Source organism: Streptomyces colwelliae (assembly GCF_048158785.1).
In the GTDB taxonomy this organism is placed as follows: domain Bacteria; phylum Actinomycetota; class Actinomycetes; order Streptomycetales; family Streptomycetaceae; genus Streptomyces.
This window is the reverse complement of record NZ_JBLTJC010000002.1, coordinates 57,672-100,175: the sequence shown is the minus strand read 5'-3', so window position 1 is coordinate 100,175 and position 42,504 is coordinate 57,672. Positions and strand designations below refer to the sequence as shown.

Genomic DNA, 42,504 nt, shown 5'->3' with positions numbered 1-42,504 from the left:
GGTAGACAACTTCAAGAAGATCTTTTCGTTCCACCAGCTTCGCGCATCGCACCCTGCGGCCCGGTTGCGCTTCGTCGTCATCACCGCCGAGTACGACGCACGGTCTTTGACGGAACTGCTGCGCTGCGCGGACGAGGTGGCCCGTGAGGTGGCCGAACCCGTGTAGATGTAGCCCGACCTGAGCTTCGCCGTGTCCGAGGCCGGCGTCGCGCTGGAACTGTCTGGCCGGTGCACGAAGTACGTCGTACCGGTCGGCAGACTGATCGTCTTCTGCGGGTAGCTCTTGCCGGAACTGCACGGCTCGAACCCCTTCAGCAGGGTGGTGGTGAGGGAGTACGACGTGCAGCTCCCGCAGCCCTTGAGGGTGAAGCTGCCGGTCACCGGCCCGGTGTACAGGACCGTGATGTCGTCCGGGCTGTCGTTCATGACGGTGACGGAGATGCTGCCGCCGGACGCGGTCGTCGGCAGCTTCTTGCCCGCGGCCGGGACCGTCTGCGCCACCTCGGCGGCGATCGCGATCTTCTTGGCCCGGGCCCGGTTCTTGTCGTGCGTGCTCTTCTTCACGAAGTCGTTCATCGTGGTGAGCGCCGAGTCGAAGTCGCCGTCCTTGTACTGCGACACACCGCACTGATAGGCGCCGGCGTCGGCCTGGCTGCCGGCCCGTTGGGCGTCCGCGCCGAGCGCGTCGGTCGCACCCGCCTGTCCGCCTTGCAGGCTCGATATCTGGGTGGAGAGACTCGCCAACCCCTCGACGGCCGTGCACGGTTGGCTGCCGGACACGCCCTTCACCGCCTGCGTGACGGCGGACTTGACGGCAGGCTCGACCTGACCCGCCTGCGACGACTGCGGGAACGTGGCCAGCAGATCGCCGAAGCTCGTCGACCAGTCCGCGCGTTGGGCGGCCAGCCCGGTGGAGCCGCACTCGTACAGCGAGGTGGCCAGCCGGTCGTCCGGCCAGGTGCTCAGCGTGCCCAGCTGCTTCTTCGAGATGGTGCCGGGGACGGTCCGCAGATACTTCAACTGGGGTATCGCGTCACAGTAGTTCTTCTGCGCGTAGGCACCGGCGACCGTCGTGTAGAACGTCTTCAGCCGGTCGGGCACCCGGTCGGCCGCCCGCGAACCGGAGTGCGCGGTGCTGAGGTCGTCGTACACACCCAGCGCCTGGCGGTAGTGCGCTTCGGCCGTCGAGAACGGCAACCGCCCCGAATCCACGACGAGTTGGTCGGCCGTCTCCAGCCGGTCGAGGAGCATCTGCTGGGTTGCCTCGTCGCGGGCGTTGTCATAGAGGACGACTCCCCCGGCCGGTACGGCGAGCAGCACCAGGCCCAGCACGACCGCGACCGGCGTGGGCGAGGGCCAGGCGAGGCGGGTGCGCAGGCCGGCCAACGCGCCGTGGACGGCGGCGAGTACGAGGAACACGACGTACAGGGTGACGGCGGTGCCCGAGACGCCGTCCGGGTCGGCGGGCAGGGCCACCAGCAGCAGCACGATGGTCGCGACCCAGCACGCGGCCATGAGCAGCCAGCGGCGCATCAGCGCGTAACCGAGCCCGAGACCACTGAGGTTGAGGAGGCCGACCGCCACGGATCTGAGTCCGTCCGGCGGGGCGGGTGGTGGAGACGCCGGCATCGGTGGCACGACGAACCCCTGGACAGACCCGTACTGATCCTCGGACATGATTATCCCCCCGTTCAACAACGCCCCCGTTACCGTGACTTGTCAGTGTACGGTCGGGTTCACCGCCAGGACAGTGGGGTTTTCATGGTCCCTCCGCCGCGCAGCACGCGGGACAGTCCGAGCGCTGCCGTCCTTACGGCCGGGGCGAGTTGGGCGGGGCGGAAGCGGGTGCGCGGTACGGCGACCGAGAGGGCGGCGACCGCGGTGTCACCGGCGAACACCGGGGCCGCGATGCAGCTCACCTCCAACGCGGCCTCCTGTTCCTCGTAGGAGAGGCCGGACACCTGGATCTTCTCCAGGGCCATGCGCAGCCGGGCCGGGTCGGTGATCGAGTGCGGGGTGAGGCTCGGCAGCGGGCGGGACAGCACCTCCTCCGTCAACTCGGCGCCGGAGAAGGCCAGTAGAGCCTTGCCGACAGCCGTGCAGGTCAGGGGCAGGCTGCCGCCGATGCGTGAGGGCAGCCGCAGTGCCTCGTGGCCGTGGATGCGTTCGAGGTAGACCACCTCCATGCCCTCGCGGACGCCGAGGTGGATGGTCTCGCGCGTGGCCTCGAACAGGTCCTGGAGGAACGGCAGCGCCGTCTCCCGCAGATCGCGCCGGTGCGGCACCAGCGAGCCGAGCTCGAACAGCTTCGCGCCGAGCAGATAGCGGGGCCCAGAGCGCTCCAGCCAGCCCAGCCGGACGAGGTCGGCGGCCAGCCGGTGGACGGTGGGCTTGGGCAGTCCGGTGTGCTCGGAAAGTTCCGACAGACGGTACGGACCGCCGTCCGGGATGAAGCAGTCGAGGATGAGAGCGGCTTTCTCCAGCATGCTGCCGCTCACGTTGTTCCGTGTCACGGAACAAACATTGTCCCTTTGCGGGGATGCTGTCTATACCGAGGGGGTACCCGCACCGCTCTCTCCCAGGAGGTAACCCGTGCCCACCGTGCCCGACGGCGCCCGCGCGGACGCCGTTCCACCGGTCGTGGTCAAGGCCGCCGACCTGCTCGCGGAGGCCACCCGTACCGGGATCGCCTGTCCGCCTGTGCGTGAGCTGCTCGACGGCGGCGATCTGGAGACCGCCTACGCCGTGCAGCAGCTGAACGTCCGGCGCGGTGTGGACGCCGGCCGCCGCGTCGTCGGCCGCAAGATCGGCCTGACCTCCCCCGCAGTGCAGCGTCAACTCGGCGTGGATCAGCCGGACTTCGGCGCGTTGTTCGCGGACATGGCGGTGCCGGACGGCGGCGAGGTGCCCGTGGGACGACTGCTCCAGCCGAAGGTGGAGGCCGAGGTCGCGCTGGTCCTCGGCCGGGATCTGCCGGAGCGCGAGTGCACGGTCGTCGACGTGCTGCGCGCGGTGGACTTCGCGCTGCCCGCGCTGGAGATCGTCGACAGCCGGGTGCGGAACTGGGATATCTCCCTCGTCGACACCGTCGCCGACAACGCCTCCTGCGGTCTGTACGTGCTGGGCGCCACTCCCGTACCGCTGACCGCCGTGGACCTGCGCACGGTCACGATGACCATGAGCCGCGGCGGCGAGACCGTCTCCGAGGGCACCGGCGCCGACTGTCTCGGCAGCCCCCTGACCGCCGCCGTCTGGCTGGCCTCGGCCCTCGCCGAGCGGGGCGACCCGCTGCGCGCGGGCGACCTCGTACTGACCGGCGCGCTGGGCCCGATGACTCCGGCCGCTCCCGGAGACGCCTTCGAGGCGCACATCTCGGGCTTGGGCTCGGTACGGGTCCGCTTCGCCAAGGAAGCCACCGAAGCTTCGGAAGGGGACGGAAAGTGACCACGAAGGTCGCCATCATCGGCTCCGGCAACATAGGCACCGACCTCCTGATCAAGGTCCTGCGCCTCTCGGAGACCTTGGAGATCGCCGCGCTGGCCGGCATCGACCCGGACTCCGACGGCCTGGCCCGCGCCCGCCGCCTGAAGGTCGCCACGACCCACGAGGGCGTCGAAGGACTGGTGGAACTGGGCGAGTTCGCCGACGTCGACATCGTCTTCGACGCGACCTCGGCCGGCGCCCACCGCCACCACGAGGAGGTCCTACGGCCCCTGGGCCGCACCCTCGTCGACCTCACCCCGGCCGCCCTCGGCCCGTATGTCGTCCCGCCGGTCAACGGCGACGCCCACCTCGACGCCCCGAACGTCAACATGGTCACGTGCGGCGGCCAGGCCACGATCCCGATCGTCGCCGCGGTGGGCGCGGTCTCCCCGGTCCACTACGGCGAGATCGTCGCGTCCATCGCCTCGCGCTCGGCCGGTCCTGGCACCCGCGCGAACATCGACGAGTTCACCGAGACCACCTCCCAGGCCGTCCAGGCGGTCGGCGGTGCGGCGCGCGGCAAGGCGATCATCGTCCTCAACCCGGCCGAACCCCCGCTGATCATGCGGGACACCGTGCACTGCCTGGTCTCCGACTGCGCGACCGAGGCGGTCACGGCGTCCGTCGAGGAGATGGTCGGCCGCGTCCAGGCCTACGTGCCCGGCTATCGGCTCAAGCAGAAGGTGCAGTACGACAGGGTGGCCGCCGACGACCCGCTGCGCAGCCTCGCGCCGGGCGCGGGCGAACTGCTGAAGGTGTCGGTGTTCCTGGAGGTCGAGGGCGCCGCCCACTACCTCCCCGCCTACGCCGGGAACCTCGACATCATGACCTCGGCCGCCCTGCGCACCGCGGAGCGCATGGCCGCCCGCACCCGCAAGGAGGCAGCCAGGTGACCCCGTCCCTCTACGTCCAGGACGTCACGCTGCGGGACGGCATGCACGCCGTACGGCACCGCTACACCGTCGACCAGGCCCGCGCGATCGCCGCCGCCCTGGACAGCGCGGGTGTGGCCGCCATCGAGATCGCCCACGGCGACGGGCTGGCCGGCTCCAGCATCAACTACGGCGTCGGCGCCCACACCGACTGGGAGTGGATCGGGGCCGTCACCGACGTCGTACAACAGGCGATCCCCACAACGCTGTTGCTGCCCGGCATCGGAACCGTCCACGACCTCAAGCAGGCCCACGCGCTGGGCATCCGCTCGGTACGGGTCGCCACGCACTGCACCGAGGCCGACATCTCCGCCCAGCACATCGCCGCCGCACGGGAGTTGGGCATGGACGTGGCCGGGTTCCTGATGATGTCCCACATGGCCGAACCCGCCGAACTCGCCCGCCAGGCGAAGCTCATGGAGTCCTACGGCGCCCACTGCGTCTATGTCACCGACTCCGGGGGCCGGTTGACGATGGACGGGGTCCGGGACCGTTTCCGCGCGTACCGCGAAATCCTGGCCCCGGAGACCGAGTTGGGCATCCACGCCCACCACAACCTCGCCCTCGGCGTCGCCAACACGGTCGTCGCGGTCGAGGGCGGCGCGATCCGCGTCGACGCCTCCCTCGCGGGCCAGGGCGCGGGCGCGGGCAACTGTCCGCTGGAGGCGTTCGTCGCGGTCGCCGACCTGATGGGCTGGAAGCACGGCTGCGACCTGTTCCCCCTCATGGACGCCGCCGACGATCTCGTACGACCGCTCCAGGACCGCGAGGTACGGGTGGACCGCGAGACCCTCAGCCTCGGCTACGCGGGCGTGTACTCCAGCTTCCTGCGACACGCCGAGACCGCGGCCGCCCGCTACGGCCTCGACACGCGGAGCATCCTGGTCGAGGCCGGGCGCCGGGCGATGGTCGGCGGCCAGGAGGACATGATCACCGACATCGCGCTGGACCTCGTCGCGCGTGCGGAGAACTGATCCCCGTCAGGGGGTCATGTCCATGCGCTGCGTGCCGATCACCGACAGCAGCCGCAGGGCACCCTCGGACGGTGAACCGGGGGCGGCCGTGTAGATCACGACCCGCTGGTCCCGGTCGGTGATGTCGAGGACGTCGCAGTTGACGGTGACCGGACCGACCTGCGGGTGCTGGAAGGTCTTGCAGAAGGTGGGCGCGGCGGCCACGTCGTGGGAGTCCCACAGCTCGGTGAACTCCTCGCTCCCGGCGAGGAGTTCGTCCACCAGCTCGGTCAGCTCCGGGTCGTCGGGGTAGCGGGCAGCGGTGGCGCGCAGGTCCTGGGCCGCGCGGCGCGCGAACTCGTCCGCGTCCGAGACCCCGTACAGCCGTCGTCCCTCCGGGTGCGGGCCGAGGAAGACGCGCCGCACCAGGTTGCGGTCGCGTCGCGGCACGGCCGAGAAGTCCTCCATGAGGGCGGCGGCCAGGTCGTTCCAGGCGATCACCTCGTGCGTCGCGGAGACCACGATCGCGGCGGCCTGCGGCAGCCGGTGCAGCAGGTCGAGGATGCTCTGCCGCACCTCGCGCGAGGGTCCGGGCGGTGGGCCCGGCGGTACGCCCGCGAGGTGGTGGAGGTGGTCGCGCTCGGCGTCCGTCAGGCGCAGGGCGCGGGCCAGCCCGGCCAGTACCTCGCGCGACGGGTGCGGGCCGCGGGCCTGCTCCAGCCGTGTGTAGTACTCGGTCGAGATGAACGCCAGCTGCGCCGCCTCCTCCCGGCGCAGCCCCGGGGTACGGCGGCGCGGTCCCGCGGGCAGCCCCACATCGGCGGGGGTGATCCGCTCACGCCTGCTGCGCAGGAAGTCGGCAAGTTCTCGTCGGTCCACTCCCCCAGTGTGGACGCGCGGCGGCGGGTCAAGCCAGGTACTGCCGGTGCCTGGATCGGCCCTGCGGACCGGCGCAGGCTCGCTGCCATGACCAACGCATCCGCTTCTCCCTCCCTCGGCCTGCTGTCCGGCAAGGTCGCCTTCGTCACCGGCGCCGGTCGCGGTATCGGCGCGGCGGCGGCACGGCTGTTCGCCCGCGAAGGCGCCCGGGTCCTGCTCGCGGCCCGCACGGAGGCCCAGCTGAAGACGGTCACCGAAGAGATCCGGGAGGCCGGCGGCACCGCGGACCACGTGGTGTGCGACCTGGCCGACGCGACAAGCGTCCGCGCGGCCGTCGACCGGACCGTGGACCTGTACGGCAGGCTCGACGTGGCCTTCAACAACGGCGCGACGCTCCAACGCCCCGGACCCATGGACGAGTTGCCGGAGAGCGACTTCGACCATGTCTACGACGTGAACCTCAAGGGCGTCTGGCTCGCCATGGTCGCCCAGGTCGCCGCCATCCGGGCCACGGCGGGAACGGGCGCCATCCTCAACAACTCCTCCGTCGGCAGCCTGATGGGCAACCCCGAGCTGCCCGTCTACGGCGCGATGAAGCGCGCGGTCAACAGCCTCACGGAGTCGGCCGCCGTCACCTACGGCCCGGAAGGCATCCGCGTCAACGCCATCGCCCCCGGCAACACCCTCACCGAGATGGTCCGCACCTGGGAGGACCACTCCCCCGGCCTCCAGGACCGCCTCACGGCGCTCACCCCGCTGCGCCGCGCGGCCGACCCCCACGAGATCGCCCAGGCGGCGGCCTGGCTGCTCAGCGACCGCGCGTCCTTCGTGACCGGCACGGTCCTGCGGGTCGACGGCGGCGCACGGGCCTGACGGTCGGGTGGCCCGGCGTTCCGCTAGAGGGCGGGCTCCCGGCGATTGTGGCGGCGGATGACCAGCCACGTTATCCAGCCGACGCCGATGATGAACCCGAAGCTGATGATCCGGTAGAGCACGACCGTGGCGATCGCGGTGCTGGTCGCGACGCCGCCCGTGACCAGTCCGAGGATCAGCGCGCTGTCGATGAGGCCGAGGCCGCCCGGGATGATCGTGAGCGTCCCGGCGGCCATGCCCGCGCAGAAGGCGAGCAGCAGTTGGGCGCTGCTGATCTCCGTGTCGCTGATGGCGTGGAAGCACAGCCACAGACAGCCCGCGTCCAGCAGCCAGTTGAGGACGGCGAAGACCGCGGCGGCGACGGCGTGCCGGGGTTCGAGCCGGGCGGTGCGGAGCTGCTCGACGAAGCCGCGGATGCGGTCGAGGCCCTGGGTCTCGGGAAGGTGCCGCAGCCGGTTGACCCGGGCCAGCGCGGCGCGGGTCGCCGGTTCGACCTTCTCCGGGTGGCGGGTGATGCGGCGGATGCCGACGGTGAGCAGGAGCACGGCCAGGCCGAGGGTGACGAGGCTGTGCCACTGCAAGCTGCCGTCGGAGGCGATCGCGGAGATCGCGGTGACGACGGCGAGGGCCGCCGCGGAGAGCAGGCCGGACAGCGCGATGCACCAGGAGGCGACGGCGGGCGTGGCCCCGAAGCGGCGCATCTGCTGGTAGTTGAAGTGGGTGGAGAAGGCCGGACCGCCGGGCAGGGTGACGCTCAGCGAGTGGGCCGCGTAGGCGAGGGCCACGTGTCGTTGGATCGGCACGATCACCCCGGCCGACCGCAGCAGTCGGCGTTGCATGCGCGCGTAGCAGCCCATGGCGGCCACCTCGGCGACGAGCGCGACGGCGAACCAGTTCAGCCTGGGTGCGCGCAGCTGTGACAGGGCGGCGGCCAACGAGGGCCAGCCCAGCACCAGTTCGGTGGTGAACAGCGCGAGCAGGACCGTGATCACCACCGGCCGCAGCCAGCGCCGGGTGCGATGCGGGGCCGCGTCGGCCGGTTCGGTGGCGGTGGTGTCCGGAGCGTGCACAGGCAGGACCGTCGATTTCGTGAAGTGAGCTTCAGCCGTCGGCGATCCCGGCACCGCTCAGGGCGGGGACGGTGTTCTCCGAGCGGACGAGGGAGCGGGCGCCGAGGCGGAACTGTTCCAGTTTATCCACGATGGTCCGACCGACCGGCGTGTGCCCCCAGATACTGATGCCCTGGTGGGTGCCGGGCTCCCAGGTCGCCTCGTCGACGACGACGGGGTTCCAGCCGACCTCCCACTCGAAGCCCGAGGGGCTGCGGGCGTAGTACGACAGTTCCTTGTCGTTGGTGTGCTGCCCGACGGACAGCGCCATGTCGAAGCCGAGTTCGCACACGCGCTGATAGCTCCGCGCGAGGTCGTCGAGCCCGGCCGCCTGGATGTTGAGGTGCTGGACGCGGGTGCGGACCGGGTCGACGGGCAGCCCGCGCACACCGGCAATCGCGACGGAGTGGTGGCGCTCGTCGACCCGCAGGACTTGAACGTTGTGCCCGCCGATCCCGTAGCGGGACACCAGGTCGCACACCGCGTCGTCGCTGGTCAGTCGTCGTTCGTCGTCGCCCGGGAGGATCGGGAACTCCCAGCGGTGATGGCCCAGCGGTGTCGGGCGGTCCACGGCGGGCCGGGCCGGGTCACAGCGGAAGCGCAGCCGGTCGTGGTCCGGCCAGGGTATGGCCGCCGGCCGTCATCTCATGACGGTCCATCAACTTCCGGTAGGCGGGCGGGAGAAGGTGCTGATGGACGTCGACGCGGTACGGGGCGGACATGTCCGCTCGCTTCCTGGTCTCCGAGCTGCTGGTCAACGGGCGGTCAGTGTCGAGGAGTTCACACGGAGTCGGCGTGCTCCTCGTCGCGGCTGGTCTCCGTCGCCTGCGGCTGCTCCGGCTCGGGCGTGCCCGTGGTGCGACGGCCCGGCAGGACCGCGAGGACGATCAGCGTGCCGGCGGCCATGATGATCCCGCCGACGAGGCTGGTCTGCGCGACACCGTGGGCGAAGGCCTCGTGCACGGCGTCGACCAGGGCCTGCGCCTGCTGCGGTCCGGCGGAGGGTGTCTTCGCGATCTGCTGGGCGACCGCCAGGCCGCCGCCGACCGAGTCCTTGGCGGTGTCCAGCGCGGCGGCGGGGAGGTGTCCGCCGGCCAGGTCGGTCAGCTTGTCCTGGTAGGTGGTGCCCAGCAGCGAGCCCAGGATGGCGATGCCGAGGGAGCCGCCCAGTTCCAGCGCGGTGTCGTTGGCGCCGCCGCCGACGCCGAGCTCGTTCTCCGGGAAGGAGCCCATGATCGTGTCCGTGGCCGGGGAGACGCTCAGCCCGATCGCGAAGCCCAGCAGCATCATCGTGGGCAGGAAGTCGCCGTAGGTGGAGGCCTTGTCGACCTGGGTGAGCAGGAGGACGCCGACGGTGCCGAGCACCATGCCGGTCACCACCATCGGCTTCATGCCCAGCTTGGGCGTCAGCCGCCCGGTGACCACGGCGCCGAGGAACACGGCACCGGCCAGCGGCAGCAGTCGTACGCCCGTCTCCAACGCGTCGTAGCCGAGGACGAATTGGAGGAACTGCGTGGCGTAGTAGATCGCGCCGAAGGTGCCGAAGAAGAAGAACAGCACCGCCGTCATCGAGCCGCTGAAGGGACGCTGAGCGAACTTGCGGACGTCGAGCATGGGGTGCGGGTGGCGCAACTCCCAGGCCACGAAGGCGGGTAGGCCGACGGCGGCGACGACGGCCGCGGTGACCGGACCCGCGCCCCAGCCGAAGTGCGGGCCCTCGATGATCGCGTAGACGAGGCTGCCGACCGAGACGATCGAGAGCAGACCGCCCACGCAGTCGATGCGGCCCATCGCGTCCGCCTTGGACGGCGGTACGAGGACGAGGGCGCCGACGATCGCGACGAGGGCGATGGGCACGTTGATCAGGAACGTGGAGCCCCAGGCGTGGTCCGCCAGCAGCCAGCCCGCGACCAGCGGGCCCACGGCGATGGCGAGACCCGAGGTCGCGCTCCAGGCCGTGATGGCCCGCGCCCGCTCGTGCCTCGGGAAGATCGCGACCAGCAGGGACAGCGTGGCCGGCATGACCACCGCGGCGCCCACACCCATGGTCGCGCGGGCCGCGATGACCAGTCCGGTCTCGTGGACCAGGCTGCCCGTCACCGATCCGCCGGCGAAGATCACCAGGCCGGTGACGAGCGCGCCGCGACGGCTGTACTTGTCGCCGATCGCGCCCAGCACGAGCATCAGCGCGGCATACGGGACGGTGTAGCCGTCGACGACCCACTGCAGATCACTGCTGCTCAGGCCCAGGTCGGTGGTCATGTCGGGGGCGGCCACGATCAGCGAGGTGTTCGCCATGACCACGATCAGCAGGCTCAGACAGAGCACGATCAGGGCGGACCAGCGCCGTGCGTACGGCCCGGTCGTCTTGTCGACGGGTGTGGTGACGAAGAGCGGCATCGGAGACTCCTGGACGGCATTAATTGCTCACTGATGTGCAGACTATTTCGTTGCCCATCGATGTGCAACTATGCCGGGACGGATCAGCCCCATCAGGAGGAGTCGACGTGACCGGCCGCAGCAGCGCCAAGGCGCGCGCCACCCGCGCCCGCATCCTGGAAGCGGCCCGGCGGGAACTGGGCCGTGACCCCGACTGCAGCCTCGGTGACATCGCGGACGCCGGGGAGGCGGTACGGCGGGCGAGCGCCACCGCCCGCGCCCCGACGCCGGACGCCGTGACCGCCCTCGCCCACCTCCCCCTCACGCTCTGCCCGGTCGGCGACCGCTACCGCACGCTCATCGGGCTCGCCCACCACGACCTGGGCCCCGGCGGGGTCGACGCGCTCCTCGGCCCGGCCCGTGACGCGGTCGCCGGGATCCTCGCCCACGGCCGGCGGCAGGGCGTCTTCCACATCGCCGTCCCGCCGGGCCCGCTCAGAAGAGCCCTGGAGGCACACCTGCTGGCGCTGCTGGAGAGCGTCAACTCCGGCCTCTGGACCGACGACGGCACTGCCGCCGCCACCGCGGCTCTCATCGCCGCGGGCGTCGGACCCTACCTCGCGGCCACCACGGTCCACCGCCTGCGACCGAACCGTTGAATCCCGTCGAATCCCGTCGAATCCCGCTGCATCCCGTCGAAGGAGACCCATGCACCCGTACGACCACGCCGACACCACGTTCCCCGCGTACGAGCCCGGTGACCCGCGCCCGCCCCGGAGGAACCGGCGTCCGGTCGTCATCGCCGTCGGCGCGCTGCTCGCACTGCTCCTCGTCCCCGTCGGCGTCGACCGCTACGCGACGGCGCGGGTGGAGTCCCGTACGGCCGAGGCGTTCCAGGAGGGCATGCACACTCCCTCCGCACCGGAGGTCCACGTGCGGGGCTTCCCTGTCCTGACGCAGTTGGCCGCCGGCACCCTGCGGCACGTGGACATCACCGCGCACGACATACCGGCGAGCGACACCACCGGCCCGCTGCCGGTGAGCGAACTCTCCCTCCAGCTGAAGGAGTTGAAGAGGTCCGACGACGACAGGGAAGCGCTGGCCCGCTCGGCGGAGGCGACCGCCCTGCTGTCCTACCCGGACCTGTCCGACGCCCTCGGGCTGGAGATCTCCCGGGGCTCCCGTCCCGACCGGGTCCGCGCGAGCGTCCTCCTGCCCACCGGCGACGACATCACGGTGGCGGCGACCGTCTCGGTGCTCTCCGGCAACCGCATCGCCTTCAAGGACTTCCAGGTCACGGGCGGTTTGCTGCCCGAAGTGGGCCGAGTGGCGCTCAGCAGGGTCTTCGAGCGGCCGATCCAGCTGCGGAACATCCCTCAGGGCCTGCGTCTGCGCTCGGTCACCACGACGGAGGGCGGGCTGATCGCCCGGCTGTCGGGCGAGTCGGTCACCTTCCGGTCAGACGACGGCTCGCGGGACGATCCTGTGCGGGATTCAGTGCGGGACTCGTTGCGGGGAGACTCGTCGTACGGGAACGCGTGAGGCTCAGTCGTGCGCGGCAGTCTCGTCCGCCGACGCGACCTCGTCCACCACGACACGTGCCTGCTTCTCCGGCACACCGGCCGCGATGAGCGCGGCGACCGCGGCGCGGTTCCCGTCGTCCTCCAGTTCCCCGGAGTTGACCTCTTCGAGCAGGGCGATCGTCAGGGCTTCCAGCCCGGCGCTCAGCACGGCGGGCGGCAGTTGGGTGTGGAACACGCCGTCGCGCTGTCCGCGGTCCAGGATGGTGGCGGCCGCGCGGCGGGCCGGTGCCAGGATCTCGGTGACGCGCTCCTGGCCCAGGTCACGGCGGGCCAGCGCCAGGAGGAGCCGGTAGCGGTCCCCCACGGTCCACATCGACAGGACGAAGCGCGCGAACGACCGCTCGGCCGGCTCCGCCACCGCGTCGGACGGTGCCGGGTCGGCGGGCAGCGCGTCCCGCAGGGCCTCCGACGCCTCCTCGGCCAACGCCTCCAGCAGCGCCTCCCGGCCGGGGAAGTGCCCGAACAGCGTGCGCCGTACGACACCGGACGCGCGGGCGAGTTCTTCCAGGGTGATGTCCGGGTTCAGGCCGAGTTCCCGGCGGGCCGTGGCCAGGATGCGTTCCCGGTTGGAGCGCGCGTTGCTGCGCTGGGGGACACGGGCCGGGGGCTTGGTCACGGACAACCTCGGTGAAGTGCGGGGACTACGGAGCGGGGGCGAGCGGTACGTCCAGTCTGGCACGCGCCCCCCCGGCTCGACGGCGTCCCGGCGCCACGGGCGGCCCTCTGCCTCCCCGCCGCCCCCGGCCCGGGACACGTACCGAGGACGCGGCCGCCGCCCGCCGTCCGTCAGTGGTAGGCGCGCAGGTAGCGGTCGAGCCGGGACCGGGCCCTGTCCACGCTCAGCCCGAGCGCCTTGCCGAGCGCCTCGCCCGGCACATCGTCGGCCTGCGCCCCGTACGCCGCTTCCTTGCCGACCCGGGCGGCCATGCGTTCCAGGATGGCCACCGCCTTCAGCGCGGCCACCGGCGCCGTGTCCGAGAGCGCGTCGAGCCGTTCCTCCAACTGCTCCATCAGCTCGGAGAGTTCCTCCGGCAACGGGACCGTCCGGCGCTCGACCGCGTGGATGTGTTCCCACCAGTCGTCGTACGCGTCGGAGGTGTCCAGGTCGTCGAGGTCGTGGTCCTCCACCTGGTCCCAGTCGATGGGATGGTTGTCCCCGCGCCAGCCGCACGCGCAGGAGGCCCGCCAGCCGGCTGCCTTCGGCCGGCCCATCCAGCCGTTGTAGGCCCACCACTCACGGGTCTCGAACCCACAACTGCCGCTGCCCACATCCAGATACACGGACTTCGGCTCACTGCCGTCGGCGAGGACCGCCCCCACGATGCCCTCGTGGGACTCCCCGAACTCCTCACTCCGCCACGCCACAACTCCCCCTTCCGGCAACCCCGCGACGGCCGGGCGGGCACCTGAGGTGCCGACCCGGCCACAGTACGAGAGTGCCGCAGAACGGACATCCGGGGAGGGTGAAATCACCCAACAGGCCGGATTGTTGGGCCGGAACGGCCCGTCAGGCGACCGCGGGATCGAGCAGCCCCGCGCGGAGACGGCGGAGCATACGGCTGATGAGCCGGGACACGTGCATCTGGGAGACGCCGAGTTCCTCGCCGATCTCGGCCTGGGTGCGCTCCTCGACGTAGCGCATGTGGATGATCTTCCGCTCGCGCTCGTCGAGTTGGGCGATGAGGGGGGCCAAGGAGCTGAGGTCGTCGACCAGTTCGAGCCCCGGGTCGTCCGAGCCGATGACGTCGGCCAGCACGGTCTCGCCCTCGGCGCCCGCGTCGGTGCTGAGCGCGGCGTCCAGCGAGGAGGAGGTGTAGCCGTTGGACGCCTTGCGGGCCTCGATGACCTCTTCCTCGGTCAGGCACATCAGCTCGGACAGCTCACGCGTGGTCGGCGTACGACCGAGGCGGGACCGCAGTTCCTCGGTCGCCTTGGCCAGCTCGACGCGGGCCTCCTGGAGTCGGCGCGGCACGTGGACGGCCCAACTGGTGTCGCGGAAGAAGCGCTTGATCTCGCCGACGATGTAGGGGACGGCGAACGACGTGAACTCCACCTGTCGCGAGAGCTCGAACCGGTCGATCGCCTTGATGAGTCCGATCGTGCCGACCTGGACGATGTCCTCCATCTCGTTGTTGCTGCGGCTGCGGAAGCGCGCGGCCGCGTAGCGCACGAGGGAGAGGTTCATCTCGATCAGGGTGTTGCGCACGTACTGGTACTCGTGGGTGCCCTCTTCCAGCGAGGTCAGCCGGTCGAAGAACTGGCGCGACAGCTCACGCGCGTCCTTCGGGCTCACCTTCGACGGCTCGGCGATCATCGGGAGCGTCTCCCCGACCGTGGTCCGCCGTCCTGCCGTGGCCGGTGCCTCCGCTGCCGTCACGGCTGCCATAACGCCCACCCCATTCGTCCGAAGGAACTGCCGACAAGAGCCCCCTGCCCCGCTTCTCGCGACTCACTCCCCCTCATCCGGCCAAATCCGGGGCGCGCACCTCGTTTTCCTCGACGAAGTACCCGCCCAAGTACTCTCCGAAGTACCCGCGGTCTACGCGTTCTTGGAGCCGACGCCCGCGTATACCCAGTACTCGGACGGGTTTTCGGGGATCTCGTCCGCCGGGTCCGGGCGCCACAGGGGGACGTAGGTCAGGCCCGGCGCGACGAGGTCGAAGCCGTCGAAGAGGCCGAGGATCTCGTCGTGGGAACGCGCGGTGACGGGTGAAGTGGCCCTGGCGCTGTACAACTTGCCCACGGCCGCCGCCGTGTCCGGGCGGTCCTCGTTGGTGGCGTGGCTCATGGCCAGCCAGCTGCCGTCGGGCAACGCGTCGCGGAACCTGGCGACGATGCCGGCCGGGTCCTCCGCGGGCGTGACGAAGTGCAGGATCGTGATCATCAGGACGGCGACGGGCTGCTCGAAGTCGATCAACTTCCGTACCTGCGGGGAGGAGAGGACGTCGGCCGGCCTGCGGATGTCGCCGTCGACGATGTCCGCGTCCGGGTTGTCGGCGAGCAGGGAGGTGCTGTGGGCGACGGCCACCGGGTCGTTGTCCACGTAGACCACGCGGGCTCCGGGGCTGGCGGCCTGCGCGACCTCGTGGACGTTGCCCTGGGTGGGGATGCCCGAGCCGAGGTCGATGAACTGCCGTACACCGGAGTCGATCAGGAAGCGCACGGCCCGGCCGAGGAAGTCGCGGTTGGCGCGGGCCAGGGTGCGGACCTGGGGGTCGATCGCCGTGAACGCCGCCAACGCCTCGCGGTCTATGGCGAAATTGTGTTCACCGCCCAGCATCGCGTCGTACATTCGGGCGACACTCGCCTTGTGAGGATCAATCCCCTGCGGCAGACCTCCACCGTCCGTCACCACAACTCCCTTTCGCCCCAGGTTGCTTGACGCGTCATCATATAGTTGCCGAGGAAAACACGGCAGACCGCTTGCCCCACGCCACGCGGCCGGTCCCCACCCCGGAAAGGCACGACTCTGCGGAACGAACCGCGCAGTCACCACGGTGACGCACCCCCTGCCGGGCCCCCACGCCGCAGGCAGGTCTTCGCCCCCGCCGCGGACGTGATCGGCTCGGAGCTCGACCTGCGGCTGACCGGCAGCCACGTCGTGCACGCGCTGACGCCCGGGTTCTGCGACGCGGCGTCGGTGTATCTGCTGGAGCGGTGGGTGCTCGAGGAGAACGCGTATCCGGCCCTGGACCCGCCGCAGATCGAGGCGCGTCGGCTGGCGGTGCGGGTGGGCACGGAGGCACCCGAGAGCTGGGACGGTGTGCTGCCGGTCGGCGAGGTGGTTGTCTTCCCCCGGGAGACCCCGTACGCACGCGCTCTCGCCAGCGGGCACTCGCAGGTCCTCGACGGAGTGGACAAGCACACCTCCGAGCGGCTGCTGGCCTCCGCCGGCGGCGACGCGCAGCGCATAGACGACCTGCTGAGGACGGCGTCGTTCCTCGTCGTGCCGCTCCAACTGCGGGGCGCCACCGTCGGGTTCGTCGCCTGCACGCGCGGCCCGGACCGGGACCCGTTCCTGCCCGGCGAGGCCGTGGCCGTGGAGTCGCTGGCGGCCCGGGCGAGCGTGGCCCTGGACAACGCGCGCCGCTACGAACGCGAGCGCCGCACCGCGCTGGCCATCCGCAACAGCCTGCTCCCGGACCCGGCCCAGGCGTTCCACGGCTGCCGCATCGCGCACGGCTATCTCCCGGCCGGCCAGGGCAACATCATCGGCGGCGACTGGTTCGACGTCCTGCCACGCCCCGGCGGCCGGGTCGGCCTGGTCGTCGGTGACGCGATGGGCCACGGCCCCGAATCCGCCGTAGCCATGATCCAGCTGCGTACGGCCGTGCGCACCCTGGCCCGGCTCGACATGGAACCGGCCGAACTCATGCGCCGGATCGACGAGTTGGCCTACGACACCCCGGGCGCGTCGTTCGCGACCTGCATCTACGCCGAGTGGGACGCCCGGGCGCACTCCTGCACCCTGGTCGGCGCCGGTCATCCGCCCCCACTGCTGCGCGGCCCGCACGGACCGGCCCTGCCGGTCACGCTCGCCAGCGCGGGACTGCCGCTGGGGCTCGGCACGGGCAACTACGAGGCCACGGTGCTGACCATCGACGAACCGGCGCTGCTCCTGCTCTACAGCGACGGACTGGTCGAGTCGCGGCACGCCGACATCGACCAGGAGATCGCCTCGCTGGCCCGGGCCCTCGACACGGCCGCCGCGGAGCCCACGCCGGCCGGCGGACCGGAGGGGTTCCCCTCGCTGTGCGAGCGGCTGCTGCGTGCCCCGTCCGCGACTCCCGGGGCGGACGACCGCACGCTGCTGCTGGCCGAGTTGACGCCCGCGACCACCTGAACAGGCCGCGGGCGTCCTCGCCCCCTCCAAGTGTCCGGCGTCAGTAGCCGGTGGACAGTGTGGCCCACACGGCTTTCCCGCCGGTGAGCGCGGATCTGTCGACCCCCCAAGTGTCCGCGATGGCCTGCACGATGAACAGTCCGCGCCCGCTCTCGTCGTCGGCGCACGGTTCGCAGCGGGAGAGACTGCCGCCGGTGTAGTCGTGGTCGTGGACCTCGATGCGCAGACTACGGTCGGTGACGAGGCCGACACCGCACAGGAGTCTCGCGCTGGGGGTGTGGCACACCCCGTTGGTGGCCAACTCGGAGATGAGCAGCACCGCGTCGTCGCGCACGCCTTCGGGCAGCTGCCACTTGGCGAGTTGCGCGCCCATGGCATGCCGGGCGGTCCGGACGCCGGAGCGGTGCGCCGGAAGTTCCAGCCAGTGCGACAGATCCGGACTGGTGACGTCTAAAAGCTGCGGGGAGGGAGTCGTGTGGGGGGACACGGTGGTTCGCCTTCCATCGGGGGCGGGCGCAGGCGGGAGACGCACAGCATCAGCAACCGGCCAACCGGACTTGGGGAGTTCCGGCGCGAGGCCTAGATCGCTCACACAAGTAACTATGCCCATAGCTCAGTTCAACCTGCAACCGACTCCCTGATAATTTCAGAACGTCGGTTTCTGTCTGGCGACAACAGCAAGTCGCTGTCAGACTAATGCCGGTGACAGTCCCTCAGGAGGTTGGGCGTGAGCGAAGCTCGGTCGAGCACCGGCGCGGGTGCACCCACGGTTCTGCGCATGATCCTCGGCCGAAGGCTTCAGGATCGGCGACAGGGTGCGGGCGTGTCCCTGGAGAACGCCGCCAAGGCCCTGCGGGTGACGTCCCTGACCATCCGCCGGCTGGAGAAGGCCGAGGTCGGCCTCAAGCCGCTCTACGTCGAGAAGCTGCTGGAGACCTACGGCGCCGACCGCCAGGAGATCGAGGAGTTCGTCGCCCTCGCCGACCGCGCCAACGAGCCCGGCTGGTGGCACGCCTACCGCGATGTGCTGCCAGGCTGGTTCACCGCCTATGTGAGCCTGGAGACCGGCGCCAAGACCCTCCGTACCTATGAGCCGCACTACGTCACGGGACTCCTTCAGACGTACGACTACGCGCGAGGCGTGCTGAGCGGTGGCTTCCCGAACGACAACGACGAAGACCTTGAACGGCGGGTGCAGTTACGTCTGCGCCGCCAGAGTCTGCTGGAGAAGCCGGACGCGCCCACGCTGTGGGCGGTGCTGGAAGAAGCCGTGCTCCACCGGGTGGTGGGCACTCCCGCGGTCATGCGGGACCAGATAGACCGGCTCCTCGAGGTCTCGGAACTGGACCACGTCAGTGTTGACATCGTCCCGTTCTCGGCGGGTGCCCATGTCGGGGCGTGCGCACCCTTCACCTATTTCCGGTTCGAGGAACCGGAGCTGCCCGACGTCGTCTACAGCGAGATCCTCTCCGCCTCCATGTACTTGGACCAACGGTCCGATGTCGTGGCCCATTTGGAGGCGCACAACAGGATGTCGCTGCTGACCTCGTCCGCGGACAGCAAGGCGCTCTTGAACCGCATGCGCAAGGAGTACTCATGACCACCACGGACGGCAAGGTCTACAACGGGATGCCCGCGTCGAACCTCGGCGAGCAGGGCTGGGAGTGCCCCTGGAGCGGTCCCAACGGAGGTCAGTGCGTGGAGACCAAGCAACTGGCCGACGGACGCATCGCGTTGCGCCAGTCGACCGATCCCGCCGGACCCGCTTTGATCTACACACCCCAGGAGATGGCCGCGTTCGTCGCGGGAGTCAAGCGGGGCCTGGCCGACCATCTGATGGCCGGCTGAACCAGACCACGGGCGTGGGGAATTGGAGCCGGCCCGGCTGCGACCTGCCCGAGACGCCGATGCACACCACTTGAGAGGGAGAGCATGACCAACGCCCACGCCGCGCGGGACATCGACACCAGCAGGCCGCACTCCGCCCGCATGTACGACTACTACCTGGGCGGCAAGGACCACTTCGAGATCGACAAGCAGGCGGCGGAGACGGTCGCGGCGGCCTACCCCGCCATCTTCGTCTGCGCCCGCGAGAACCGCGCGTTCATGCACCGGGCCACCCGCGTCCTAGCCCGGGAGCACGGCATCCGCCAGTGGCTCGACATCGGCACCGGCATCCCCACCGAGCCGAACCTGCACCAGGTCGCCCAGTCCGTGGTGCCCGAGGCCCGGGTGGTCTACGCCGACAACGACCCCCTGGTCCTCAAGTACGCCGAGCGTCTGATGCGCAGCACCCAGCAGGGCCGCACCACGTACGTCCAGGCGGACGTCAACGACCCCGAGACGCTGCTCAACGCGCCCCAACTGGCCGAGATCCTCGATCTCGGCAAGCCGGTAGCACTGTCCCTCAACGCGCTCCTGCACTTCGTCACCGACGCCCAGGACCCGTACGGGCTCGTGGCCCGCCTGCTGTCGGTTCTCCCTTCGGGCAGCGCCCTGGCCGTGAGTCACTGCACGCCCGACTTCGACCCCACCACCTGGGAGAAGGTGACCTCGATCTACAACAATGCCGGGACACCGGTGCAGTTCCGCTCCCAGAAGGACGTCTCCCGCTTCTTCACCGGGCTCGAACTGCTCGACCCCGGCATCGCCGTCGGCCACCGCTGGCGCCCCGATGCCGCCGACGAGGACGCCGTCGCGACGGAGCCGCCCACCGACGCCGAGGTCAGCCTCTGGACCGGGGTGGGCATCAAGCCGTAGAGCCGCCGCATGACGCAGGCGACGTTACGTGCGGGAAACCTTGACGACGGCGGTGCCGGATGCCACGATTCCGGCGCCGCCATGTTTGCGTAAACATCTCCAGGTCCGGCCCGGCCGACAGATCCGGTCGGCGTTCCGGCCGCAGGATGTTTACGTAAACATCCGCGTCGCGGCCGGTGGAGGAGGGAGGACAGGAGGCTCCCGGCGAGCAGGGCCCACCGTGCCCGTACTCCCCCACCACCACCGAGCCCACCGGGACTCGGGACGACGAGCCGACGTCATCCGTCCCGCCCGGTATCTGTTCCGACGGCTGCTCAGCCGCGCGCAGGCCTCGCCATGCGCGGAGTCGCCATTCCTGAAAGGGCAAGTCGATGCGCACCATCCCCGCCAGAACCCGCCTGCGGGCCACCTTCGTGGCCGTCGCGATCGCCGCGGCCATGGGCACCACGCTGGCCGGCAGCCCCGCCTCCGCCGCGCCGAGCACGAACACGTCCCAGTTCAAGGGCGTCAACTGGGCCGATCCGCGCGACAATTACGCCGATGACCCGGTCGTCCTGTCCGGCCTGTCGCTCTCCGACAGCTACGCCCAGACCTACGCGAAGGCGACCCGGGTGATCGCGGCGTTCCGCGCCAACCTCGGTGCCAACACGGTGCGGCTGCCCATCAACCCGTACACGGTGAACGGCAGTTACTGGAAGTCCTACCGCGGGGTCATCGACGCGGCGACGGCGCAGGGGTTCAAGGTCATCGTCTCGTACTGGGAGGGGACGGGCGCCAACAAGGACGGCTTCATCGACGACCCCGCCACGTACTGGCCCATGTGGAACACCGTGGTCAAGGCGTACCAGCACAACCAGCGCGTCTACTTCGAGCCGATGAACGAGCCGCACGGCTACACCGACGCCGAGTGGGCCGACCTCGCCGCCAAGTGGCTGGACACCTACTCCAAGGTGCCGCGCAACCGCGTCTTCGTCAGCGGCGCCGGCTACAACGACCACGTCACCACGGTCTGCGCCGACCCGCGCCTGAAGGGCACGTACCTCTCGCTGCACCACTACGGCTTCTGGAAGGACTACGCCACCTACGACCAGTGGGTGAGCGACCTCAAGGTGCGCCTCGGCGACTGCGCGAACCGCACCGTGGCCGACGAGTTCGGCGCCCCGATGACCACGGGCCTGAACTACAACGTGCCGACTCCCGCGGACAACTCGGTCAACTTCATCCAGGCTGACACCGACGTCTTCCGCGAACTCGGCATGGGCTCCGTCTACTGGCCCGGCCTGCGCACCGACGACACGTACTCGATCCAGAAGCTCATCGGCGACGCGGCCCGCCCCTGGCTGGTCACCACCAACCAGTCCGGCGCCGACCGCCTGGCCTGGGCCTGGGGCCGCGGCAAGCCCGTGAAGTCCTGAACCCGCGCCCTGATCCGCTGCCCTGATCCGTGTCCCCCGTGCGACGGGGGCACGGATCAGCGTGCGTTGGGCACTGGCCACGGCGACGGTCAGGCGTCTCCAGCCCTGACGCCGGGCACCTGACGCATTTCCGAGATCCTGCCGTCGGTGACGGAGAAGATCGCCATCACACGGAATTCCTGCCGCCCGGTGTCTCCGTCGTCCGCGGCACCTTCATGACGTCGCCCGCGGATCAGGATGTCGTATTCGATGACGACGTCGTCTCCCGACTCCAGATAGGTGTGGAACGGCTCCCGGATCTCCACCTCTTCGTATTGCTGGGGATAGATCCCGAAGTGCTTCCGCAGCTCCTCGATGCCGGCCGCCTTGACCTGACCGCAGGTGATGATGCGGCCGTCGGCCGCCCAGAATCGGTGAATCTCGTCGAGGGTGCCGTGATTTCCGGCGTCGCTCAGACCGGATATCCACGTGAACATGCCGTGGAAGAAATCCCGATGGCGCACAGTCGCGTTCATTGCTCGGAATGATCCTTTCGCACCCAAAACACCTTGGTCGCCGACCAAGACCGTAGCGCACCGCTTGGTCACCGCACAAGGGAACCGCCCGGAGTTGACATCTTGGTCGCTGACCAAGTTCACTTGTCGTGTTGGTCACTGAACAAGAGCATGCGTCCCAGGAGGAAGATCATGGCGAAGACGTGGTTCATCACCGGCGCCTCGAAGGGATTCGGCCGGGAGTGGGCGGAAGCCGCGCTCAAACGCGGCGACCGGGTCGCGGCGACCAGCCGTTCCGCGGCCGCCTTCGACGACCTGGTCGAGAAGTACGGCGACGCGGTCCTGCCGCTGCGCGTCGACGTCGCCGACCGCGCGGCCGCGTTCGAGGCGGTGCAGCGGGCGATCGACACGTTCGGCGAGCTCGACGTCGTCATCAACAACGCGGGCTACGGCCTGTTCGGCATGGTCGAGGAAGTCACCGAGCAGCAGGCCCGCGACCAGATCGAGATCAACGTGTTCGGCGCGCTCTGGGTGACCCAGGCGGTGCTCCCCCACCTCCGCGCCCGCGGCTCCGGCCACATCATCCAGGTGTCCTCCATCGGCGGCGTCACCTCACTGCCCGGACTCGGCATCTACCACGCGTCCAAGTTCGCCCTGGAAGGCTTCACCGCGAGCCTCGCCGCCGAGGTGAAGGGCTTCGGCGTCAAGGTCACCCTGGTCGAGCCGGCCGGGTACGCCACGGAATGGGCGGGGCCCTCCGCGGTGCAGACCGAGCGCCTTCCGGCCTACGACGATTTCCGCGCGGCGATGAGCGGTATTTCCTCCCGGCGCGGCGACCCGACCGCGACGCGAGCGGCGATTCTCACCGTGGTGGACGCGGAACAGCCGCCCCTGCGGATCTTCTTCGGTCAGGGCCCGCTGGAAAGGATCACCAAGGAGTACGAGGCGCGGCTCGACGAGTGGCGGACCTGGGACGAGGTCTCCAAAAGCGCGTTCTGACCCTAAGACGTGACGCCACATCCTCGATCAGAGTGCGGCGAGCGCTACGGCACCCCGACGCATCGTCAACTCTCGGCGCGTGGCCGGGGTTTGGCCGTCGGGGCCGATTGGAGGATCTGCTCGATTCCGAAGTCGAAGCGCTCGCTGTAGTCGATCGAGACGTAGTCCTCCAGCACCGAGTGGAGGCCCGGGAAATGCTGTTCGTCCACCGTTTCCCGCAGGCGGTCGTGGAACTCTGCCGGTGTCGCCTGTTCTTCCTGGACGAGCCCGAGCGTGAAATAGAAAAGGCTCCACGACGTCCACGCGGCCGACTTACGGGTGGGGCAGCCTTCGAAGAGGACCGTCACCACCCGTTCGGAAAAGGCCAGCGTGCTCGGTTCGACGGGAAAGGTGCCGGCGACGAGCAGGGCGCCGTCCCGGTGTCCGAGCATCGCCTGCCGCAAGCGCCGGAGCAGTTCGGCCACTTGCTGGCGCCAGTCTCCGTGCAGGTCGTCCAGGTCGACCTCGCCCATGATGGATTCCGCCATCAGACCGAGCAGCCGGTCCTTGGTCCGGATGTGCCACATGACCGTGTTCATCCGGACATCCAACTCGGCTGCGATCGCGCGAGCGGACAGCTTGGCGATCCCGTCCCGTTGCAGGACATCGAACGCGGCCTCGACAACACGGTCGAGCGTGATTCCGACCTTGGTCGGAGCAGCACCTGGCGTCTTGGTCACCGATCGATGCTACCCGGGCCGAAGCGACCGCTCACAAGGTCGCGACGACCTCGATCTCGACCAGATAGCCCTCGGCGAAGAGAGTCTCCACGCCGACACATGTACTCGCGGGCGGCGTCTGCCCTGCTCCCCGACAACCGGCGATGAGCCCGATCAACTGCTCCGCGTTGCCGGTGTCGTACCCGACGAGATAGATCGTCTCCTTGATGATTCTGCTACGGCTCGAACCGCCGGCGGCCAGCACCGTGTCGATGTTCTCGTAGGCCTTGGTGAATTGGGCCGCCAGGTCGTCCCGGCCGACGAGTTCCCCCTTCGCGTCCCAGGCGACCTGCCCGGACGTGTAGACGAGGCCGAGGGCGGGAACGGCCAGGCCGTGGGAGATCACGCCGGTGAGGGGCGGGAGTTCAGCAGGATTCAGCGCGATGGGTGACGACATCGTGGGTATTCCCTCTTCTTCCTGGAATCACCGATGCGCACCCTGCGCGTTCACGCGGTCCTCAGCGCGAGTCCGCCGCATTGCGACGTGACGATGCCGGGATGGGGTGCCGCATCGGAACGGTTGCCGCTGTCGACGCGATCAGTACGGTCGCGGCGGCGTCGTCCTTGTTGGTGAGACGGTGTTCCTTCGACGAATCGAAGTGCACCGAATCCCCGGTGTCGAGCTGAAGCGACACTCCCGAGATATCGAGAGTGATCGCCCCTGACAGCACATGCAGCCATTCTTCGCCGACGTGCCGGGCGGTCTTGGTGTTCTTCCCGGCCGCCAATTCGACCCGGATGACGGACATGGTTTCCCGAGGCCCGCTCAGTACGGTGTAGCGGCCGTCCTGCCCGTCACGCGTCATCGCCGCGTCGGCACGCACCAGATGGAAGTCGTCCTGATCGGGCTCCTGCACCAACTCGCTGATGGATACGCCGTAGACGCGGGCGATCTGGAGGAGGCTGCCGATGGACGGCTTGCGCACGCCCTTCTCCAGGCGCGAGAGATGCGCGGAGGAAATGCCGGTCTGTTCGGCCAGTGTCGTCAGGGTGATACCCCGCTCGCCCCGCATGTCCTTGAGGCGTTGGGCAACCCAGAGATCAGTGTCCTCGATCGGCATTCCCGCACAATAACATGCCTCTGGGGCAATAGAGCTGGCCTGCCAGGTACATCGGACGGTCTCCGTCTATACGAGTTTCAGCAGCTCCCGTTCGAGGATGTGCGGGCTCGTCAGCAGGCCGACATGGGTGACGTCGTGCAGCGCGACGACCCGGAATCCCCGTTTCTCCGCCGAGGCGGCGATATCGGTGAAGAGGGCCTGATCCGCGCAGTAGATGTAGGTGACCGCCATGCTCGCCAGGGCTTCTTCGCTGCCGGGGCCGAGGGGCTCCTCGTGGGTGAGGCGCGGCATCGGTGTCATCCGGCCCGAAAGCCACGCCGCCCCCTCGTCGTCCGCCCCGAGCAGCCCGGGGTCGAGAGCCGCCACCTCCCACTCGGCGGGCCCCGGAGACTCGGAGAACGCCTTCTCCAGCCACGGCAGCATCGTGAACGCCGACTCGCCGGTCACGGGGGCGAACGCGTCCGCGTACACCACCTGCCCGACCCGGTCCGGGGCGAGCGCGGCGGCTCCCGTGATCACCATCCCGCCGTAGCTGTGCCCGACCAGGATCGCGTCCACCACCCCTTCGGATTCCAGGAGTTCGGCGATCTCTCGCGCGTGGACGCCCAGTCCGACGTCCGGCGCGGAGAGCTCGCTCCGCTCGGCGAGGCCGGTCAGGGTGGGCGCGAGAACCGTGTGGCCGGCGCTCTCCAACAGGGGGCGCAACCGGTCCCAGCACCAGCCGCCACCCCACGAACCGTGTACGAGTACGAACGTAGCCATAGCCCGCTCCTCCTGAGATTCCAGAGCCCTCGGTGTTCCCACAGAGTCGCGGTCCGGCCCCACCCACGTCAACCTCATAGGCAATATAAGTTGCCTCATGGGCCAGCATGCCGACGGGCGCGGCAGCCGTCACAGCATGGCGAGTCCCGGTTCGTGCAGGATCTGCGCGGTATTGGCCAGCAGCTCGGAGCCCTGTCGCCCGTCCATGAGCCGATGGTCGAAGGAGAGCGCGAGCTGGGTGACCCAGCGGGGCTCGACGCGTTCGTCGCCGTCGTCGTCCTGGACGACCCAGGGCATACGGCGGACGGCGCCGACCGCGAGGATGGCGGCCTCTCCCGGGTTGAGGATGGGGGTACCGGTGTCCACGCCGAACACCCCCACGTTGGTCAGCGTGACGGTGCCGCCCGTCATGTCCTGAGGGGACGTACGGCCGGCTCGGGCGGTCGCGGTGAGGTCCGCCAGCGCCTGGGCCAGCTCGTGCAGCGACATCCGCTCCGCGCCCTTGATGTTCGGCACGACCAGGCCGCGGTCCGTCGCCGCCGCCACGCCGAGGTTGACGTAGTGCTTCAGGACGATCTCCTGCGCCGCCTCGTCCCAACTGCTGTTCGCCTCAGGGGTCTTGGCCAGAGCGATCAGGAAGGCCCGGGCGAAGAACAGCAGTGGAGTCACGCGTAGGTCGCGGAACTCCCGCCGCCCGGCGACGAGTTCACGAAGCCGCATGGTGGCGGTGACGTCGACGGTGATGAACTCGGTGACGTGCGGTGCGGTGAAGGCGGAGGCGACCATGGCGGCGGCCGTGTGCTTGCGGACTCCGCGGATCGGTACGCGTGTTTCGGAGCCCCGAGAGGTGTCGGGGGCCGGGGTGACGGCGGTCTCCGGGACCGCGCGTCGGACGTCCTCGCGGGTGATGGTGTTCCCGGGTCCGGTGGGGGTGACGGTCGCCAGGTCGACCCCGAGGTCCTTGGCGAGTTTGCGGACCGGCGGTTTGGCCGCCGGCCGGGCCGCGGCTCGGTCCGGTCCACTGTCCTCGACAGCGGCCGCCGTGCGTTGGGGCTGTGCCTGGGCGGGACGCCTTCTGCGACGGCCGGCGCCGGTGCCCTGCGGACCGTAGCCGACCAGCAGTGCGGCCTGTTCCGTATCCGGCTGCCGCACCGCCGGGCCGTCCGGTTCTCCGCCCGGCGCCTCTCCCGGTGCGTCGGTGTCGATCGTGATGAGCGGCCTGCCGACCGGAAGCAGGTCCCCCACGTCCGCGTGGAGGGCGCTGACCACCCCGGCGTAGGGCGAGGGAAGTTCGACGGCGGCCTTGGCCGTCTCCACCTCGACGATGATCTGGTTGACCTCGACGACGTCACCGGGCCGGACCGACCAGGCGAGGATCTCCGCCTCCGTCAGACCCTCGCCGACGTCGGGGAGCAAGAACTGCTGCGGGCTCGTCATGACGGCGCCCCTCCTAGTAACTCAGGCTGCGGTCAACGGCGTTGAGGATCCGGTCGACACCGGGCAGCCAGTCGGACTCCAGACGGCTGGGCGGGTACGGGGTGTCGTATCCCGTCACCCGTACGACGGGTGCTTCGAGGAAGTGGAACTCCTCGTCCTGGAGCCGTGCGGCGACCTCCGCGCCGAACCCGTGGGAGAAGGCGGCCTCGTGGACGACGACGGCCCGCCCGGTGCGGTGCACGGACGCGCGGACGATCGTGACGTCCCACGGAGACAGGCTCCGCAGTTCTACGACCTCCACGCTGCGGCCCTCCTCCGCCGCGACGCCGGCCGCCTCCAGACAGACCGGCACCGTCGGGCCGTAGGCGATCAGCGTCACGTCCGTCCCCTCGCGGCGGACGACGGCCTGCTCCAGCGGGAGGGCCGCGTCCGGGGTGACCTCTCCCTTGGTCCAGTAGTGCCGCTTGGGTTCGAGGAACACCACGGGGTCGTCCTCGGCCACGGCCTGTTGGATCATGTGGAACGCGTCGTGCGGGGTGGAGCAGGTGACCACCTTCAGCCCGGCCGTGTGCGCGAAGTACGTCTCCGGCGACTCCGAGTGGTGCTCGATCGAGCCGATGCCACCGCCGTAGGGGATACGGATCACGACGGGCAGGGAGATGCGGCCCCCTGAACGGTGCCGGAGCTTGGCGAGTTGGGTGATGATCTGGTTGGCGGCCGGGTAGACGAAGCCGTCGAACTGGATCTCGCAGACGGGCCGGTAGCCGCGCATCGCGAGTCCGATCGCCGCTCCGACGATGCCCGCCTCGCCCAGCGGGGTGTCGACGACTCTCAGGTCGCCGAACTCCTTGCGCAGTCCGTCCGTCACGCGGAACACACCGCCGAGCCGGCCGATGTCCTCGCCCATGAGCAGGACTTGGGGATCGTCGGAAAGGGCTCGGCGCAGGCCGTCGTTGAGGGCCTTGACCATGGAGACGGTCATTTCCGCTCTCCGTCCTGCGGGCCGGAGGAGACGAACTCCACGTGTTCGCGCAGCTGTTGGCGCAGATCGGCGGGCATCCGCGCGTAGGTGTGCTCGAACGGGGAGGACACGTCGGGGTCGGCCAACCCGCGGCAGCCGGTGCGCAGTTGTTCGGCCAGCTCCCGCTCGCGCTGTTCGAGGTCGGTGAAGTACTCGTCGGTCACGGCGCCGACGGACTCGAGATGCGCGCGCAGCCGCTCCAGCGGGTCCCGGGCGGTCCAGTCCTCGGTCTCCTCGGCGGCCCGGTAACGCGTCGCGTCGTCGGCCGTCGTGTGGGCGTTGACGCGGTAGGTGACCGCCTCGATCAGTGTCGGGCCACCGCCGGTTCGTGCCTGGTGGAGCGCCTGGCGTGTCGCGGCGAGGCAGGCCAGTACGTCGTTGCCGTCGACGCGGATGCCCGGAAAGCCGTATCCGGCGGCGCGTTGGGCCGCGGGGATGCGGCTCTGCACGCTGTAGGGGGCGGAGATGGCCCACTGGTTGTTCTGGCAGAAGAAGACCACCGGCAGGTTCTGGGCGGCGGCCCAGATGAACGCCTCGTTCGTCTCGCCCTCGCTCAGCGCGCCGTCGCCGAGGAACGCCAGCACGGCCGTGTCGCGCTCGGGATCGCCCGAACCGGTGCTGCCGTCGCGGTACAGACCCATGGCGTAGCCGACCGCGTGCAGGGTCTGCGCGCCGATGACCAGCGTGTACAGGTTGAAGTGATGTGCGTAGGGGTCCCAACCGCCCAGCGTGGTACCCCGGAAGAGTCCGAGGAGCGACACCGGGTCGAGGCCGCGGCACCAGGCCACGCCGTGCTCGCGGTAGGTGGGGAAGACCATGTCCCGGTCGTGCAGCGCGTAGGCCGCTCCGACCTGCGCCGCCTCCTGCCCGCGCAGCGAGGGCCACAGGCCCAACTCGCCTTGCCGTTGAAGGGCGATGGCCTCCGTGTCCAGGCGGCGGACGAGCGCCATGTCGCGGTAGAGGGCGGGAAGGTCGACGGTCGCCGGGTCGAGGGGCAGCCGAGGATCCGTACTCAAATTCCCCGCTGGATCGAGTAGTTGGACGGGTGGATCGGCCAATGACGTTTCGGACAGCGGGTCTTGTACGGCGTGTGCCATGCGTGTTCTCTTTCCGGGCGATGCTCTCGACGTGGAGAGCGGGTCAACGGGCCTTGTCGGTGCGGGGGTTCAGCGCGGGGCCATGCGCAGGGCGCCGTCGAGGCGGATGACCTCGCCGTTGAGCATCGGGTTGTCGAGGATGTGGGAGACCAGGCCGGCGTATTCGTCCGGTGAGCCGAGCCGGGACGGATGCGGTACGGCGGCGCCCAGTTGGGTCCGCGCCTTCTCCGGCAGGCCCGACAGCAGCGGGGTGTCGAACAGTCCTGGGGCGATCGTGACGACTCGGATGGCCGAGTCGGCGAGGTCCCGGGCCGCGGACAGGGTCAGCGAGACGACCCCGCCCTTGCTCGCCGCGTAGGCGGCCTGGCCGATCTGGCCGTCGTAGGCGGCGATGGACGCGGTGCAGACAATGACGCCCCGGTCCCCGTTGTCCGGGGCGTTGTCGGCCATGACGGCGGCAGCGGCGGCGAGCACGTGGAAGGTGCCGAGCAGATTGATCTCGATCACGCGCCGGAAGTCCTCGGCCGGCAGCACTCCCCGCTTGCCCAGGATGCGGCCCGGTGTCGCGACTCCGGCGCAGTTGACCGCCGCGCGCACAGGACCGTGGCCTGCCGCGTACGCGAAGGCCTGCCGGACCTGGACCGGATCGGTCACGTCCGCCGCGACGAAGTGGGCGCGCTCCCCCAACGCGGCGGCAGCGGCCTCCCCTTGGCTGTCGGGGAGGTCCAACAGCACGACGGTACGGCCCTGTCGGTGCAGCCGGTGTGCGGTCGCCCGCCCCAGCCCCGAGCCGCCTCCCGCTATGACGGCAACAGCATCGCGAGGTGTCACGGTGCCCGCCTTCCTTCAAGTCGTCGGAACGTGCAAGTCGTAGGGAACGTGCAAGTCGTGGGAAACATGGGCGAGTTCAGGAGTCGGCGAGATGGCGGCCGATGACCATGCGCTGGATCTGGTTGGTGCCCTCGAAGATCTGCGTGATCTTCGCCTCGCGCATATAGCGCTCCACGGGGTGCTCACGGACGTATCCGGCACCGCCGAGGACCTGTACGGCATCGGTGGTCACGGCCATGGCCGTGTCCGTCGCGATGAGTTTGGCCATGCTGGCCTGGCGGCTGAACTCCTGGCCGGCGTCCTTGCGGCGGGCGGCGACCAGGTAGGTGGCACGGGCCGCTTCGGTGCGCGCGGCCATGTCGGCGAGCAGGAAACCGACGCCCTGGTGCTCGATGATGCGGCGGCCGAAGGTCCGGCGCTCGCGGGCGTAGTCGACCGCGTGGTTGAGTGCCGCCTGCGCGATCCCGACGGCGACCGCGGCGATGCCGAGCCGGCCGGCGTCGAGTGCGGACAGCGCGATCCTCAGGCCCTGGCCGGGCTCGCCGATCAGCCGGTCGCCAGGGACCCGCACATCGTCGAAGTGCATCAGCGCGGTGGTCGAACTGCGCAGCCCCATCTTCCGCTCCGGGGCACCCGCGCTCAGGCCGGGCGACCGGGCGTCGACGTGGAAGCAGGAGATGCCGTCGCGCGGGTCCGCGGACGTACGCAGAAACGCGGTGTAGAAGTCGGCTTCGCCGCCATGCGTGACCCAGGCCTTGGTGCCCCGGGCCACCCACGCCTCGCCGTCACGTGTCGCGCCGGCCCGGATGGCGCTGGGGTCGGAGCCCGCGTGCTCCTCCGACAGGCAGTAGGCGCCGAGGGCCGCGCCGCTCAACTGCCACGGCAGCAGCGCCTGTCGCTGTGCCGCGGAGCCGAAGGCCGAGACCGGGTGGCAGGACAGGGTGTGGACACTGACACCGACGGCGACAGCAGCCCAGCGGGTGGCCAGTTCTTCGAGTACTTGCAGGTAGACGGCGTAGGGCTGGCCCCCTCCGCCGACGTCCTCACCGAACGGAAGGGTCAGCAGCCCCGCTTCGCCCAGGAGGCCGAACACCTCACGGGGGAAGCGGCCCTCCTCCTCGAACTCGGCCGCACGCGGGGCGAGTTCCTTGTCCGCGATGTCGACGGTCAGCTCCAGTAGCTCCCGGGCCTCGCCTGAGGGTAGTTCGCGCTCAACCTTCACCGCTGGGTCCCTTCCTCACGCCCTCGAACGGCGGTCGCCGACCAGTTGCAGGCGTTGTCAGTGGACCGGCGGGACACAGACCCTGGCAATTAAGTTGCGGGTATCTTGCACGTGATGCAAAAAAGCCGAGCGGCAACAGTCTCGCTCGCAAAAAACGTGCACCAGGAGGACCAGATGACCGACACGGCACTCATCGACAGCGTCGACCGGGCGATTCTCGAACTGCTGGTCGAGGACGGCCGCCGGACGATGACGGAGATCGCGGAGCGGGTCAGCCTCTCCCCGTCGGCGGTCAAACGCCGGGTGGACCGGCTGGAGCGGGTCGGAGTCATCGCGGGCTACACGGTCACCCTCGACCACGGCAAGCTGGGCTCCGGTTTCGAGGCGTTCGTCGAGCTGCGGTTCGCCGGCGACGTCAAGGTCGAGGCGATCACGATGGCCGCCACCAGCGTCCCGGAGGCCCTGGAGGTCTTCACCGTCGCGGGCGATCCCGACGCCCTGGTCCGCGTCCGGGTGACCAATGTGCAGCACCTCAGAGACGTCATCGACCGGCTCCGGCGCACGGGCGCGGTGATCGGCACGAAGACGCTGATGGTGCTCGGCGCGTGGCGCAGGGGTGACTGAGCGGACGGAAGCCTTGTGCCCCATGGGCAACTTTCTTTGCCTCTGAGGTTGACAGCAGACGGAAGATGGTTGCAGCCTGAAAGAAATTCACCATGCATCGGAAAGGACGTACCGATGTCCATCACCACCGGCGGCAACGACATCGACTTCGAGAACACCGAGGAACTGGACATTCCTCGCCTGGCGGAGAGCCGCGAGAGCGTCGAGGCCGAACGCGCCCACCGCAAGCGGCAGTTGGCGGCGGCGTTCCGGATCTTCGCCCGCTACGGCTTCGACGAGGGCATCGCCGGACACATCACCGCGCGGGACCCCGAGTTCCCCGACAGGTTCTGGGTCAACCCGTACGCGGTGCACTTCTCCAAGATCCGCGTCAGCGACCTGCTGCTCATCGATGAGGAAGGCCGGGTCATCGAGGGCGGACGCAGGACCAACAAGGCGGCCTTCTGGATCCACTCCTCCATCCACCAGGCCCGCCCGGACGTCGTGGCCGTGGCGCACGCCCACACCATCCACGGCAGGGCCTTCGCGTCACTGGACAAGCTCCTGGACCCGATCGTGCAGGAGTCCTGCGCCTTCTACGACGACCACGTCCTGTTCGACGAGTACAAGGGCCTGGTGCTGGAGCGGACCGAAGGCGAGCGGATCGCCGTCCGTCTCGGCGACCGGCGGGCCGCCATCCTCCGCCACCACGGCCTGCTGACGGTCGGACGGTCCGTCGAAGAGGCCGCATGGTGGTTCATCACCATGGACCGCGCGTGCCAGATGCAGCTCCTCGCCGACGCCGCCGGCAAGCCCCGCGTCATGACCGAGGAGGAAGTCACCCTGGCCCACCGGCAGTTCAGCAACGCCAACATGGCGCGCCACAACTTCAACCTCCTCGCCGACCTCGTGGTGGAGGAAGAGCCCGACGTCCTGGGCTGAGGCGCCTCGATCACAACCGCACGTCGACGGCTACACATCGGGCGCATAGTGCTTGCCGTCACCCCGCCGCTCCACCGGAGGCAGGTTCCGTCGCGGCGTCTCGACCGGTCCTACGGCGAGACCGCGCGCCCGCCGCCAACCGGCCCGGGCCCGCGGGTGGTAGCGCCGCTCGAACGGCACGAGGTGCCAGCCGAGTGCGACGGCACGGCCCACCAGCCACAGCCCGACCGCGCTCCGGCGCGACCACCGGTAGCCCAACTTGGCGCGCACCGTGGGCGGATACATCCCGACGGTGAGCCAGACGAAGGGCCGTGTCAGCGGACCCCGGACCACTCGCCACACCACCTCCGGCAGCCACTTCAGAAAAGGTGGCCTCCCGATACGGCCGATGTCGAGCACGGCGCGTGCCGCCCAGTTGTCCTCAAGGACATCGGCGCACATCCGCTCGAAGTACACGCTGAATCCCGCCCAGTCGGCCGGAGCGGGCCGGTCGCTGACCCCGTAGAGCCGGTACCACTGAAGGCTCTCGGCGTAGAACTGCTCCTTCTGTTCCTCCGTCAGCGGCCGGCCGAAGTACCGGCACACCAGGACCGGGACCATGACGAAGGTCGCGTGCGCCCAGAAGAAGGTGTCCGGATCCAGGGCGTGATAGCGCCGCCCCTGGCTGTCAACACCCTTGATATTGACGTGATAGTCGCGCACCTCGCGGGCGGTACGGGCCGCGTCCGGGCCGTCGTAGATCACTCCGGCGATCGGATAGAGCGAGCGAAGCAGCCGTTCCCAGCGCTCGTCGAAGAACTCCGAGTGCTCCTGGACTCCGGCGCCGAGAGCGGGATGCATGTTCTGCATCGACCCGGCCCAGAGGCCGATCAGCATGCCCCGCCAGTCGCTGAAGTACCGCCAGGCCAGAGACGACGGCCCGAGCGGCTCGGGCGTCGACGGGTCGCCGGACATGCTCACGGGCCGCTCCTGAGTGCCGAGTTGTGGTTCCTGCCGGGCCGGACAACCCATGGAGCAGTTCCCACGTCTTGGTGGGCGTGAATCTCAGTTCCGCATCCGGGCCGCCCTGTTCGTCGAGTACACCGCCGGCAACCTCGCCACTCGCGGCCCAGGAGTACTCGCACATCACCATGCCGTAAAGCGTGCCCTATGCAGCCGTCCGACGGCGACTGTCGTACGGTGACCGCTCACGCTGGGGGAACGAAAGGGTGGGAATAGGAATGTACGGGGGCGAGTCGGTGCGTACACTGCCGGACATCTTGCGGGAGCACGCGACCCGGATCGGTGGGAAGGCCGCGTACCAGGACGACCGACGTGCCGTCACCTACCGGGAGTTGGAGCAGCGCACCGCCCGGCTGGCCGGGCATCTGGTACGGCTCGGGGTAGGGCGTGGGGACCGGGTCGCGGTCCACCTGGGCAACCGGGTCGAGCTGGTGGAGACCTGGCTCGGTGTGCTCCGGGCAGGAGCGATCGGCGTGCTCCTCAACCCCACCGCCTCGCAGGAGGAGTTGGCGTATTTCCTCGACGACTGCGGCGCCGTGGCGGTGGTGCGCGAGGGACCGCTCGCCCAACTCGCGTCCGTACAACGGGTGATCATCGTCGGACAGGGCGACCCGGCCGAGGGAGCGATCGCCTTCGAGAGTCTTGCCGGTACGGATTCGGGTACGGCACCCCGTGACGACCTCGATCTCGACGAGCCGGCCTGGATCCACTACACCTCGGGCACGACCGGGCAGAGCAAGGGCGTTGTCTCCACGCAGCGTTCGGCACTGTGGTCGGTGACGGCGGCCTACGTGCCGGCGTACGGACTGGAGCAACAGGACCGGCTGCTCTGGCCGTTGCCGATGTTCCACGCCCTCGGCCACTCCGTGTGCCTGTTGGGCGTCCTCGCGACCGGTGCGACCGCGCGCGTTCTCGCACCGGGCGCGAACGTCGCCGAGGCGCTCACCGACGGACCGTTCACCGTCCTGGGCGGGGTGCCCGCCACCTATCGCCTCCTCCTGGAGTCACTGCGGGAGACGGCGCGACCCGTGCCCGCGTCGCTGCGGGTGTGTGTCAGCGGAGGGGCGCCCTGTTCCCCCGAGTTGCGGGCCGAGGTCGAACTGGCCCTGGCCGCACCCCTCTTGGACGGGTACGGCTCCACCGAGACCTGCGGGAAGATCGCGATCGAGCGTCTCGACGACCCCCGACAGGACCCCTCGCGTGGTTTTCCGCTGCTGGTACTGGACGTCCGGATCACCGATCCGTCCACCGGTGCGGAGGCCGGCGACGGGGACGAGGGCGAGATCTGGGTGCGTGGTCCCGGGTTGATGGCCGGCTACCACAACCGTCCGGACGCGACCGCCGAGGCGTTCACCGACGGCTGGTACCGGACCGGCGACCTCGGCCGCCGCGACGCGCACGGTCATCTCCATGTCACCGGCCGCGTCAAGGAGTTGATCATCCGGGGCGGCGTGAACATCAACCCCGCCGAAGTGGAGCGGGTGCTCCTGGCCCGCCCCGATATCACCGACGCGGCTGTGGTCGGCCGGCGGCACGACGTGCTGGGTGAGGTGCCGGTGGCGTTCGTCGTGCCCGGCCCGGACGGGGTCGACACGGAGAAGGCACTCGCCACCTGCCGGGAACGGCTGTCCGGGTTCAAGGTGCCGGACGAGATCTATCCGACCGCCTCCCTCCCCCGTACCGCCTCCGGCAAGACCGCCCGGTCCGTGCTCGCCGAGCAGCTGACGGAGCGCCTCGCCGCGGAACGTACGACCGCGTCGGCCGCGCTGCGCGTGCGACTCTCGGCCGCGTCCGACGCCGTGCTCGACCTGGTTCTCGAAGTGACGGCACGGACCCTCGACGTACCCGTGCGGGAGCTGGACTCCGAAGTGCCGTTCAACGAACAGGGATTGACCTCGCTCGGCGCTGTCCTGCTGCGCGACCGGCTCGGCACGGCGACCGGCCTCGCGCTGCCCGCCACCCTAGTCTTCGACCACCCCACGCCCACCGCCGTGGCGACCCTGGTGCGCGACGCGCTGCACGGCGACAACCGCACCGGCCCCGCGCGCACGCCCAGCGACGGCCACCGCACCGGACCCGGCGAACCGATCGCCGTCGTGGCCATGGCCTGCCGGTACCCGGGCGGAGTGGAATCCCCTGAGGAACTGTGGCAGTTGGTCGCCGACGGCACCGACGCGACCTCCGACTTCCCCGCCGACCGCGGCTGGAACGTGGCCGACCTGTACGACCCGGACCCCGACCGCCTCGGCAGGTCCGTCACGCGCCGGGGCGGATTCCTGGACCGGGCGGCCGACTTCGACGCGGCCTTCTTCAACATGTCGCCCCGCGAGGCGCTCGCCACCGACCCCCAGCAACGACTGCTCCTGGAGACCAGCTGGGAACTGCTGGAGCGGGCGGGCATGGACCCGGCCGGTCTGCGCGACAGCGACACCGGCGTCTTCGTCGGCGTCATGCACGCCACCTACGCCAGCCGTCTACCGCACCGCGGCGGCCACGAGTTGGAGGCGCATCTCGCCCTCGGATCGGCGGGCAGCGTGGCCTCCGGCCGTATCGCCTACACGCTGGGGCTGCGCGGGCCCGCCGTGACGGTGGACACCGCGTGCTCGTCGTCGCTGGTCGCGATGCATTCGGCGGTACGGTCCCTGCGCGACGGGGAGTGCTCGCTCGCCGTCGCCGGCGGAGTCACGGTGATGGCGTCACCCGGCCCGTTCGTCGCGTTCAGCAGACTGCGCGGGCTGGCTCCGGACGGCCGCTGCAAACCCTTCTCCGCGGCGGCCGACGGTACCGCCTGGGGCGAGGGTGTCGGCCTGGTCCTGCTGGAACGGCTCTCCGACGCACGACGCAACGGCCATCCCGTACTCGCCGTGCTGCGCGGCTCGGCCGTCAACTCCGACGGCGCGTCCAACGGGCTCACGGCCCCCAACGGCCCTGCCCAGCAACGGGTGATCCGCTCGGCGCTGGCCGACGCGGGACTGACCCCGGCCGACATCGACACCGTGGAGGCGCACGGCACGGGCACCGCACTCGGCGACCCGATCGAGGCCCAGGCGCTGCTTGCCACCTACGGTCAGGAGCACACCGCCCAACGCCCCTTGTGGCTCGGCTCGTTGAAGTCCAACCTCGGGCACACCCAGGCCGCGGCCGGTGTCGGCGGCGTCATCAGAACCGTGCTGGCGATGCGCCACGGCCGACTCCCCCGCACGCTCCACGCCGACGAACCGTCGCCCCACGTGGACTGGTCTTCCGGCACCGTACGACTCCTGTCCCAGGACGAGGAATGGCGCCCCGAACCCGGCCGCCCGCGACGAGCGGCGGTGTCGGCGTTCGGCATCGGCGGGACCAACGCGCATGTGATCCTGGAGGAGCCCGAGGCGGCCGTGTTCGACGAACCACCCGTTCGCAGCCCCGTGACACCCCCACTGCTGCTCTCGGCCGCGAGCCCGGCAGCCTTGTGCGAACAGGCCGCACGCACCGTCGACTTCCTGCGCGCCCACCCTGAACTCCCCTTGTCGGACGTGGCGTTCACGCTCGCCACCGCCCGAGCCGCACTCCCCCACCGAACCACCGTCCCCACCGACGACCGTACGACGACGCTGACCGCCCTCGACAACCTGACGGCATCCGCTCCACCGCACACCACCGCCTCCGCCGCCCGCCTGGCTCTGCTCTTCACCGGCCAGGGAGCCCAACGAACGGGCATGGGAAGGGAGTTGTACGACACCTTCCCAGGGTTCGCGACCGCCTTCGACGCCTTGTGCGCGCGCTTCGACTCCCTCCTGGAACATCCGCTGCGCTCCATCCTCTGGGACGCGGACGCGAGCGCGCTGCTGAACCGCACGGACTTCGCCCAAGCCGCCCTGTTCACCTTCGAGGTGTCCCTCTTCCGACTGCTCGAATCCTGGGGCGTACGGCCGGAGTTCCTGGCCGGACATTCGGTGGGCGAGCTGGCGGCGGCCCACTGCGCGGGCGTGCTGTCCGAGGCGGACGCCGTCGAACTGGTCGCCGCGCGCGGGAGGTTGATGCGGGACCTGCCGGAGGGCGGTGCCATGGTGGCGCTCGACGCCACCGAGGCGGAGATGAAGGCCGAGCTGACCGACGGGGTCGCGATCGCGGCCGTGAACGGACCCCGTGCGGTCGTCGTCTCCGGAGCGGAGGAGCCGGTCCTCGCACTCGCGGAGCGTTTCGCCGTACGCGGCCGTCGTACCGTCCGGCTACGGGTCAGCCACGCCTTCCACTCCCCTCTCATGGAGCCGATGCTCGCCGAATTCGGGCGCGTGGCGGGTGATTTGACGTATCACTCCCCCGCCATCCCGGTGGTCTCGGGCCTGACCGGGCTTCCGGCTGCCGGGGACGAGCTGCGGTCGGCCGCGTACTGGGTCCGGCATGCCCGTGAAGCCGTGCGGTTCGGGGACAGCGTGCACTGGCTGGCGCACGACGGACGGGTGACCGCGTTCGCCGAGATCGGCCCGGACGCCCAGCTCACGGCCCAGGCCGCGGCGAGCCTGGCCGGGACCGGCACGGAACTCCTCTTCACCCCGGCGGCCCGCCGGGACGGCGCCGAGCCACGGACGGTGTTCGACGCGCTCGGCCAACTCCACGTCCACGGTGTGCGGTTGGACTGGCGCCGGGTGTACGCGGACAGCGGCGCCCGACGCGTCGACGGCCTGCCGACCTATCCCTTCCAACGGCAGCGCTACTGGCTGCCCGACAGCGGCACCGACGCGACCACCGGCCACGGGCACCCGCTCCTCACGCAGACAGTCACCGTGCCGGGCACCGAACGCCTGCTGTGCACGGGCAGGTTGTCCGGCGCGGCCCAACCATGGCTGCGCGACCACGTCGTGGGCGGTCACGACCTCGTCCCCGGTGCCGCGTTCGTCGACCTCGTACTGCACGCGGGCGACCTGTGCGGCCTCGCCGCACTGGAGGAACTCGCCCTGCTGAACCCGCTGTTCCTCCCTGAGGACGACGAAGCGGGCATCCAGCTCCAGGTGGTCCTGGGTGAGCCGGACGGTTCCGGACGCCGAAGCGCGGATGTGTACGCGCGACCCGAGGAGTCCGGTGCGCTCGGCGCCTGGACGCAGCACGCGACCGGGCGGCTCGGTTCGGCCGTTCCCGGCGCCCTGGACGGCGCGGTCTCCCTCACGGCATGGCCGCCGGCGGGTGCTGTGCGGGTGGATCTCTCCGGTGCCTACGACCGGGTGGCCGCGGCCGGGTTGGCGTACGGTCCGGCGTTCCAAGGCCTCAGGACGTTGTGGCGACGGGGTGAGGAACTCTTCGCCGAGGTCGGGCCGTTGCCGGTCGCGGACGCCCGGCGCCACATGCTCCACCCGGCCCTGCTGGACGCCGTCCTGCACCCGGGGCTGCTCGCCGAACCGCCGACCGGTGCGCCCCGACTGCCGTTCGCCTGGCGGGGGTTGACCCTGCACGCCACGGGCGCGACGGCCCTGCGGGTCCGTATGACTACGACCGGCCCGGATTCGATCACCCTCGACCTCGCGACCTCGACGGGCGCGCCCGTGGGCCGACTGGAGTCGATGACGACCCGACCCGCACCGGAGATGGGTCCCACTCCGGCCGGCGAGCTGTACCGGCTGCGCTGGACGGGCATTCCCGCCGCCGGTGAGGTACCCGCCGTAGCGATGTCGGAGACGGACGACCTGGACCTGGCCGCGCTCCTCGCCTCCGCCGACGACGAGTCGTCCTGGTCCGGGAAGGAGCCGGAGTTCGTCGTGGCGTCCTTGTCCGCTCCCGGCGACCCGAACACGGACCCGGTTTCCGCGGCGCACGAACTGACCGTGCGGGCGCTGCAGTTGCTGCAAACACATCTCGCCGGTTCCGGGCGGCTGGCCGTGGTCACGCGCGGTGCCGCCGAAGCCTCCCCCGACCTGCCCGCCGCCACGGTCTGGGGCCTGCTGCGGACCGCGCAGTCCGAGTACCCAGGACGCCTCACCCTCGTGGACGTCGACGGCCGCCCCGAGTCGCTACGACAACTGCCCGCGGCCCTCGCCACCGGCGAGCCTCAAATCGCCGTCCGTGACGGCAGGTTGAGCGTCCCCCGACTGGCAGGCGCAGCTGGTTCCGCGACCGACGGCTCCCTCGGTGGAGGCACCGTCCTCATCACCGGCGGCACGGGGTCGCTGGGGACGATGCTCGCCCGCCACCTGGTCGGCCGACACGGAGTCCGGCGTCTCGTACTCCTCAGCCGTCGCGGCGAACAGGCGCCGGGGGCGCGGGAGTTGCGGGACGATCTCCAGCAGGCGGGCGCACAGGTGGACCTGGTGGCCTGCGACATCGCCGAGCGGGACCAACTCGCCGCCGTGCTCAAGACGTTCGGTCCGGACCTGACCGCCGTAGTGCACGCGGCCGGGGTTCTGGACGACGGAGTGCTGGCCTCGATGACTCCTGAGCGGCTGGCGATGGTGCTGCGGCCGAAGGCCCACGCGGCTTGGCAGTTGCACGAGTTGACGAAGGATCTGCCGCTGGTCCGGTTCGTGCTGTTCTCGTCGGCGGCCGGGCTGCTGGGCAATCCCGGCCAGGCCAACTACGCGGCGGCGAACTCCTTCCTGGACGCGCTCGCCCGCCATCGCGCTGCACTGGGCCTGCCCGCACTGTCGTTGGTCTGGGGCGCGTGGGCGGACGAGGAGGGCATGGCGGCCCGCAGCGGCCGGGTGCACGGCGGCCCGGTGCGCGCGGTCTCTCCCGAGCAGGCGTTCGCGCTCTTCGACGCCGCGCTCGGCAGCGATGAACCGGTCCTGGCGCCACTGCCGTTGGACCGCTCGCCCAAGGCGATCCCGACCGGGACGGTCGTCCCGCCGCCACTGCGCGGGCTGTTGCGCGCGGACCGGCAGTCGGCCTCTTCCGCCATCCCGGCGGATGGTGCCGCCGAGTCCTGGCGGGACCGGCTCGCGGCACTGCCCGTGCCCGAGCGACTGCCCGCGCTGCGGGCGCTGATCCGGACCGAGGTCGCCGGTGTCCTCGGGCACACGGACGCCGACGCGGTCGACCGGGACTTCTCGGAACTGGGCCTCGACTCCTTGATGCGGGTCATGCTCTGCAACCGGTTGAGCCTGCTGACCGGAACCCCGCTCGCCGTCACCGTGGCCTACGACTGGCCGGACACGGAACAGCTCGCCGAGCATCTGTACGGCGAACTGCGCGGCGGCCTGTCCGACGAGGTCTCCGCCGCGACCGTCCCGTCGCCGGTGGGGCCAGGTCAGCGTAGGCGCGGCATCGGGCAGTCGCTGCCCAGCCTGTATCGGAAGGTCTGCGAGACCGGAGACGTCGTATCGGCCATGCATCTCCTGGTGACCGCTTCCATCGGCGCGCCCGTCTTCGGCCCCGAGGAAGCATCCCGCCACGCGCTGCCGCCACTGCGGCTGGCCGCCGGCACCCGGGGTCCCGCCCTCGTCTGTGTTCCCGGCTTCGCCAGCAACCTGGGCCGCCCCTGGTACGCGGGGCTCGCCCCCTCTTTCGAGGGCGAGCGGGACGTCTTCGAGGTGCGGCACTCCGGCATCGACGACGGAACCGCGGTGGCACGGGACCTGGAGTCGCTGACCGCGTCGCACGCCACGGCCATACGGCACCAACTCGGCGACCGGCGTTACGTGTTGGTCGGGCACTCCATGGGCGGTACGGCCGCCCACGCGCTCGCCACCCGGCTGGCGTCCCTCGGTACTCCCCCGGCCGGACTCGTACTGATCGACTCGTACCACCTCACCCCCGACCGGGAGGCCGAGCCGTGGCTGCTGTCACTGCCCGCCCGGATTCCGCTGCTGGCCGGCGAGAGCTTCGACACGATGGTCGACGATCTGACGCTGTTGTCGCTGGGTGCGTACACCCGGATGTTCCGGGGTTGGCAGCCGGAGCACACCGAGGTGCCCACCCTGCTGGTGCGCGCTTCCGAGCCGCTCGCGGACATGCCTCAGAAGTGGCGTCCGTCCTGGCCGGGCGTGCGGGACACGGCGGACACGGCCGGGACGCATCTCAGCGTCCTGGAGGAGGACGCCCCGACGACCGCCAAGGTCATCCGCGACTGGATCGAGGCGCTCGCGTAGCGCGGCACGAAACCCAATATCTACGTCGGCGACATGAGAAATGAAATTAACGTCCGCACACGGCCGATCGCGCCGTGCTACTATTGATCTCAGTTGCAGTTGTGGTTGCCAAACCCTTCAGATGCCCACACCGCCCTCAGGGACGGTGGAGCATTTTTTTGTGTGTCCGGTTTCTTTCCGGCGGGGTGATCATCACGGCGACACGGAGTCCGCACAGTGTGGGCTCCGCTGACCGCCCCGAAGGAGAACAAAATGGCCAGTGGCACCGTGAAGTGGTTCAACGCGGAAAAGGGTTTCGGCTTCATCGAGCAGGACGGTGGCGGCGCTGACGTCTTCGCCCACTACTCGAACATCGCCGCCCAGGGCTTCCGCGAGCTGCAGGAGGGTCAGAAGGTGACCTTCGACATCGCGCAGGGTCAGAAGGGCCCGACGGCCGAGAACATCGTTCCTGCGTAACGACGACGTTTACTTCGCAGCTGGGGCCCGCACCTTGGGGTGCGGGCCCCAGCTCGCTGCATTTTCCATGCTTTCGGCGATATTCCGCCGAAGCCACCGGCTCGTTCTTGCGATTCTCTGCGCCGTTCATTCACCGCGGGAATTCCTTGATACGTGCCATATCAAGGAAGGTTCCACATTTTGAACCGCGCACGTACGAATGACCGCTTCTCGCGAAAGCGTAATGGAAATCCGGAATCCGGAAAGAGCGGCGGCGGCTACCGCTCGGCAGCTCCGTCCGGCAACCGCTCCAGCGCCCCGCGCCGCTCCAAGGGTGGCGGCGGTGGCCGTCCGGTCGCCCTGCAGGGCGAGTTCGCGCTGCCGAAGACGGTGACCCCCGGCCTTCCCGCCGTGGAGTCGTTCGCCGAACTCGACATGCCGGCCAAGCTGTTGGCCGCGCTCGGCCACGAGGGCGTCACCGTCCCGTTCCCGATCCAGGCGACGACGCTCCCGAACTCCCTCGCCGGCCGCGACGTGCTCGGCCGCGGCCGCACCGGCTCCGGCAAGACCCTGG

At 70.1% G+C, this 42,504-nt stretch carries 38 protein-coding genes and 1 pseudogene (1 of these 39 cut by a window edge); 17 read left to right on the top strand and 22 right to left on the bottom strand.

Annotation, left to right across the window (positions count from 1 at the left end):
* Together ACNFOC_RS01000 and ACNFOC_RS00995 are read right to left on the bottom strand one after the other, a co-directional pair.
* Positions 1-1,629, bottom strand: a 1,629-nt coding sequence (locus tag ACNFOC_RS01000) for a hypothetical protein (protein WP_416955576.1), incomplete at its 3' end; no start/stop codon positions are given.
* 107 nt (positions 1,630-1,736) lie between these two features.
* A complete protein-coding gene (locus tag ACNFOC_RS00995; RefSeq protein ID WP_416955574.1) occupies positions 1,737-2,486 on the bottom strand; it encodes an IclR family transcriptional regulator in 750 nt (249 codons plus the stop codon).
* 106 nt (positions 2,487-2,592) lie between these two features.
* Here ACNFOC_RS00995 and mhpD point away from each other — a divergent pair, with 106 nt between their 5' ends.
* Genes mhpD through dmpG form a run of 3 tightly spaced genes read left to right on the top strand, consistent with a single transcriptional unit; the run spans position 2,593 to position 5,389 of the window.
* Positions 2,593-3,444, top strand: coding sequence for a 2-keto-4-pentenoate hydratase (mhpD, locus tag ACNFOC_RS00990; protein WP_416955566.1), 852 nt, complete (start codon positions 2,593-2,595; stop codon positions 3,442-3,444).
* Positions 3,441-4,376: an acetaldehyde dehydrogenase (acetylating) gene (locus ACNFOC_RS00985; RefSeq protein ID WP_416955564.1), complete on the top strand. Its 936-nt coding sequence runs from the start codon at positions 3,441-3,443 to the stop codon at positions 4,374-4,376. Before mhpD ends, ACNFOC_RS00985 begins: the two co-directional genes overlap by 4 nt.
* The gene (dmpG, locus tag ACNFOC_RS00980) at positions 4,373-5,389 is read left to right on the top strand and encodes a 4-hydroxy-2-oxovalerate aldolase (protein ID WP_416955562.1); all 1,017 of its coding nucleotides are present in this window, start codon (positions 4,373-4,375) and stop codon (positions 5,387-5,389) included. Before ACNFOC_RS00985 ends, dmpG begins: the two co-directional genes overlap by 4 nt.
* A 6-nt stretch (positions 5,390-5,395) precedes the next feature.
* Here dmpG and ACNFOC_RS00975 read toward each other — a convergent pair whose 3' ends face one another.
* Positions 5,396-6,247, bottom strand: a complete 852-nt coding sequence (locus tag ACNFOC_RS00975) for a helix-turn-helix transcriptional regulator (protein ID WP_416955560.1) — start codon at positions 6,245-6,247, stop codon at positions 5,396-5,398.
* Between the two features lie 87 nt (positions 6,248-6,334).
* Between ACNFOC_RS00975 and ACNFOC_RS00970 the strand changes: the two genes are divergently transcribed.
* Positions 6,335-7,120: an SDR family NAD(P)-dependent oxidoreductase gene (locus ACNFOC_RS00970; RefSeq protein ID WP_416955558.1), complete on the top strand. Its 786-nt coding sequence runs from the start codon at positions 6,335-6,337 to the stop codon at positions 7,118-7,120.
* A gap of 23 nt (positions 7,121-7,143) precedes the next feature.
* On the opposite strand, the gene ACNFOC_RS00965 is transcribed toward ACNFOC_RS00970, so the two are convergent.
* The 3 genes and pseudogenes from ACNFOC_RS00965 to ACNFOC_RS00955 form a co-directional block, all read right to left on the bottom strand.
* Positions 7,144-8,190, bottom strand: a complete 1,047-nt coding sequence (locus ACNFOC_RS00965; RefSeq protein ID WP_416955556.1) for a lysylphosphatidylglycerol synthase transmembrane domain-containing protein — start codon at positions 8,188-8,190, stop codon at positions 7,144-7,146.
* A 31-nt stretch (positions 8,191-8,221) separates the two neighbouring features.
* Positions 8,222-8,668 (bottom strand): annotated as a pseudogene (locus tag ACNFOC_RS00960) (VOC family protein); the annotation flags it as partial.
* A 341-nt stretch (positions 8,669-9,009) separates the two neighbouring features.
* Positions 9,010-10,629 carry an MFS transporter gene (locus ACNFOC_RS00955; RefSeq protein WP_416955554.1) on the bottom strand — a complete coding sequence of 540 codons (1,620 nt, stop codon included), beginning with the start codon at positions 10,627-10,629 and terminating at the stop codon, positions 9,010-9,012.
* A 107-nt stretch (positions 10,630-10,736) separates the two neighbouring features.
* Here ACNFOC_RS00955 and ACNFOC_RS00950 point away from each other — a divergent pair, with 107 nt between their 5' ends.
* Positions 10,737-11,267 carry a TetR/AcrR family transcriptional regulator gene (locus tag ACNFOC_RS00950; RefSeq protein WP_416955552.1) on the top strand — a complete coding sequence of 177 codons (531 nt, stop codon included), beginning with the start codon at positions 10,737-10,739 and terminating at the stop codon, positions 11,265-11,267.
* 49 nt (positions 11,268-11,316) lie between these two features.
* Positions 11,317-12,150, top strand: a complete 834-nt coding sequence (locus tag ACNFOC_RS00945) for an LmeA family phospholipid-binding protein (RefSeq protein ID WP_416955550.1) — start codon at positions 11,317-11,319, stop codon at positions 12,148-12,150.
* Between the two features lie 3 nt (positions 12,151-12,153).
* On the opposite strand, the gene ACNFOC_RS00940 is transcribed toward ACNFOC_RS00945, so the two are convergent.
* From ACNFOC_RS00940 to ACNFOC_RS00925, 4 genes are all read right to left on the bottom strand, one after another.
* On the bottom strand, positions 12,154-12,807 hold the full coding sequence (locus tag ACNFOC_RS00940) for a TetR family transcriptional regulator (protein WP_416955548.1): 654 nt from the start codon (positions 12,805-12,807) through the stop codon (positions 12,154-12,156).
* A 170-nt stretch (positions 12,808-12,977) separates the two neighbouring features.
* On the bottom strand, positions 12,978-13,556 hold the full coding sequence (locus ACNFOC_RS00935; protein ID WP_416955546.1) for a hypothetical protein: 579 nt from the start codon (positions 13,554-13,556) through the stop codon (positions 12,978-12,980).
* 142 nt (positions 13,557-13,698) lie between these two features.
* On the bottom strand, positions 13,699-14,577 hold the full coding sequence (locus tag ACNFOC_RS00930) for an RNA polymerase sigma factor SigF (RefSeq protein ID WP_416955544.1): 879 nt from the start codon (positions 14,575-14,577) through the stop codon (positions 13,699-13,701).
* Between the two features lie 153 nt (positions 14,578-14,730).
* Positions 14,731-15,543 carry an SAM-dependent methyltransferase gene (locus ACNFOC_RS00925; RefSeq protein ID WP_416955542.1) on the bottom strand — a complete coding sequence of 271 codons (813 nt, stop codon included), beginning with the start codon at positions 15,541-15,543 and terminating at the stop codon, positions 14,731-14,733.
* 204 nt (positions 15,544-15,747) lie between these two features.
* Between ACNFOC_RS00925 and ACNFOC_RS00920 the strand changes: the two genes are divergently transcribed.
* Positions 15,748-17,034, top strand: coding sequence for a PP2C family protein-serine/threonine phosphatase (locus tag ACNFOC_RS00920; RefSeq protein ID WP_416955540.1), 1,287 nt, complete (start codon positions 15,748-15,750; stop codon positions 17,032-17,034).
* Between the two features lie 40 nt (positions 17,035-17,074).
* Here the strand turns inward: ACNFOC_RS00920 and ACNFOC_RS00915 are convergent, their stop codons facing one another.
* Positions 17,075-17,521 (bottom strand): ATP-binding protein, encoded by a 447-nt coding sequence (locus ACNFOC_RS00915; RefSeq protein ID WP_416955539.1) that lies wholly within the window; start codon positions 17,519-17,521, stop codon positions 17,075-17,077.
* A 240-nt stretch (positions 17,522-17,761) separates the two neighbouring features.
* Between ACNFOC_RS00915 and ACNFOC_RS00910 the strand changes: the two genes are divergently transcribed.
* From ACNFOC_RS00910 to ACNFOC_RS00895, 4 genes are all read left to right on the top strand, one after another.
* The gene (locus tag ACNFOC_RS00910; RefSeq protein WP_416955537.1) at positions 17,762-18,634 is read left to right on the top strand and encodes a Sco1979 family transcriptional regulator; all 873 of its coding nucleotides are present in this window, start codon (positions 17,762-17,764) and stop codon (positions 18,632-18,634) included.
* Positions 18,631-18,882, top strand: coding sequence for a DUF397 domain-containing protein (locus ACNFOC_RS00905; RefSeq protein ID WP_019056840.1), 252 nt, complete (start codon positions 18,631-18,633; stop codon positions 18,880-18,882). The genes ACNFOC_RS00910 and ACNFOC_RS00905 overlap by 4 nt, the downstream gene beginning before the upstream one ends.
* A gap of 84 nt (positions 18,883-18,966) precedes the next feature.
* Complete coding sequence (locus ACNFOC_RS00900; protein ID WP_416955535.1) at positions 18,967-19,794, top strand: SAM-dependent methyltransferase; 828 nt, start codon at positions 18,967-18,969, stop codon at positions 19,792-19,794.
* Between the two features lie 371 nt (positions 19,795-20,165).
* Positions 20,166-21,209, top strand: coding sequence for a glycoside hydrolase family 5 protein (locus tag ACNFOC_RS00895; RefSeq protein WP_416955533.1), 1,044 nt, complete (start codon positions 20,166-20,168; stop codon positions 21,207-21,209).
* A gap of 89 nt (positions 21,210-21,298) precedes the next feature.
* Here ACNFOC_RS00895 and ACNFOC_RS00890 read toward each other — a convergent pair whose 3' ends face one another.
* Positions 21,299-21,724 carry a nuclear transport factor 2 family protein gene (locus ACNFOC_RS00890; RefSeq protein ID WP_416955531.1) on the bottom strand — a complete coding sequence of 142 codons (426 nt, stop codon included), beginning with the start codon at positions 21,722-21,724 and terminating at the stop codon, positions 21,299-21,301.
* 171 nt (positions 21,725-21,895) lie between these two features.
* Between ACNFOC_RS00890 and ACNFOC_RS00885 the strand changes: the two genes are divergently transcribed.
* On the top strand, positions 21,896-22,702 hold the full coding sequence (locus ACNFOC_RS00885; protein ID WP_416955530.1) for an SDR family NAD(P)-dependent oxidoreductase: 807 nt from the start codon (positions 21,896-21,898) through the stop codon (positions 22,700-22,702).
* Positions 22,703-22,767: 65 nt separating this feature from the next.
* Here the strand turns inward: ACNFOC_RS00885 and ACNFOC_RS00880 are convergent, their stop codons facing one another.
* From ACNFOC_RS00880 to ACNFOC_RS00840, 9 genes are all read right to left on the bottom strand, one after another.
* Complete coding sequence (locus ACNFOC_RS00880) at positions 22,768-23,421, bottom strand: TetR/AcrR family transcriptional regulator (RefSeq protein ID WP_416955529.1); 654 nt, start codon at positions 23,419-23,421, stop codon at positions 22,768-22,770.
* A 31-nt stretch (positions 23,422-23,452) separates the two neighbouring features.
* Complete coding sequence (locus ACNFOC_RS00875) at positions 23,453-23,857, bottom strand: RidA family protein (protein ID WP_416955527.1); 405 nt, start codon at positions 23,855-23,857, stop codon at positions 23,453-23,455.
* A gap of 61 nt (positions 23,858-23,918) precedes the next feature.
* Positions 23,919-24,521 carry a helix-turn-helix domain-containing protein gene (locus tag ACNFOC_RS00870; protein WP_416955525.1) on the bottom strand — a complete coding sequence of 201 codons (603 nt, stop codon included), beginning with the start codon at positions 24,519-24,521 and terminating at the stop codon, positions 23,919-23,921.
* 66 nt (positions 24,522-24,587) lie between these two features.
* The gene (locus ACNFOC_RS00865; protein ID WP_416955523.1) at positions 24,588-25,283 is read right to left on the bottom strand and encodes an alpha/beta hydrolase; all 696 of its coding nucleotides are present in this window, start codon (positions 25,281-25,283) and stop codon (positions 24,588-24,590) included.
* A 129-nt stretch (positions 25,284-25,412) separates the two neighbouring features.
* On the bottom strand, positions 25,413-26,720 hold the full coding sequence (locus ACNFOC_RS00860) for a dihydrolipoamide acetyltransferase family protein (RefSeq protein ID WP_416955521.1): 1,308 nt from the start codon (positions 26,718-26,720) through the stop codon (positions 25,413-25,415).
* A gap of 13 nt (positions 26,721-26,733) precedes the next feature.
* On the bottom strand, positions 26,734-27,702 hold the full coding sequence (locus tag ACNFOC_RS00855; RefSeq protein ID WP_416955519.1) for an alpha-ketoacid dehydrogenase subunit beta: 969 nt from the start codon (positions 27,700-27,702) through the stop codon (positions 26,734-26,736).
* A complete protein-coding gene (locus tag ACNFOC_RS00850) occupies positions 27,699-28,838 on the bottom strand; it encodes a thiamine pyrophosphate-dependent dehydrogenase E1 component subunit alpha (protein WP_416955517.1) in 1,140 nt (379 codons plus the stop codon). The genes ACNFOC_RS00855 and ACNFOC_RS00850 overlap by 4 nt, the downstream gene beginning before the upstream one ends.
* Before the next feature lie 69 nt (positions 28,839-28,907).
* Positions 28,908-29,669 (bottom strand): SDR family NAD(P)-dependent oxidoreductase, encoded by a 762-nt coding sequence (locus ACNFOC_RS00845; protein ID WP_416955516.1) that lies wholly within the window; start codon positions 29,667-29,669, stop codon positions 28,908-28,910.
* A gap of 76 nt (positions 29,670-29,745) precedes the next feature.
* On the bottom strand, positions 29,746-30,891 hold the full coding sequence (locus tag ACNFOC_RS00840; protein ID WP_416955514.1) for an acyl-CoA dehydrogenase family protein: 1,146 nt from the start codon (positions 30,889-30,891) through the stop codon (positions 29,746-29,748).
* A 174-nt stretch (positions 30,892-31,065) separates the two neighbouring features.
* On the opposite strand from ACNFOC_RS00840, the gene ACNFOC_RS00835 reads away from it, so the two are divergent.
* Positions 31,066-31,515 carry an Lrp/AsnC family transcriptional regulator gene (locus ACNFOC_RS00835; RefSeq protein ID WP_327398979.1) on the top strand — a complete coding sequence of 150 codons (450 nt, stop codon included), beginning with the start codon at positions 31,066-31,068 and terminating at the stop codon, positions 31,513-31,515.
* A 114-nt stretch (positions 31,516-31,629) separates the two neighbouring features.
* Entirely contained in the window at positions 31,630-32,436 is an 807-nt protein-coding gene (locus tag ACNFOC_RS00830; RefSeq protein ID WP_416955512.1) for a class II aldolase/adducin family protein, read from the top strand.
* A gap of 30 nt (positions 32,437-32,466) precedes the next feature.
* On the opposite strand, the gene ACNFOC_RS00825 is transcribed toward ACNFOC_RS00830, so the two are convergent.
* Positions 32,467-33,390 carry an oxygenase MpaB family protein gene (locus ACNFOC_RS00825; protein WP_416955572.1) on the bottom strand — a complete coding sequence of 308 codons (924 nt, stop codon included), beginning with the start codon at positions 33,388-33,390 and terminating at the stop codon, positions 32,467-32,469.
* A 266-nt stretch (positions 33,391-33,656) separates the two neighbouring features.
* Between ACNFOC_RS00825 and ACNFOC_RS00820 the strand changes: the two genes are divergently transcribed.
* From ACNFOC_RS00820 to ACNFOC_RS00810, 3 genes are all read left to right on the top strand, one after another.
* Positions 33,657-41,495 carry an alpha/beta fold hydrolase gene (locus ACNFOC_RS00820; protein ID WP_416955510.1) on the top strand — a complete coding sequence of 2,613 codons (7,839 nt, stop codon included), beginning with the start codon at positions 33,657-33,659 and terminating at the stop codon, positions 41,493-41,495.
* A 252-nt stretch (positions 41,496-41,747) separates the two neighbouring features.
* Entirely contained in the window at positions 41,748-41,951 is a 204-nt protein-coding gene (locus tag ACNFOC_RS00815) for a cold-shock protein (protein WP_019056860.1), read from the top strand.
* A gap of 180 nt (positions 41,952-42,131) precedes the next feature.
* Positions 42,132-42,504 carry the start of a DEAD/DEAH box helicase gene (locus ACNFOC_RS00810; protein WP_416955507.1) on the top strand. Its footprint extends 1,205 nt past the window's final position, so 373 of the gene's 1,578 nt are visible here — the first part of the coding sequence; its start codon is at positions 42,132-42,134; its stop codon lies off the right edge, out of view.

Excerpts from the sequence above, each read along its gene's own strand:
- ACNFOC_RS00995 (WP_416955574.1), bottom strand. The coding sequence starts at position 2,486 with ATGCTGGAGAAAGCCGCTCTCATCCTCGACTGCTTCATCCCGGACGGC.
- ACNFOC_RS00970 (WP_416955558.1), top strand. The coding sequence starts at position 6,335 with ATGACCAACGCATCCGCTTCTCCCTCCCTCGGCCTGCTGTCCGGCAAG.
- ACNFOC_RS00955 (WP_416955554.1), bottom strand. The coding sequence starts at position 10,629 with ATGCCGCTCTTCGTCACCACACCCGTCGACAAGACGACCGGGCCGTAC.
- ACNFOC_RS00945 (WP_416955550.1), top strand. The coding sequence starts at position 11,317 with ATGCACCCGTACGACCACGCCGACACCACGTTCCCCGCGTACGAGCCC.
- ACNFOC_RS00930 (WP_416955544.1), bottom strand. The coding sequence starts at position 14,577 with ATGGCAGCCGTGACGGCAGCGGAGGCACCGGCCACGGCAGGACGGCGG.
- ACNFOC_RS00905 (WP_019056840.1), top strand. The coding sequence starts at position 18,631 with ATGACCACCACGGACGGCAAGGTCTACAACGGGATGCCCGCGTCGAAC.
- ACNFOC_RS00900 (WP_416955535.1), top strand. The coding sequence starts at position 18,967 with ATGACCAACGCCCACGCCGCGCGGGACATCGACACCAGCAGGCCGCAC.
- ACNFOC_RS00895 (WP_416955533.1), top strand. The coding sequence starts at position 20,166 with ATGCGCACCATCCCCGCCAGAACCCGCCTGCGGGCCACCTTCGTGGCC.
- ACNFOC_RS00890 (WP_416955531.1), bottom strand. The coding sequence starts at position 21,724 with ATGAACGCGACTGTGCGCCATCGGGATTTCTTCCACGGCATGTTCACG.
- ACNFOC_RS00885 (WP_416955530.1), top strand. The coding sequence starts at position 21,896 with ATGGCGAAGACGTGGTTCATCACCGGCGCCTCGAAGGGATTCGGCCGG.
- ACNFOC_RS00875 (WP_416955527.1), bottom strand. The coding sequence starts at position 23,857 with ATGTCGTCACCCATCGCGCTGAATCCTGCTGAACTCCCGCCCCTCACC.
- ACNFOC_RS00870 (WP_416955525.1), bottom strand. The coding sequence starts at position 24,521 with ATGCCGATCGAGGACACTGATCTCTGGGTTGCCCAACGCCTCAAGGAC.
- ACNFOC_RS00865 (WP_416955523.1), bottom strand. The coding sequence starts at position 25,283 with ATGGCTACGTTCGTACTCGTACACGGTTCGTGGGGTGGCGGCTGGTGC.
- ACNFOC_RS00860 (WP_416955521.1), bottom strand. The coding sequence starts at position 26,720 with ATGACGAGCCCGCAGCAGTTCTTGCTCCCCGACGTCGGCGAGGGTCTG.
- ACNFOC_RS00855 (WP_416955519.1), bottom strand. The coding sequence starts at position 27,702 with ATGACCGTCTCCATGGTCAAGGCCCTCAACGACGGCCTGCGCCGAGCC.
- ACNFOC_RS00850 (WP_416955517.1), bottom strand. The coding sequence starts at position 28,838 with ATGGCACACGCCGTACAAGACCCGCTGTCCGAAACGTCATTGGCCGAT.
- ACNFOC_RS00835 (WP_327398979.1), top strand. The coding sequence starts at position 31,066 with ATGACCGACACGGCACTCATCGACAGCGTCGACCGGGCGATTCTCGAA.
- ACNFOC_RS00830 (WP_416955512.1), top strand. The coding sequence starts at position 31,630 with ATGTCCATCACCACCGGCGGCAACGACATCGACTTCGAGAACACCGAG.
- ACNFOC_RS00825 (WP_416955572.1), bottom strand. The coding sequence starts at position 33,390 with ATGTCCGGCGACCCGTCGACGCCCGAGCCGCTCGGGCCGTCGTCTCTG.
- ACNFOC_RS00820 (WP_416955510.1), top strand. The coding sequence starts at position 33,657 with ATGTACGGGGGCGAGTCGGTGCGTACACTGCCGGACATCTTGCGGGAG.
- ACNFOC_RS00815 (WP_019056860.1), top strand. The coding sequence starts at position 41,748 with ATGGCCAGTGGCACCGTGAAGTGGTTCAACGCGGAAAAGGGTTTCGGC.